This window comes from Aliifodinibius sp. S!AR15-10, from assembly GCF_031569985.1.
Classification (GTDB): Bacteria; Bacteroidota; Rhodothermia; order Balneolales; family Balneolaceae; genus JAMQKA01.
Genome location: NZ_JAMQKA010000007.1, coordinates 115343 through 156186 on the forward strand (window position 1 = coordinate 115343; position 40844 = coordinate 156186).

General features: G+C 48.6%; 25 protein-coding genes. 2 read left to right on the top strand and 23 right to left on the bottom strand.

Annotation, left to right across the window (positions count from 1 at the left end):
- Positions 1-103 precede the first annotated feature (103 nt).
- Together NC796_RS07165 and NC796_RS07170 are read right to left on the bottom strand one after the other, a co-directional pair.
- Positions 104-265: a hypothetical protein gene (locus NC796_RS07165; RefSeq protein ID WP_310683422.1), complete on the bottom strand. Its 162-nt coding sequence runs from the start codon at positions 263-265 to the stop codon at positions 104-106.
- Positions 244-816: a hypothetical protein gene (locus tag NC796_RS07170; protein ID WP_310683424.1), complete on the bottom strand. Its 573-nt coding sequence runs from the start codon at positions 814-816 to the stop codon at positions 244-246. The genes NC796_RS07165 and NC796_RS07170 overlap by 22 nt, the downstream gene beginning before the upstream one ends.
- A 303-nt stretch (positions 817-1119) precedes the next feature.
- Here NC796_RS07170 and NC796_RS07175 point away from each other — a divergent pair, with 303 nt between their 5' ends.
- Entirely contained in the window at positions 1120-2142 is a 1023-nt protein-coding gene (locus tag NC796_RS07175) for an SMP-30/gluconolactonase/LRE family protein (protein WP_310683426.1), read from the top strand.
- 137 nt (positions 2143-2279) lie between these two features.
- Here NC796_RS07175 and NC796_RS26795 read toward each other — a convergent pair whose 3' ends face one another.
- The 17 genes from NC796_RS26795 to NC796_RS07255 form a co-directional block, all read right to left on the bottom strand.
- Complete coding sequence (locus tag NC796_RS26795) at positions 2280-2603, bottom strand: transposase (protein ID WP_409070356.1); 324 nt, start codon at positions 2601-2603, stop codon at positions 2280-2282.
- Entirely contained in the window at positions 2537-2683 is a 147-nt protein-coding gene (locus NC796_RS07180; RefSeq protein ID WP_310683428.1) for a hypothetical protein, read from the bottom strand. The genes NC796_RS26795 and NC796_RS07180 overlap by 67 nt, the downstream gene beginning before the upstream one ends.
- A 274-nt stretch (positions 2684-2957) precedes the next feature.
- A complete protein-coding gene (locus tag NC796_RS07185; protein ID WP_310683430.1) occupies positions 2958-4190 on the bottom strand; it encodes a cupin domain-containing protein in 1233 nt (410 codons plus the stop codon).
- 486 nt (positions 4191-4676) lie between these two features.
- A complete protein-coding gene (locus NC796_RS07190) occupies positions 4677-5336 on the bottom strand; it encodes a lactate utilization protein C (RefSeq protein ID WP_310683432.1) in 660 nt (219 codons plus the stop codon).
- Positions 5329-6771: a LutB/LldF family L-lactate oxidation iron-sulfur protein gene (locus tag NC796_RS07195; protein ID WP_310683433.1), complete on the bottom strand. Its 1443-nt coding sequence runs from the start codon at positions 6769-6771 to the stop codon at positions 5329-5331. Before NC796_RS07195 ends, NC796_RS07190 begins: the two co-directional genes overlap by 8 nt.
- 89 nt (positions 6772-6860) lie before the next feature.
- The gene (locus NC796_RS07200; protein WP_310683435.1) at positions 6861-7595 is read right to left on the bottom strand and encodes a (Fe-S)-binding protein; all 735 of its coding nucleotides are present in this window, start codon (positions 7593-7595) and stop codon (positions 6861-6863) included.
- Positions 7596-7626: 31 nt separating this feature from the next.
- Entirely contained in the window at positions 7627-9057 is a 1431-nt protein-coding gene (locus NC796_RS07205; protein WP_310683437.1) for an FGGY family carbohydrate kinase, read from the bottom strand.
- A 38-nt stretch (positions 9058-9095) separates the two neighbouring features.
- Positions 9096-10379, bottom strand: coding sequence for a TIM barrel protein (locus tag NC796_RS07210; protein ID WP_310683439.1), 1284 nt, complete (start codon positions 10377-10379; stop codon positions 9096-9098).
- Positions 10380-10499: 120 nt separating this feature from the next.
- Positions 10500-10673: a hypothetical protein gene (locus NC796_RS07215; protein ID WP_310683441.1), complete on the bottom strand. Its 174-nt coding sequence runs from the start codon at positions 10671-10673 to the stop codon at positions 10500-10502.
- A gap of 44 nt (positions 10674-10717) precedes the next feature.
- Entirely contained in the window at positions 10718-12916 is a 2199-nt protein-coding gene (locus NC796_RS07220; RefSeq protein WP_310683443.1) for a bifunctional rhamnulose-1-phosphate aldolase/short-chain dehydrogenase, read from the bottom strand.
- Between the two features lie 102 nt (positions 12917-13018).
- A complete protein-coding gene (locus NC796_RS07225; protein WP_310683445.1) occupies positions 13019-14437 on the bottom strand; it encodes a hypothetical protein in 1419 nt (472 codons plus the stop codon).
- A gap of 306 nt (positions 14438-14743) precedes the next feature.
- Positions 14744-17644, bottom strand: a complete 2901-nt coding sequence (locus tag NC796_RS07230; protein WP_310683447.1) for a family 78 glycoside hydrolase catalytic domain — start codon at positions 17642-17644, stop codon at positions 14744-14746.
- 284 nt (positions 17645-17928) lie between these two features.
- A complete protein-coding gene (locus NC796_RS07235) occupies positions 17929-21165 on the bottom strand; it encodes a glycoside hydrolase family 78 protein (RefSeq protein ID WP_310683449.1) in 3237 nt (1078 codons plus the stop codon).
- Between the two features lie 170 nt (positions 21166-21335).
- Positions 21336-24758: a glycosyl hydrolase gene (locus tag NC796_RS07240; RefSeq protein ID WP_310683451.1), complete on the bottom strand. Its 3423-nt coding sequence runs from the start codon at positions 24756-24758 to the stop codon at positions 21336-21338.
- 200 nt (positions 24759-24958) lie between these two features.
- Positions 24959-26485, bottom strand: coding sequence for a RagB/SusD family nutrient uptake outer membrane protein (locus NC796_RS07245; protein WP_310683453.1), 1527 nt, complete (start codon positions 26483-26485; stop codon positions 24959-24961).
- Between the two features lie 29 nt (positions 26486-26514).
- Positions 26515-29901 (bottom strand): TonB-dependent receptor, encoded by a 3387-nt coding sequence (locus tag NC796_RS07250; RefSeq protein ID WP_310683457.1) that lies wholly within the window; start codon positions 29899-29901, stop codon positions 26515-26517.
- A 77-nt stretch (positions 29902-29978) separates the two neighbouring features.
- Positions 29979-31064, bottom strand: a complete 1086-nt coding sequence (locus tag NC796_RS07255) for a FecR domain-containing protein (protein ID WP_310683459.1) — start codon at positions 31062-31064, stop codon at positions 29979-29981.
- Positions 31065-31306: 242 nt separating this feature from the next.
- On the opposite strand from NC796_RS07255, the gene NC796_RS07260 reads away from it, so the two are divergent.
- Positions 31307-31471 carry a hypothetical protein gene (locus NC796_RS07260; protein WP_310683461.1) on the top strand — a complete coding sequence of 55 codons (165 nt, stop codon included), beginning with the start codon at positions 31307-31309 and terminating at the stop codon, positions 31469-31471.
- A 266-nt stretch (positions 31472-31737) separates the two neighbouring features.
- Here NC796_RS07260 and NC796_RS07265 read toward each other — a convergent pair whose 3' ends face one another.
- From NC796_RS07265 to NC796_RS07280, 4 genes are all read right to left on the bottom strand, one after another.
- Positions 31738-32412, bottom strand: a complete 675-nt coding sequence (locus NC796_RS07265; protein ID WP_310683463.1) for an RNA polymerase sigma-70 factor — start codon at positions 32410-32412, stop codon at positions 31738-31740.
- Between the two features lie 393 nt (positions 32413-32805).
- Positions 32806-34215, bottom strand: coding sequence for a sulfatase (locus NC796_RS07270; protein ID WP_310683465.1), 1410 nt, complete (start codon positions 34213-34215; stop codon positions 32806-32808).
- A 142-nt stretch (positions 34216-34357) separates the two neighbouring features.
- Positions 34358-37807, bottom strand: coding sequence for a ThuA domain-containing protein (locus NC796_RS07275; protein ID WP_310683467.1), 3450 nt, complete (start codon positions 37805-37807; stop codon positions 34358-34360).
- Between the two features lie 973 nt (positions 37808-38780).
- Positions 38781-40103, bottom strand: coding sequence for a Gfo/Idh/MocA family oxidoreductase (locus NC796_RS07280; protein ID WP_310683469.1), 1323 nt, complete (start codon positions 40101-40103; stop codon positions 38781-38783).
- Between the last annotated feature and the right edge of the window lie 741 nt (positions 40104-40844).

Genomic DNA, 40844 nt, shown 5'->3' on the forward strand with positions numbered 1-40844 from the left:
CGACCTCATTCGTTGAGCTAATAAGTATGAACAATATCTCCTCGCGATGACCAGTTATTATTTGGAGTAATTCTTATGTCAAACTTAGGTTAAAATATAATTTTCACTGGTTAGGCCGCGTAAACAACCGGTTGTAGTCTAGCCAGTGCTCGGCCATCAGGTCTACTTTCCGCTGTAGCTGGTTGGTCAGATCGGGTCCCAGCTCGCGTATAGTCTCTCCCTCTGGAGTTGGAGCGGTGGCAATCAATGGTTCTTCAGTCTCCAAAATAAGCTGCCGTAGTTCAGCCGCATTATCCATCTCATTACGTGCAATCCGCAGCAGTTCCTCCCGTTTCCATGAGCCAGATGCCCGAGCGGAGGATTGGGTATGGGGTCTCTGCCATCAGATTTTGCAAGATCCAGAAGGTTTTGATAGCCCACCATATTATCCACCGTGCGAACCAAGCTTTGCACGACCTGCAGCCGTTTATCGAGGAGTAGCCAGCGATCGATATCTCCGGCCGGCTCATCAATTAGTTTTCGGGTGTACTGGCGTGCGCTGTTTAGGTCGGCCATGGCCAACTCCGTGACCCGCTGTACCAGCAACCGGGCACCATATCCTTCAAACATCCGCATCGCCTGTATGTCAATCAGGTTGTTAGCCTGTTCCTCCCCCTTCGCCTGCAGAAGATAGGGCCGGTAGTAGCTTTTTTCTTCTTCTGTTAGTTCTTCCGGGAAGGGGACCATCGGACGGTTAATCCACCGCGTGAGCACGTGACCAAAATAAAGTACTGACCCGAAATTCAGAGAAGAGAGGTGCTGTTTCACCCATTCCACAGAGGTTCGAGTTAACTATCGTAAAGAATTTGTGACAGTAGTGAACCTGAATCAAGGTTATGGGAACATCCATCTTGTCTACCTAAACGACGAGGAGGTGCAGCAACACAGATCCCACAAATCCAGGTCCATTTACAGTATCGCAATTCTCTTATTTTTCTATATTTTATCCATATCATTGGGATTGATAGTTCATATCCTAATAGAATAAAAAATGAGTGCCAAGACTTACATTATAACAACAACACAAAGTCAATTGGGGCTATGAAAAAAGATTTGTCTGAATATATGCGAGTACAATCAATGAAACTAATAGCGGTACTGGCCATCACAGGGTTGGTTGCGGCTGCCTGTAGTAAAAAGGAAAGCTCCTCGAACCAGGAAACCACGGCTGAAAACGAGTCAGCGGGAGTTGTTGAAGTGCTGGACGAGGAAGTGACCAACCTGATCGATCCGTCAGCCACGCTCGAAGTATTGGGCGAAGGCTATAAATGGAGCGAAGGGCCGGTGTGGGTTGAGGAGCACCAGTTTCTGCTCTTTTCTGACGTCCAGACGAATACTATTCACAAATGGACGGAAGAAGAGGGCGTAACCACATACCTTCAGCCCGCCGGCTATACCGGTGAGGAGGAACGAGGTGGATTCCTGGGTTCCAACGGACTCTTTATCAGTAATGACGGGCATCTGCTGATTTGCCAGCACGGCGACCATCGTATCGCCCGGATGGATGCTCCGCTGGATGACCCTGCCCCCGAATTTACTACTCTCGCCGACAGCTATAATGGACAACGATTGCACAGTCCCAACGATTTGGTACAACACAGCAGTGGGGATATCTACTTTACTGATCCGCCTTACGGGTATGAAGAAGGACCGGAGGCACCTGAACGGGAGCTCTCACCCAACGGGGTATATCGGCTTACCACCGAGGGAGAGGTCATATTGCTCACTGATGAGCTGAGCCGACCCAACGGTATCGATCTGTCTCCGGACGATAAGACGCTGTATGTTGCTAATTCCAGTGCGGAAAACCCCATCTGGATGGCGTATGATGTGACGGAAGATGGTAATATTACCAACGGACGCGTGTTCCACGATGCCAGTGAATTTGCCGGAAAAGTGCCGGGCAACCAGGATGGCTTTGATGTGGATGCGGATGGCAATATCTACGCTACAGGTCCGGGCGGTATCTGGATATTTGCACCCGACGGACGCGTGCTGGGTAAGATAAAGTCTGGACACAGCGCCAACTGCACTATCGGTAACAACGGCAATACCCTGTATATTACGGCCGAGGACCGGTTGTTGAGTATCCCCCTGCGTTGATCAGTGGGAGTATCAGCCGTATCAGTGTCATACCTTTTCACCATATGACTCCCGGAAAACCGATTCGCGTCGAATGAGACAACGGAACTAGTGCTTACTTAATTAAGTCCTCGTATGAATGGGTAAATTTACCCGGACTAACGCAGGTTTTGGTCCATTCGAACGGGTGAGCCTGTTTTTGAATAGCCTTCGATGAAGCTGTCTATGGCCCCACGCAGCTGCTCAGTGCTTGTAAAACTTACTGTACGCAACGCCTTACGTTGCAATATACTGAACCAGTATTCGAATTGGTTCAACCAACTCCCATGGGTTGGGGTAAAGTGAAAATGGACGTTTTTGTGACGGGCCAACCACCGATCGGTCTTGGGTTTATGGATGTTGAGATTATCTGGAATTACGTGAATTTCGCGTCTGGATAGTTGGCCACCAGACGGTTCATGACCCGCAGAAAATCCGGACACCGCCGCCGCTTGGAATGCCCGACTTTTACTTGGTCGGTGGACACCTCCAAGGCGGCAAACAGCGTGGTCGTTTGTAGCATCGTGGAGCCCTTCGATCCCCTGGCGGATCCACACCTTTAGGATGTGACACTGATTATCGGTAACAGATAGGGCAGGATGATAATTAACCTGAACATCTCACAAGTTGAGTAATTATCTTTAAAATCACACTTGCGTCTGTTTGATTGTGGGCAACTCAGAAAGAAGAGGGCAGAGTGTAAATCCTACCTGATATCGAAAAACTCTAAGCCTAATACAGCCAGTAGCCCTGTCAAACAGCACACCTTTTGATAAACGGAAATCCCCTCCGACTCATCATTTACGTTGATGATCACCCATCACATTGTAGCCTCGCCACTTGTATTCTTTGGCCAAGCCTGTTGCAGCCGGCCAAGCAATCTGATGCTGGTTACTTTTCACCCAGCGTTGCCGGTTTTCTTCAGTATCAAAAGAAATTTGTATCTGGTAGTTATATTCCGTTGGCTCGGCCTCAATATCGCGAGCGAGATCCTTTGGGTAACGTCGCAGTAGTTTGGAACTGAGATAGCCTTCCTGAACAGTCATGGCAGGCACATAAATGGAGTAGTACATCCGCTCGAAGGCTTCCCGGTTTTCTTCTGAGACAATAAAGTCCATCTGTAAGACCATAGCCTTGGGTTTGGCTTGCGGTTCATACCGATCAGTATCGTTCTTTTTAGAGGCAGAGATACCAATGACCAGCAATTCAAGGTTATTCTTACCCTCATTGGATATCGTAACATTTTCGCCTAAAAATCCCGAAAAAGCATCATCGGCTTCGATGGCCGTTGTTTCATTGTCGATCGTGAGCGTCCCGGTGCCGTTGATAACGTAGTAAACTTCTTCGATGCCATTAAGCTGGCGTGGGCCGGCTGAACTACCGGTGGGCACTATGAGATGGTCCACATGACTCCAATTGGTGGAAAAAACTTCTGGGCCAAGAACCCGGCGATAGAGAACCCCATCGCCTTCATAGATGTGGTTATCAGTGCTAAGTTCATCTTGATCCAATTGACTGGAGACAAACACCGGGGGAGAGTCAATTTCAGCATCAACGCGGTCATCGCCCAGGTCGAATGCATCGCCCTGGCCCTTTTTGGAGCTTACGGCAAAATTGAGCCAGCGAAGGGTATCGTTAGTAGGATTATACAAGGCATGGGAATCTCCCATCTTGTTTGGGACGATGACCGGGGCTTGTAATCGTGAAGTGCGACCGTTGATCGTAAACTCTGCCTCACCGTTAAGGATGACATACATCTCCTCAATAGTGTGATGAAAATGGTGTCCAATACCGCCCCCGGGATGGATCTCCCCTGCATGCAGGTAAAGAAAATTCGTCGATAAATCCTGGCGGCCGATTAGCCCTGTGAAAGCCATTTGCCCTGCGCCATCATGCACAGAAGACAGCAACCTATAGTCGTCAGGATTGTTGGGAGTGACGCGTTCACTGAGGGGTTGAGCGATTGTAGGCACAGCCACAAATACCAACAGTATCGTAACTGGCAGCAGTTTAACAATGGAGCGGTTCATGATCTTCTATAATTTTGAGTGGATAATCTGTCAATATGAATAGTAATAAACAACAAATAAAATTATTTTAAAATCAATTCTACTTTTACTCCCCAATCAGTAGATGATGGATTTTTTCCTTCCTGGAATTTACGAATAATTAATGTCCCTTCATCAGTTTGGATAATATCGCTTGCTTCTATTCACCTTTGACAGGGTTAAATCATTGGAATTTGTATTGGCTTTCAGGATTGAAACTATTGTGAGTTCAGCGTAAAGTAGACCACTTCAGGGTGGTGAAACAGGGTACTTTAGGGTAGTGAAGTCGCCTACTTCACTGTAGTGAAAAGATCTACCTTCGACCAGCGGGAGATATTTTCCTCGAAAAGGAGAACGCCTGAAGAAAATGCCATTTAACCCACACTTCAAAATATAACTTCTACTGGTTGGGGCGAGTAAACAGCCGGTTGTAACAAGCCAGTGTTCAGCCACAAGGTCTATGCGTTTTTAAGAACCCACAATAAACACCTCGAGCCGCCGGGGTCCGTGCACGCCCTCTACGCGATTGAGTTCTATATCGGAGGTGGCAGAGGGACCTGAAATAAACGTCATCGGTGATCCTTCTTCTTTTATCTGCTGGTCAAAATGAACAAATGCTTCAGGCACCAATTCAACAACCTGGTCTTCCCGGACAATGCAAAGGTGATAGTCGGGAAGCAGTGTCAACGCCCGGCGCCCCTGTCCTTCTCCTGCATCAAGAATAATACTACCAGTCTGGGCAATTGCCAGTGCGCATGTTGTGATGACTCCGTCCGATTCATCCAGCTCCTGATGGGTGAGCGGCTCCTCCGGTTTGTCATGGACTGGCTCTACAGAATCAGGCAGCCATTCGGGGGGGAATCCCGGGGGAATTACCAGCCGCTTGACCTCCTGCTCACGACATGCCACTGAAATGGTGGATTTTAGCTCTTCCTTCTTAATGCGCCTGACTTTCGCCTTATATTCTCCGGTTCGGCGTGCAAAAAGACTCACCAGCTTCTGCCCCGTCAGCGATCCCTCCTGGAGATATGCCCTGGAAACTGAAACATCTTCAGGATGTTCATTTTCAGGAACATTTTTCAGCGCATTTCTTACGCGACCCAATATTTCGTCTTTGCTATCACTCATCGCGGCTCCTCCACCATTCTCTGAATGTTTGATCGGGAATCGGTTTAATATCTCGCATTGCGGTCCATCCGGAAAGTTCACCCGGCAGCTTGGATATGGTGCCGTTCTTTTCAAAAAGGCCCTGCCCGACGCGCGCCCATCTTTGAGCACGCTCATACCGAGATCGCTTTTTAAATGTCCGTGCCATCAGCTTCATCCCGATATGCTCTTCATCTAATTTTGCTTTAAATCCCCCTTTGCGTTTCTTCTCGTCCACAATCTTACCGCGCAGGTGCACCAGCACTTCCGGTATGTTGATTTTGACGGGACACACTTCATAGCATGCTCCACATAAACTGGAAGCGTACGGAAGCGAGGCCACCCCATCATCCTTCAGTCCCTTGAGTTGGGGTGTCAATATGGCCCCAATCGGACCGGGGTACACGGAATTGTAGGCATGCCCCCCCGTGCGTTCATACACTGGACACACATTCAAACAGGCGCTACACCTAATGCAGTTGAGCGTCTGCCGGCCAACTTCATCCGCCAGTACGTTCGTCCGGCCGTTGTCCAGCAGCACCAAGTGAAACTCCTGCGGGCCATCGCCTTGTGTTACACCTGTCCAAAACGAGTTGTAGGGATTCATCCGCTCGGCTGTGGCGGATCGTGGCAATAATTGCATAAAAACCTCAAAGTCACGCCATGTGGGAATCAGCTTTTCAATGCCCATCACGGTAATGAGCGTGTCAGGCAGCGTGGTACACATCCGGCCGTTACCCTCCGATTCCACCACTGAAATCGTACCCGTCTCGGCGACCGCGAAATTGCCACCGCTGATACCCACTTTAGCACTCAAAAATTTCTTGCGCAGGTATAGCCGCGCCGCTTCCGCAAGATCCTCCGGGCGGTCGGATAGTTCAGCTTTCTCCAATTTCTTTTTGAAAAGCTCGCGTATTTCCGCCCTGTTTTTATGGATGGCCGGCACCAGGATATGGGACGGCTCATCTTCTGCCAGCTGTACAATCAGCTCGGCAAGGTCGGTTTCCAGGGCCTGGACCCCTTCATCCGCCAACGCCTTGTTCAACTTTATTTCGTCAGTAGTTATCGATTTTACTTTGACAACCTCTTCAACTTGTTGTTCCTTCACCAGGTCTACAATAATCCGGTTGGCCTCTTTCGCATCTTTTGCCCAGTGAACAACGCCGCCGGCTTGCTGCACCGATTCCTCAAGCTGTAGCAGGTATTTATCCATATGACGCATCACCCGCTGCTTGATATTGCTGCCGGCCTCGCGGAGGTCCTCCCAGTCGGGCATCTCATCCACCGCCTGCTTGCGCTTATCCCGTATCGTGTGGGTGGCATGACCAATATTTCGGCGGAGTTGTGTATTCTCCAAGTAGGCTTTGGCTGATTCCTGGAATGTAGGAGAGGATTTCTTTGAATTCTTTTTTTTCATAAATGTCTGCCTCGTATTTCCTAATAACCCTCAGTCAAAGAACTCAGAATTCAGAATACTGCCTATTCAGAACTCAGAATTCTGTATTCTTAATTCTCTTCCGTTGAAGCCAAAATCTCTGCCAGGTGTACGGTTTTGACGCCCCCCCGCTGGCGTTGAAGAGCGCCCCCGATATGCATCAGACAGGAGTTGTCGGCGGCAATACACACTTCCGCCTCAGTATCTTTAATATGGCGTATCTTGTCCCCCAGCATTGCCATCGAAGTGTCAGCATTTTTAATGGCAAATGTGCCCCCGAAACCGCAACACTCTTCGGCTGCCGGCAGCTCCACAAGATCAATCCCCCGCACGTTACGCAAGAGGGTCAGCGGGGCATCCCCGACCTCCAGCATCCGGAGTGAATGGCACGTCGGGTGATATGTTACCCGGTGGGGATAGTAGGCGCCAACATCTTCAACGCCAAGCTCATCCACCAAAAATTGGGATAGCTCAAATACGCGGGGCGTAACTTCTTCAACTCTTTTTGCCAGCTGCTCATCCCGTGCCCGCTCTGCCACCTTGTGATAAAACTCGTGCACCATAGCCACACAGGATGCCGAGGGGGCAACAATTGCTTCCGCGTCGCCAAAAACTTCTACGAATTTTCGCACCAGTGGAATAGCCTCCTCCTGGTACCCCGTATTGTAATGCATCTGCCCGCAGCAGGTCTGTTCCATTGGAAACTCAACCGTGTGTCCGAGCCGCTCTAATAGCTGGACTGTCGCCTTTCCTGTTTCAGGGAAAAGCGTATCGTTAAAACACGTAATAAAAAGAGATATCTGCATTCTGGATCTTTTATTTCCGCATTTAAAGAAGTTAGTGCCAGCGGTATTCAACAATTCCTGAATCCGACAACGGCTTGTGTAGTGTTAGGTCAAGTAATTCTTTTTGACCCTCTTTCTCAAGCTTTTCTGAATCATTTATTACCAGAGCGGCACCCAGTGCCGAGGCATTCGAAAGTGATGCGGTATAAACCTTTTTATCTGGAAAACGGCTGGCCAGCATTTTCACATAGAAACGGTTTTGGCTGAATCCCCCGGTAACAATCAATTTTTCTACCGGGTCTTTACCCTCCACAAGTTTGATGCTTTCAGCCTGGATTGCTATCAGGTCCAGCATGAGTTGGTGATAGGCTTCCTGGTATGAATCAAAGAAATCCAGGTTCCAGCTTCCTGCTTCTTTAGAAGGATATGGTCCCGATCCATGTGCCTGTTCAAGCTGAAGCTTATTTTGCGGATTATCAGCCCTGATCAAACGTTTGAGTATTTGAGGATCGAATTCGGGTGCTGATGCCGTACTCTCACGGTTAAAGTGGTCTTCCAGCTTCTTTTTTTGGTGGATATATTCTTTACCTATGAACAATCTCGCCGCCTTAACCTGCTTGCCATAAATATTCATATAGCACAGGCAATCCCTCTTCAGTTCGTCATAGGTCAGCGGAGCCCTGTTAAACGGATTGAATGAGATACTCCAGGTTCCCGTAGAAACAAGCAAAAATGGACCCTCAATAGTCAAAAGATAAGGTGCCAACGCAGCCGAACTGTCATGAATACCGATCCCCACCTGTAATTGCTTGTTCTTACCGGTTTTTTTTGTGGCACCCACGTCCTCTACTTCAGGAAGCAAGCCTTCCAACTGTTGATCCTCCAGCCACTTGTGATAGGATGAGTCCTCAAAATTCCACATCCCGGTATGGCACCCAATGCTTGTCAACTCTGAGGTAATAGCCCCAGAAAACAGGTAGCTTATATACTGTGGAAAATGAAGACTGTAATGAATTTTATTAAACTTTTCTGTTTTCCGGTGTTTAAGCCAATAAAGCTGAAGACCTGAATTTAGCATACCCATCGGTGGCGAAGCTGTTTCAACCGAGAACTGCTCACGTCCACCATATTGTTCATAAAAGCTCTGTAACAGTTCCTCGGGATAATCCTTCAGGTAATTGTAGAGCGGCGTTACCGGCTGGCCTTCTTCATCAAGATGCACCAGAGAAGCACCATACGTTGAAAAATTCAGTTTTTCTACCCGGTATCTACTATCCTTCTTGATATCATTGAACTGCTTGCGAATCCAGTGAACCAACTGCTCCAGGTCCTCACAGGGGTCACCATCTTCGTCCTCCGTTTGATCCAGCTCTGTATGATGCTTGAATACGACATCATAATTCTCATCAAACAGTAAGAATTTTTTATTTGTCTTCCCGATATCAAATATGGCAGTTACCGGTATCCTGTCATCTTTCTTCAAGATCTAACCTACTACAATCTTTAATATTCATTGTTAATTTACAGACCGGTGGCTACAGTCTCTGAGCCCCTTTCGTCAATAAGACTCTCTCTCACGTTGAGTTTTCGATACAGGCCGATAGGATCGGCTGCTGCATTGTTACGAATACGAGCTTCCCGCAGCAAAGGGCGTACATCTGTTTGGAAGGCCTCTTGCAGTAGCTCCTGTGCTAACACCGGATCGTTCGACTCCCGCGCTTCTTCCAGCTGCTCGCGGTCTACAAGCAACGCTTTGGCATAAGATTTTTTGATAGCATCTACAGACTGCAACAGGTCTTCCAGCGGGTCTTTCACGTTGTGGCTGGCATCGATCATCCAGGCAATATCGCCTTCCAGTGCATCAGCATCTTCTGTCCCGTGAATAAGCTCATTAAAAATCAGGAAAAGCTGAAACGGCTTGATGGAACCGGTCGTGAGGTCGTCATCACCGTATTTAGAATCGTTAAAGTGGAAACCACCCAGCTTGTTTTCCATCTGGAGTGTAGCCACAATCTGCTCTATATTGGTATTTGGCAGGTGATGGCCGAGATCGACCAACGTTTGCGCTTGGTCTCCCAACTTGTTGGCCAACAGAAAGGAAGTTCCCCAATCGGGAATGACCATAGAGTAGAAATTGGGCTCATAGGGTTTGTACTCGATCAGCATCTCCCAGTCTGAAGGGAGTTCTTTGTAAATTTCCTCGAGCGATTGGAGAGTGCGGCTGAGGGCTTTCCGAAAATTTTGCTGACCCGGGAAGTTGGACCCGTCCGCCAGCCAAACGGTCAGCGCTTTGGAGCCCAGCTTCTCGCCATGCTTGATCACCTCAATATTGTGCTCAACCGCCTGCTGCCGCACTTCTTTATCTGTGTGGCAAAGCGATCCAAACTTATAGGAATATTCTTGATCCTCCTGGTCCTGGAACGTGTTGGAATTGACCGCATCGAAGATCAAATCGTAGCTGTCTGCCAACTCCTTAATCGCCGCACTATCCTCGGGGATGTCCCAAGGAATATGCAGGGAAATGGCACCACTCGAACGGTTCAGGGCATGGAGCAGTCCCACATCTTCAATTTTTTCCTCCAGGCTGCCCGGCTCACCGCCGACCGGGAATCGACCAAAACGGGTACCGCCGGCACCCAGGGCCCAGCTCGGAATAGCTACCTGGAATGATGCTATGCGATCGACAAGTTTGTCAACCTGGTAGTCTTTTTTGCTTAGCTGGTTAGCCAGGGGGGCAAAATTCTCTTTATGAGATTGTTCAGATTCTTTGTTGTGATCTTGAATTTGCTGCTGATCTATCTTCATCTACAAAGGGTTTTCCTAAATTCTAGGTGCATAGGGAGATACTCCCCATGATGAGACTCCGTAAGCTCGGGAGTTCAACTCCCTCGCCACACTATACAATGAGTAAACTCTAACTAATTACTACAATTCTTGCTCTTTTATCCAGAACGGAGAAGTTGTAAACCACAAAATCATACCGAATATCATATAAAGTTTGTGATCTTCCAGCGTTATTTCCTGGAGAAATACCAGCACTGACGGGATAACCGTCAGCGCCAGTCCTCCAAGAGATAGAATGATTAGCAAGGTTTTCATAACTGCCTCTTTTCAGTAAATGTTAGTTTCGCCCACGCTGTCGATTAACGCAGAAACGCTTCAGTCAGCCCTCCGTCTACCGGAATAATATGTCCCGTGGTATTTTCCAGGTTGGAGCTGATCAGCTGGTAGATCGCTTCGGTCTGCTGTTCCAGCGAGATAGGCCGCTTGGTCAGCGTACGGTTGGCATAAAAGTTGGCCAGGCGGTCGCGCAGTGCTTCTGTATCTTCATTCTCATCAAAATCGATGCCGTATTTGGTGAGGGAAGCTTTCACGCGGTTGCGTGGGAACATACTACTGCCTTCAACTACTGTGGCTGGTGCAACACCATTGACCCGTACGTTGGGTGCCAGGCGAATTGCCAGCTCACGAATCAGGTGGTTAGCGGCCGACTTACTGGTATCATAGGCCATGCTACCCGATTTTGGAACAACAGCATTGGCACTTGTCGTGATTAGCATGCTGCCCTGAAGTCCCTGCTTGTCCCAAATTTTTGCTGCCTCATCAGCTACGATGTAACTGCCTTTTACGTTCACTGCAAAACTTGCGTCCCAGGCATCATCGGTGACCTCACCATCTTCATTGGGCGTGGGATAAAGACCAGCGGTAATCGCTACATTATCAAGTCCACCGTAGGCAATAACCAATTGGCTGAGGGCTTCCTGCACAGAACTTCGATCGGTAATATCGCAGTCCAGCCCAATAACATCACCGGAACCACTGATATCAGATCCAGCAACGCCTATGCCCATGCCGATGCGGTCGAGCACTTCGTCAGCGGTTTCTTGCGCGGCTTCTTGATCCAAGTCGAGCGCGGCGACAGTTGCGCCTTCTTCGATCAGTCGAGAAACCAGGGCTTTACCGATACCGCTACCTGCTCCGACCACCGCGATAACCTGTCGAGACAGCTCATCTTCTGGTGGCATACGCTGGAGCTTGGCCTCTTCGAGTGCCCAGTATTCAATATCATACGCCTCCTGCTTGGGCAGCGCAGTATAGGTTCCCACCGACTCAGCTCCACGCATCACGCCGATGGCAGCCGTGTAAAATTCGGCCGTCACGCGAGATTCACTCTTATTCTTACCCCAGGCGATCATACCAAGTCCGGGAACCAAGATAACCGTCGGGTTCGGATCCCGCATGTCCGGGGAATCTTCATCCTTGTGGTTGTTGTAGTAATCGGCGTAATCTTCCCGGTACTCTTCAAGTCCGGAAGTAATCTTGGATTTCAGTGCCTCAGTATCTTCATTCTGCGGATCCCAGTCCACGTAAAGCGGTTTAATCTTGGTCCGCAGGAAGTGGTCGGGACAGGAAGTTCCCAGTTCAGCAAGCTCAGGTGCATCATTTGAATTGATAAACTGAAGGGTCAGACCATCATCCTGGATGGTACCGATAAACTGGTTTTCCTGGCTCACTTGTCCACGCAGGTATGGAAGAATATCCGCCAGTACGCTGCGTCGTTCTTCACGCGGCAGCGATTCAAACTTCGCACCGCCATAGGAATCTTCTCCGAGCTCATTTTCTGCCAGGTAATCAGCCGCTTTGTTGATCAGTTCAAGACTCAGCTCATAACATTCCTTATCATCATTTGCCCAGTTGATGAGCCCGTGTCCACCAAGGATAATGCCATTAATTCCGGGATTTTCTTCAATAGTTTCCTGTAGCTTCAGGCCCAGTTCAAAACCGGGACGCATCCATTCTACCCAAGCCACCTCGTCGCCGTAAATCTCTTTCATCAACTCTTTCCCGTTGTCCGCGGTAGCCAGCGCAATTACAGGCACCGGGTGTGTGTGATCGACATGTTCATAGGGAATAAAGCTGTGCAGCGGCGTGTCGATGGACGGTGCACGAGGATTCAGGTTGAATGTACAGTGCGGATACATCTCTGTCATCTTATCCTCAGCCGGAGTTTTTAGCCCGGTATTCTCAAAATTGGCATATACCTCCTGGAGATCCAACAGGCGCTGCTGATAAAGAGATGCAAAATTAGGTCGCGTAGCAGTACGAAGATCGCCACCAGAGCCTTTTACCCACAAGACTTCGACTTCCTCGCCTGAAATGGGATCTTCTTCCATCACTTTGCTGGAGGTATTACCGCCCCCGGTATTGTTGATGTAAGCATCGCTTCCCAGAAGGTTAGAGCGATATACCAAGCGATCAAGGGGATCCATGCCCTTGACTTCAGCATCATCCCATTTGCTTTCTACTTGTTTGAAGTAACTTTCTATTGTGCTTTTTTCCATTTTCTTAGTGATTATATCTGATTCAGAATCCACTTTTTTTAGTTAAACTCTTCTTTTACCGTTGTGATTAATTTAAAACTAAAATGCTATTCATATGATTTCTCATGCTTTTGCTTGGGCAGTCTCTACCGTTGCCTTTTTTTGATATCGGTCCTGCTGCAATTTACTAAGGCCCAGGTAGATCAGGACAGCGATAAACCATCCCGGGAGCCCCAAGAAGAATATTTCCACGCCCATGTAGATATTGATGAAAAGGCAGAGCAGCAGCGTTACAAACCACGTTGATCCGGCCGACCAGTTGAAATTCAGATTCGCTACCTCGGCAAAATTGCTTTTCAGCCCTATCTTGGGGAAGACGATGACATCAAGGAATATAACCGCGCCCATCGGCATCAGGACCAAACCGTAGAGCGCAACAAAATCGAGCAGGAGCATAACGAGTGCCGGGAAACAGGCGGCGATAGAGGTCACCAAGCCTGTAAAAAGCGTCACTTTCCAGCGCTTCCAGTTTGGTGTTACCGACTGAAATGCGAGTCCTGCACGATAGATTGTGGGATTGGCTGTCGTCCAGCCGGCTATCACCACACAGATAGCACCGGCAACTCCGGCACTGTTGTAGGCGATAATTCCGGGTGCAATAGCTCCGGCGGCAGCAGCTGTAAGGATACCCGAAGCCATCCATGCGATAAAATGTCCGAAAAACATACCTGTTGCCGAGGAGAACCCGTGCTGCCATTTTTTTGCAAAGCGCAGAATCGACATGTCCGACATCCCGATATGCATCGCCATGTTCGCAAACCAGGCAAAGAACATCACGTGCCAAAACGTGAACTTGCTCTGGCCTTCAGCAGGAACCCCGGTCCAAATATTTTCCTGTGCAACGGTCCAAAATTCCGAAATTGAATTTACTCCCAAATCAGGCAACACTGCCAATGCTGCAGCTATAAAAACCAGGATCATCCAGGGAAAAGCTATGTTGGCAAAACGAGCTACATAATCATAGCCCAAAATCGCCACCAGGGTGATGACCAGTCCCACCGAAAAGACAGTAATAATCCATCCTATGCTTGTGGGAAACCAGTCGCCCAATCCCGGCATCGGTATTCCAAACGGGAGACCCACCGCTGTGGCCGATACGGCAATCATGGAGCCAGCCAGAAAGCAGAACATAAGGGCATTCACGATATTATAGATCAATGCCAATTTTGAACCACAGATTTTCTTAAGCTGCCAATAGAGCGTCAACTTTGATTTAACCGCCACCGGTGCACAAAGAAAGGCCCAACTCAAAACTGCTAAGATGTTGCCGACGATTAATCCCCAGATGAGTTCACCGGCTGCCACACCGTGCGCTACAAAAAGAGGGCCGATAACGAATTCCGTTCCTGCTGTATGCTCCCCGGCATACATTCCCAGAAAGCCCTTCCAGCCTTTCAGCTTACTTTCCGGTACCGGTTCCCGTTCAAACTCATCGATAGAATCCAATCGTTTGTCGAGCCTTCTTAAAAAGCTGTTTGCCATTATGTTCTAATGTAATTTTCAAATGAATTAGTGATCAGTATCTGAAAGCGGCGCAATTTGTAATATTTCTAGCTGTTTCCCTTCATAGGTTGCAAATGCAAATCCATCATACATCAAGAAAGAGACATTCACTTTTAATATCTACTTAATTTTTTCTGAAATTTTATCCGCAGTTATCTGGGTCTTTTCAGATCATGACGCCTTGAATGCAACAGGTTATGCTACAATGTAGCTGCCTAAATATTTATTAGCTTCGCGAGATTCTGCAACAGGTCAAAATGAAAAAATTGGATAGAACCTGATCCCTTAGTTGTTCTGTACCTGAAATTTATAGCTACCCGGTAATACCTCATACACAACTCGTCCCTGCTCTGTACCCGTGTACTTAACTAAATCTCCGCTTGCATTCGTACTAACCAAATTTCTGTCTTCAGCAGGAACAAGTACCCGGCCCATAGCATTGGCTGGCACAGTTACAGCTAGCTCCAATCCCGATGCATTTTTTCTCCAGGATGTGGATACGGTCCCCATAACGGTGTTTAGGGATGTTGAAACAGAATCTAGTTCTGCAGGAATCTCTGGTTTGAATTCGATCTGCTGGTATCCAGGCTCCAACGGCTCTATTCCTGCAATATCCTCATACATCCACTGCACCGGGGTTCCGAAGAAATGGTGGTTGCGCGATCGTGTATCGGCCTCCCAGTGTTCCCCCAGTGCTGTCCAACCGAGTTCCTCAATCCAGTAGCCCCAGCTGGGATAATCGGTCTGCGTTGCTGCCTCAAAAGCCACGTCCAGATATCCCGCTTCAGTTAGTACCGGCATAATGTAGCGGGCTCCCAGGATGCCTACGTAGGCATTGCCACCGCGATTGTTCTGTATGTCATCGGCCAGTTTAGCAGCAATCCCCACTCTTAGGCTGTCGGGTACCAAGTCGAAGGCCAGTGGCAGGATCTGGGCGGTTTGGGTGAATTCCGTCTCAGGAGTCTCCTTATAAAATTGATCTTCAGAGGAATAGAATCGCGCGTTGAAATCCCTTTTGATATCCTGGAAGAGCTGTTCATACCGCTGGACATCCTCCGATTTACCCAGCACCTCCGCCACGTACGAAGCAATTTGTGCAAACCGTGCGTAGTAAGCGGTGGAGGAAAGTGAAATGTTTCTCGGCACTTCCTCGGGCTCTTGTGGAGTGTCCCAATCCCCCAAACCGGCTGTGAGCGTATATTCGTATTTGTCACCATCCTTGTCAGTCCACTGTGGGATCCATTTATCAAGATAGAGCTTCATGGTGGGATACACTTTTGCGAGTCCGGCCTTATCGCCAAAACGCTGGTAGGATTCCCACGGGGTAATAAACCAGAAGGCATCCCAGGCAGGAGTCGCTCCACAGCAATCCTCTGGTTTGAAGGCGGGCTTGCCCACATAGCCGTAGTTTTCGTTACTTGGTGCCAGGTGCGGCACTTCCCCTTCGGCTGTCTGGGCATCGAGCATATCCTGGAACAGCTTCTTGTTGAGCCGTGCTGTATTGAACATCAGGGCGCTGACCCCCGCCGTCAACTGAGCATCTCCGGTCCATGCGTTCTTCTCGTAGATCGGGGTATCAGTGATAATGCCTAGTGTATTGCTTTCAATTGCCCACTTGGTGTTGTCATGCAATTGCTGCAACAGGCTGTTACTAATTTGAAAATTGGACGTCTCAGGATACCCGGTGCGCAGCTGCTGGACTTCCGTCACCTCTACCTCAACATCCTCTGGCAGGGGTTCCGCTTCTGATCCACTAATCATCAAGTAACGAAATCCCTTGTAGGTGAAGCGTGGCGTCCATTGCTCATTGCCAGAGCCAGAGGCGATGTAGTAATCAGTTTGAAGCTGGCCCCCAACAAGCGCATTGCCCTCTTCAATAGCATAGCCGAGCGTATCCAGCTTTTCGCTATAAAAAAGTTCGATCGCCGTTCCCTCCGGGGCATCCACATTGATCTGCACCCAACCCGCCAGATTTTGCCCGATATCATAGACGATAACGCCAGATTCTGGTTCTGTTCGGATGCCGGGCTCCAGCGTATCTACAATCTTCACAGGTTCATGAGGTTGTGCCCGCAGAGATCCTTTTGGTGCCTCAACCACGCGAGCTGCTGACCAGCCAGCATCATCAAAGCCGGTTGTTCGCCAGCCCTCAATCTCTCGCCGGGCGTCGTAGGTTTCTCCCAGGTAGTAACTGTCGTAGCGGGTCGGGCCCTCTGTGCTTACTTTCCAGGTCTCATCCGTGGTTATAACCTGCTCGGTGCCATCTTCGAACTGAATTTCCAGCTGTAACAGCAGTTGCGGTGTGGATCGCCACTCGGCATCGGTCCAGCCCCAGTCCCATGTCTGTGTTGAGCTGTCGAACTGCCCGGATCCCAGCACAGTAGCGATCACGTTTTCATCTTGCTGCAGCAGGTCGGTCACATCATAAGTTGTGTAATAGACGGTTTTGTTATAATCGGTAAATCCCGGGTCTAGCACCGCCTCCGACGCCTTTTCCCCATTAATAGTCAGATCGTTGTAGGCCAACCCAGAAGTATATACGCGAGCACTGGCAACTTCTTTGTTAAGCTCAAATGACTTCCTCAGCATCGGGGCCGGTCGGACTTCGCGGCATTCGCCCTGGTTATTTTGATGTTGACTCAGGAAAAAGCCCGACTCCAGCCATTCTACAGGGCGACAAAATTCATCGGAGTTCTTGATGTCTGCATCATCGGCTCTCCCCTCTTCCGGTGTTAATGGTGAGGTTCTTCGTTCGGGACCGGAAATCCATTTGGCCTGCCAGTCAGAGGAGTCAAGCTTGCCCATTTCAAACCATGAGGGTTGACTCCATTCCGTAGCTTCGCCCTCTTCATTCCATACCCTAACCTGCCAATAATATCGCTGACCGGATTCAAGTTCAGGTCCCCGGTAAGCAACACCGACATTTAAATCCGATTCCACTTTTTGGCTGTCCCAGTGGAGATTTTCTCCTTGTTGCAGATCGATCTCATTTTCCCCTACTCCTACCTGGTAGGCCGTTTGCCGGGTGACATCGGCATTCCATGAGAAAACAGGATGTTCGGCATCGATACCAAGTGGAGTATCCGTATATTCCGTTTTCATCTCCGTGAATTGGTGGCCTTCCTGGCCCGCACACCCCAAAAGTAAGCTTGCCAATAACAAAAATAATCCTATTGTGATCCTCATAATCATCATCTGTTATCTCTTTTCTATTAACTTTTTATGTAACTTTTAGCTGCTTATAGAGGACCTTTACCAATTGCAGAATGCCCTACTCTCCCATAAATATAGGCTCGACGCGTTCTAAAGTAACTCACGGTATATCCTTAGTGCCCGCAAGGTCGATAAAAGATTCAGCTTTAACTGAGACTCCAGGATACAGTCAGCCTAAAGAAGCATAGGAGCAGGACAAACTGCACTTATATAAGCTATTATAAGTTATCTCCTGCCGCTATGCGTTTCCATCAGTGTCATTTGCTGCTCAACGATCTAAGCGCCTGGTCTATACTTTGTACTGTTTCCTCTGAAACCTGGTACGCTTCAGGCAGAGAATTGGCGGCTTTTCCCAGTGAAAAACCCATTACCTGGCTCACCCACGGCGAATTCATCAACTCGGGTATCTGATCATTGAGAATTGCTCTTGCCTGTTTATTGGCGACCAGTTCTGCGACTTTGTTTTGAGAATTCAGAGAAACATCCTCTTCTATTCTAATCTTGCTCAAATCGGCGCCAATCGCTTCAAGCTTTGACTGGGGAAGTTGGTCAGGTGCATTTTGGGAAACCTGGTTCAACGGGGTTTCTTCCACCATGTCAAACAGTTCACTGCCAACCAGTTCGGGTATATGCTTCTGCAGCACAGCCCGCGTTTCTTCATTTTCCAGCAGGCGGAGCACCGGCGTTTTCACGCTGAATTCTCCCGCCATCAGAGTTGAGGCGAGCCCCCCTGAAGGATAAGAGAAGGTGTATCGGCCCGATCCCGCCATAACTTTCAGATCTGAACCATCCTGTTCTATTTTTGTTATTCCGCGGGCATTGGCAAGTTTTTGACCACTTTCCGTGACATCTCCACGGTTAGCATCCGGCAGAACAATGGTAGCCCGGGTATTTTCGGGAATCTCCACCGTCAGGGTAAAGTTCTCTTCACTGAGCTCCCAATCCGATGCAATTCTTCCGTACATGGAATTTTTGATAGAGCGCGCATGACTGAAACCGCCGCCAGGCGTAGGTTCAATCAGGATTTGCTTATAGCCGGGAGATTGCTGGTTGATACCAGCCACCGTTTTGTACAGCCATTCACCGATTGCGCCATAGGCATAGTGGTTGTACGAGTTCATATCTGGTGTCTGGAACGTGCTGTCGGGCTTGATCCCGTCCCAGCGCTCCCAGATGGTGGTGGCACCCATCGTCACAGGATATAGCCACGAAGGATAATCCTTGCGCAGCAGCAGTTCATAGGCCTGCCCTGAATAACCGTACTGGCTGAGAATCGGGTTCAGATGAGGCGTACCTAAGAATCCAGTGGTCAGGTGACCGCGATCATCCACATTGGCCGCCAAGTGCGCCGCCGCTTCTGCCTCCATATCATCCGGCAACAGCCCAAACTGCAGGGCCAACAGGTAAGAGGTCTGCGTATCTGACATCACGCGACCGCCAAGAGTCACATACTCCTGCTGGAACGCATCTTTAATGGATTCAAAAAGGTCAGCATATTTTTCTGCATCATCTTCTCGGCCGATAATTTCGGCTGATTTGCGTAACAGATCAGTGGAGTGCGCAAAAAAAGCGGTGGATATGAGATCGGTGTTGGTATAAGCCCCGGGATAAAAACGGGCCCCGTCTGGATCGTTGGTAAATGCCAGCCAGTCGCCAAAGGTAAAGCCGTTATCCCACAGGTATTCGGTAGAATCGCTCTGTGACTGCTTTGCCATGAAATCGACCCAGCCCTTCATGCTGTCGTACTGCATCTTAAGAATTTCAACATCTCCATAGGCCTGGTACAGGGTCCACGGCACAATCACAGCCGCATCGCCCCACCCGGAGGCACCGGCAGATCCCTCTCCCAACACGTTCGGGATGACATGCGGCACGCTTCCACTCTCAAGCTGGTCAGCTTCCAGGTCCTTCAACCATTTCGTGAGGAAACCGGCTGAATTCATATTGTAGCAAGCCGTCTGGGCGAAAACCTCTATATCGCCGGTCCAACCCAGGCGTTCGTCGCGTTGCGGACAGTCGGTCGGAATGTCTACAAAATTGCCTTTTTGTCCCCACACGATGTTGTGCTGCAGGCGGTTGACCAACGGATTCGAAGACTCGAAATGGCCGGAAGGTTCCATATCGGAATGAATAACTACGCCGGTAATATCGCCTGGGGTAAGCTCGCCGGGATATCCCTCCACTTTTACGTAGCGGAATCCGTGAAAGGTGAAATGAGGCTCAAAGGTTTCGTTACCTTCCCCATTGAGGATATAAGTATTTTTTTGAGCCGCCTCCCGCAGGTTTGCCGTATAAAAATTGCCCTCTTTGTCGAGTACCTCGGCGTGCTGGATTGTAACCTCGGTACCCCGTGGACCTTCCACATTCAGACGGGTCCATCCCACCATGTTCTGGCCCATATCGGCTACGGTATCGCCTTCGGGCGTTACCAGTATTTCAACAGGCTTGAGCTCCTGGATCTTGCAAACCGGCGGACCGTCCGGAGCGACCAACACCTCTTTGGAATGATCCGCGATGGTTACAGTTGACCAATCGCTGTCATTGAAGCCGGGAGAGGCCCAGCCGTCTTTTTCCATACGAGCATCGTAAGTTTCACCATCATAAATATCTGACATACGGATTGGACCAGTAGAAGCGGTCCAGTTGTCATTTGTCTCAACAATTTCTGTGCTTCCATCTGCATAGGTCACTTCAATCTGTGACAGCAGGGCCAGTTTTGTACCGTAGTGATTTCGCGCGTCACCCCACGCCAGGTATCCCCGGTACCAACCGTCGCCCAGTGTTACGCCTACGGTATTGGCCCCCTCTTTTAATAAATCTGTGATGTCGTAGGTCTGGTACTGCAAGCGGTTGTAATAGCTCGTCCAACCCGGCGTTAACAGGCGGTCGCCGACACGGTTTCCATTGATTTGCATTTCATAAACCCCATGGCTGGTCACATAAGCCTGCGCCGATGTTACTTCACCATCCAGGGAAAATTCATGTCGAAGCATCGGGCTCGGCTGTGGCTTGGTGGTATCCTGCTCTAGGCCAGGCTCAATCCATTGTGCCTGCCATTCCTCCGGGCTCAACAAGCCCATCTCCCAAAAAGCAGTATCACTCCAGTTTGAGCTGTTCCCGTGATTGTCCCATACCCGGACTCTCCAGTAATATCGCTGCCGGGACTCAAGTTCAGGCCCCTCGTAATTCACCTGTATAGATTTTTCCGAACTGATTTTACCTGTATCCCAAACTATCCCCTGTTGAGAGAAATCGGGACCCTCTGAGACCTGCACCTGGTACGCCGTCTGGAGTGTATGCCGCTGGTCACTGTCCAACTTCCAGGATAGCCTAGGATTGACATCATTGATGCCGATGGGATTTGTAAAATACTCTACACTCAGATCATATGCTGAGACTCCATCTGCCTGTAAGGCTACTGCATTCCCCAAGTTACAGAAACCAGCTAAACATAAGAATAAGACTGCGTACATTCCCGATACAAGATACTTCATAACTGCTTTTATTTGATTTGTTTTTGAGATATCCATCATTACATCTACCTATTTAGAAACTTCGACAGTTCATTTCTACTCTGAAATCTTGAATAAACAACTATTCCTGAACGTTTTTCCTCATATTGTATGTAAGCTAAGACTGAAGATATTTCAAGCACTATTTCCTATTACATACCCACAATTTGTACCGGTCCCAGCAATCCCGATGGTTCCAGCGGGGCATCAGCCGGATAGGGAGCTGGGCCGGGAAAGCTGGTCCATGTGTAGGTCTCAGAGACATCCGGCTGCTGATCCCCAATTAGCCGATTTACCCAGAGATTGGTAACCTTTATTTCGATCGTATTTGCGCCTTGTGACAGACCATCAGTAATGTTAACCCTGAACGGCTTCTTCCAGACAATGCCCTGTGAATCCCCATTCACGACCACTTCGGCCAGGTTTTTCACCTCTCCAAGATCAAGAAAAATTTGACGTTCATCGGTAAACCATTCCGAAGAAGCCTCGATACTCTTAGTGTAAACACCAGTTCCTGAAAAGTATTTGATCCCTTCATCGGAATGTTCATTCCAGGGTGTTAGTGATTCAAAAGTGGTTGATGAGGAAGCACCACGATTTTCCTGGAAGCTGACTTCCCAGGGTCCTTCTACAGAGTCTAATGTTTGTTCCGTCGGCTTAGGAATAGATCTCGATGGCCGTTCTGCCTTATCGCGGAATACAACAAACAGAGCGCCATTGGGTTCCAGGCGAACCGGCACGTTGGTTACACCGTCACTAAAACTGTACGAGACCTCCTCAATTTCACCAGTAACGGGATCCCAAAGTTCCGCTTCTTTACCTTCAACTCGGAATGTTGCCTCCACATCTTCCATCCTATCATTGCGGTTGTTTATCCAGTAAATATCGGTATTGTTCATCCTGCGATGGACGTACAGCAGCTCCGTGTCATATTCCGGTTTGCTGTATTCAAAATCAGGATTAACATCCAGGGCGGCTAAGACTTCCCTGATGCTTCGTCCGGCATAAATTCTTCCTTCTCCAACCTCATTTACCCCGTTCTCATTGGTCCAAAGGTTATCTACAAGGGACTGGAACTCTTCCTCGTCATCGCTAAGACTCGGGGCTTCCACTGGCTTGGATCCAACCACTATGGCCCCCGCTTGAACGAGGTCTCGAATGCGACGCAGCACTGGCAACGTCATATGCCGACTGTTCTTATCCAGTGCCAGGATGCGGTAGGTCGTGCCGCCCGGCGTTGTGATCACGCCTTTATTCACAGAAAGATCGTTTACGAGCGCATCAGCATTTACAAAATCGTACTGGTACCCTTCGGGAACGGCCGGAAGCTGCTCCCTGAATTGCGTCGTAATATTGGTGTTAACTCCCTCTCCATAGTAGTAGGCAACATCAGCGATATATTCTCCCTGTTGAAGCATGTAGCTACTACGTGCCAGGTAGTCAATCCACGGACCGGCCTGTTCCGCCCAGGTTTCGTGGCGGGTGAACCATTGCCCAAAGGGCCCTAGTGTAAAGCCCGGGAACTTGTCATCCAGCGGCTGATGCACCGAGGTGTGGATTACGAAACGATTCACCCCATGCGCCAACTCCATGTCTGCCGTTGGTTTCAGTGTTTGCGGCGACCAGCTCCACGGGTTACCAAAAGCGGTCATTGACTCTGCGGCCACCAGGTTCTGCCCGTATATGTGGGCTACCGATGCTGATTCCCGTATATCGGCTTTGTATTCGGTGCCAATTTCTTCATTGCCCATCATTGGGCTCGGCGTCCACATGGCACTCATCGGGATATCGGCATTACGTTTCACCTCCATCCCATCCGCCAAAAATGCTCGCTGGCTTTCATGCGACTCGGTATACCGTCCCATATTTCGTTCTTCCAAAATATCTGAGAGCGCATTGTAATGGTTATCAACAATCAACTCACCGATTGTTTTACGGAAGTCCCACAAAAAGCGGTCGCTGGCCTCCGGGCTCTCAACTACGTGACCCACCAGTACCGGCAGCCACGGAAACATACTGTAACCGCGCAGTTCCCTGAATTTTTCCATAATCCCATCCGTCCAGTTTTGTGGGCCGGCCTCATAACTGTCGGTGATAATGTACTTCAGTCCTTGAGTCCCCATCATGCCACCCGTAGCATCCTTGTACATATCGAGATAGGTATTGAAATAGGAGCGAACGTGCTCCGCGTTAAGCTTATCCACCTCCAGGCCGGTGGCTTCGGTCGAAGCCGGATGATTGGTAATCCCGGTCAGTGAATACCCCAGGCGCAGAACCATCCAGCTTCCGGGGGGCGGAGTCCACTCGAGTGTGCCGTCCTCATTCAAATTTGAGGTAAGATCAATGACACTTGATTGGGAAATAGCGCCATCATTTACTGGCGGCGTACCCATTTCATACAAACCTTCGATAGTGGTAAATCCCGCTTTGTCTTCAAAACGGTGAACCCGTGCGGTTGTATGCAATTCCAGTTCGGCTATTTCTATTTCAGACGGTTCATCTTCAGTAGTCTGTTCTGAGCTCTCATTGCCAAGCATAGCTGCCAAACTTGGGGGAGTAGGAGACGATCCAAATGTAACCCGAATATATTTACCTGAAATCGGTTCATCGAGAGTGAGTGTTACATGGTCAACGCGGCTGTTCGGAATTTCGGCAACTGTTCTAAAATTCGCCCTGTCTTCACTTACTTGCAGCGTTCTGTTGCTGGGAGGGAGAGGTCTGAATGGCATAGCCTCACTGCCTCCACCGGAAATAGTCAGGGATCGAAAAGTCTGGGGCTGTGCAAACTCAAACTGTATCCATTCATTTTTCCCTTCGGAAGGTTCGGGCAACGACACACCGGAAGTTAGATCCCCGTCCGTAAGCGAGGAGAGCTCAACATAGCCACTACTGGAAATCACACGGTGCTCCAACTCCGAGAGTGTTTTATCCCCCTCCGGCAGCCGGAAAGCAATGACTGCAGCATCTTTATAAAATTCGGGCGGCGTATATTGATGGCCGGTAATCGCCGCTATTCCCCCGTCGTAGGGAAGGTTTTTGAATGGACCTGTACTTGACGGAGGTTCCGGAAGCTTACTATTGAATGGTTTCCCGCCTTCTATCCTCGTCTTGCACCAGACATATTTCTTCATTCCCTCGGCAGGTCGTACCCAGGGACCACCGCTCCCACTCCATCCGGGAGAACCGGCAATCGCCATTTCCATATCCAGTGAATCAGCTAAATTTGTGGTAAACTGAAATGCATCCTTCCAATCGGGCGTCATATACTGCAGTCGGTTTTCTACCACGGGCGGGGTCATGAAGGCGGCATCAAAGTTTTGGAAACCCGCAATGCCCACCCTGCGCATCCACTCAAGATCGGCCCGTATCCCCTCTTTGGTAATGTTACCGTTCATCCAGTGCCACCATACGCGGGGCCGGGCTTCGTCGTGTGGATTTTTAAATCCTGCCTCCAGATTCACCTCTTCATCACGATCTGACTGGGCATCACTGCACGATGCCGACAAAAATAGCAGACCCAATGCCAGAAGAACCGAGATCGGCAGCGATTGAAACAGCGTATTAGTTGTTTTCATAATTCCATTAATCATTGATGTGAAGGAAAGAATGAAGACCCCACTACTACCGAGATTGATACCGTATTATTCTTCAGATTGTTAAATCATCTCGACCGTTTTCCTGTAACCCGTTTTTAAATCTCAGGACAGATTAAGCAAAGTGAGAGTCCGGTCCCCAATTGCACCGGACCCTCAGCTGCTTGTAAGAAACGTGTCAATTAATACCCTGGATTTTGCTCGAGATCAGGATTGAGGTTTATCTCGCGGAAGGGTATCGGGTACAAAAGCTGATCTTCCGTTACGTTAAAAGAAGCTGCTGTAGGAGCATTACCAGGAGCATAATAGTAATCCTGTGGATTGGCCTTTACACGCTCGCCGAAGTCATTCATCACCTGCACGGCACGGCCTGTTCTCACGAGGTCGTGCCAGCGTTTATTCTCAAACGCGAGCTCAACCCGTCGCTCTTGCATGATGGCATCGCGAAGGTCAGCCTGTCCGGTTGCAGTGTAATCGTTCAAGCCGGTTCTATCGCGAACTTCGTTGAGGTATCCCTGGGCTTCTGTAAGTCGACCACCCTGCTCGTTGATCGCTTCGGCCATCATCAGCAGTACTTCGGCATAGCGATAGACAGGCCAGTTTTGCTCAGTCTGTCCAAACGAAGGATGATCATGTTGATACTTTTTGATATAGGGCGTTCTGTCATAGGTAAAGCCGGTAATCGGGGATGAGCCCGAATAGCGACCGATAGAGGCGGCATACCTTTCGTCCTGAACCGTATCTTCGTATGCTTCAATCAGATCCGGCGTGGGCGTATTCCAGCCACCTTCATTGAGCTGGGCCGGGGAAACACCGGTTATTATGGAAGGATCATTCAGCCTGGGCAGAAAATGATAAGGAAACAGGCTGTGCAGACTTTGTGAAGTTCCGGCCAGGAATTCAACCTCAAATACCATTTCGTCGTTGCCTTCATTGGCGGGATCAAAAACGTCTGCATAATTTGGCAGCAATGAATAGTTCGTCACATTGGACAGTGCAGATTCAGCATCAGACCAACGCTCCAGCGTCAGGAAAACATCGCCCAACAGCGTGTAGGCAGCTCCCGATGTGGCCCGGCCGGTTTGCTGATTAGCCTTCGAAGGAAGTAGGTCAGCAGCGGAAGTTGCATCGGTAATTACCTGATCATACACATCGCTGGCGGAAGACCTTGCAAGAGAGGTCTCTTCCAGTGATCCCGAAGGCTCCAGGTGTAATGGCACGCCTCCAAAATTCCTGACCAGGTCGAAATAGGCAAACGCTCGTAAGAAAAGAGCTTCTCCCTTCAGCCTGTCTTTGACCGACTGATCAAAATCGGCCTGGTCGATCTGTGACAGTATTTCATTGGCGCGAGCAATGATCTGAAAGTTATTGTTATACTTATTTGCCACAACACCATTGTTAGATTCAACAAGAAACGTCGCTACGTTTTCTGAGGTAACTGCGCCCCTGTTATCTACGTTAAAAGTGAAATGCGTATTATCGGAACGCATTTCTGCCAGCATCCAGTCTCCACCTGACCCAAACACAGTTTGGGCATCATAGATTGACTGCAACGGTGCATAGGCCCCATTAACCGCCTGCTCAAAATCAGACTGGGTCTGGAAGAAGTTCTGGGGCGTTACGGCAGTTTCAGGGGTGATATTCAGGAAGTCTTCACATCCGCTTATGAACACAATCAATATTCCGATTAATAATATTCTGAATTTCATAACTATACCCTCTTTAAATTCTTTTTTGATTAGAAGCTGAGATTTACACCAAAGCTGACAGTCCGGGGGATGGGGTATGCCGTTTGGTCAATACCCAGAGCGGTGTCACCACCTCCGCCTTCCGTGTCTGCATTTGTGTTAACTTCTGGATTCGGACCAGGGTAGCTTGTTATGATAAAGGCGTTTTGCACGCTTCCGTAAAACCTCAATCGACTTATCATGCTGTTACTGCTTACCGGCAAGGTATAACCAAGCGTAATATTCCTGGCCGTAATGTTGCTTCCATCATATATGAACCGTGAATTCCACCAGTCGCGCTCTAGGAACGTCGTTCCCTGGGCAACGCTTCCGTACCTGCCATCTCCCGGATCTTCAGGCGATTTCCAGCGATCTTTTAAGCCCTCGAGCACATTAAATACGCCATCCAGGTTCGTAAGATATTGCTCTTCCAGGCGGATAATGTCATTACCATAGGCGCCACTAAGCGTCAGTGAAAAGTCAAAGTTTTTGTAACGCACTGTGTTCGTCATTCCGAAGGTAAAGTCAGGATGAGGATTACCAATGACAGTCCGATCGTCCTGGGTAATAATGCCATCACCATTGACATCCCTGAACTTTACTGTTCCTACCTGCGAGGTCGTGTGCTTCGGAGAGTTATCAAACTCTTCCTGGTCATCGTAGACTCCATCATGGATCAAGCCATAAAACTGTCCGATGGGCTCTCCAACCTCCGTGATGTGACTTTCCGCAATTCCACTGAAAAGTGCGGCATTTTGCGTACCAAGTTCGACCACCTCGTTCCGGTCAAAGGAAATATTGAAATCAGTGCTCCAGGAGAGATTGGTATTCTCGATGTTAAATGATTTTACAGAGAATTCGTGTCCCCAAAATTTCAGCTCCCCAATATTGGTTTGGATATTGCCAAAACCGGAAGCCAAAGGGACCTCAACGTTATAAAGCAGATCCGAGGTGTTTTTCCTATAGTAGTTGTAGGTTAACTGTAACCGTTCGTCAAAGAAATTCACATCCAGCCCCAGGTTATATTCCTTGTTGGTTTCCCACCCGAGACCTTGATCTCCCAGGTTATCTACTGCACGACCTGAAGCCAGGCCACTTCCAAAAGCATAGTTGGCGGAACTGATCGTGGAAATATGGGTATAGTTCCCGATGCTGAAGTTACCCACTACACCATAACTTGCCCGCAGCTTCAGGAAGCTGATTAAATCAGATTCAGGCATAAACGGTTCTTCAGAGATAATCCAGCCAGCGGAGACAGACGGGAAGTTACCCCAGCGATTGTTGGAGCCAAACCGTGAGGACCCATCTCTGCGTATAGAAGCGGAGAACAGGTACCGGTCTTTATAGCTGTAGTTGACTCTTGCCAGGTAAGAAAGCAAAGACCACTCCTGAACATCGGATGCAATAGTGGTTTGTCCGGCGGCACTGACCTCACGAACTTTGTCATCGGGATAATTCGTGGCCGTAATCTCGCTTGTATTCAGCTCAAACTTCTGTGCCGTTGCTCCAACCAGCGCATCAATGCTATGATCACCGAGGTCACGCTGGAAGGTCAGTGTATTCTCATTCACCCACGATGTGTAGGTACTTTCAAGCAGAAATCCATTTGGTATAATGGGAGGCGGTGCAAAAAGCTGCCCTGTGGTGGATGGATTAAAGTTGAAGAATCGTCTGGAACCAAGATCAACATTGCCAGATGTTTTCAGGCTGAGGCCATCCAGAATTTCGTACTCGATTATGGCATTAGAAAGTAACTGCGTTTCTTTTTCATCATTCACACGTTCCCTGGCCGTTCGCAAAAAGTTGGGATTACCGAACGTAGCCGGATCCTGCGCTATAAGCGGCAGTGATCCATCGTCGTTACGGGCTGGCGCCAGTGGAGTAGAAAGGACGGCACCACTGAGTATCCCCCCGTTCCATGGGGCATCATCCGTATTGGAATTCGTATTCATTGCAACGTTGGGTGCTACGTTAAAGCGAATATTCAAATTGTCAATAGGCTGGAAATCGGTGTTGACGCGCAGAGAATATCGCTCATATCCAGTGCCTATGACCACGCCATCCTGGTTTAGATATCCCGCCACAGCTGTCGTGCTAAATGTCTCGGTACCGGTACTCAGCGAGAGACTGTAGTCCTGAATTGGTGCCGCCTCGGTCACGGCGTCATACCAGTCGGTGCCATTGCCGTATTGCGACGGATCCTGGAACGCTTCATCCACCGGCCGACCGTTGAATTCGTCAATCTCCTTCTGGAATTGCGCATATTCATCTGCTTCCATCACATTTGGCCGTCCCCTTTGCGGAATCTGTTGCACCCCGTAGCTGGCGTTAAAATTAACTTGGGTCTGACCAGCTACCGCTTTCTTGGTTTCAATGAGTACCACTCCGTTGGCTGCCCTGGAACCGTACAGCGATGTTGCAGAGGCGTCCTTAAGTACACTGATACTCTCAATTTCATTGGGGTTGAAATTGCTGATATCACCCGTGATCGGCATCCCGTCTACAACATACAGGGGGTCACTACCTGCAGTTATAGAAGCCGCACCTCGGACTCTCACTTTTATCCCTTCGCCCGGTGCCCCGGTATTTTGATTAATATTTACTCCTGAAAGTTTGCCCTGGAGCTTCTGGCCGAGCTGAGCCACCGGCAGATCTTCCAATCCCTCGGAGGTAATATTTTGTACAGACCCGGAGATATCACGTGTGGATTGTGTACCATAACCGACGACAACGATATCCGATCCCTGTATCGCCTGGGGCGCCATGGCCAAATCGATGGTTGTTCGCCCGTTAATAGGCACTTGTTCCGTCTGATAGCCGATAAAGGAAAACATCAAGGTATCAGATAGAGAAGGTACATTCAGCGAATATGAGCCGTCAGATCCGCTTGAAGTACCCGTGGTTGTGCCCAGCACTGAGATATTAACACCGGGCATCGGATCGCCAGTCTGTGCGTCGGTTACCTGTCCCGTCACCGTTTCCATTGTAACCTCTTTGGATGGTTTCTTCATCTTCATCAAGACCAGCTGCTGGTTCTGGGACAGTGCAAATCGGAGCCCGGTATCATCCAATATCTCCCAAAGAGCGTCATAGAGGGTCACAGCCTTTTTCTGTATTGTTACGTATTTGCCAGGCAGAGATTGTTTGTTGTACATCAGTTTCAGGCCTGCCTTTTGGGCAACACGCTGTAATGCCTTCTCCAAGGGGGCACTTCTGAGATCCAGTTCAATTAATTGTTTAAGCTGATCACTGACGACTTCACTTTGCACTACATCTTCGTTGGAAAGTGCCAGTGCCCTCCGCCTATTATCCTCCTGTGCATCTTGTGCATACATCAGTGGGGTTACCAATATCACAAGCATCAGTATCCCTATCGTGCGTATCATTATTCCTTTCATAATTTTCCCCTTATTGGTTTCTGATTTTATATTGATATTCCTCTTTTTTGAATATCTCTGATAGATTATCCTAGCTATCATTTCCCTGGTAAATGGAATGTGATTATGCCCTCCTCTTTTTCAATTTCCAATTCAAGTGTTAATGCAATACCGTTTAGTACCTCACTCATAGGCTGGCTGTAATCGATCTCAGCAGTAAGTTTTCTACGACCGATTTCTGCATCGCTGGTTTGGATAACTATATCATACCAGCGTTCGAGTTTCGGAATAATCTCATTTAACGGCCGGTCATTAAAATTCAGTTTCCCTTCGGTCCAGCCCATATACCAGTTCATATCAATATCATTGACAATACTGGGATCACTATCGTCGCTAACCTGGCCCTTTTGGTTCTTAGTGAGAATAGCTTCGCCGGCATCTTGTAACCCTGCGTTCTCAGCCTTACCGAGAGCCACCTTGCCCTCCGATACGACGACCTCCACCTGGTTACGTTCATCTGGCCAGGCCCGTACTAAAAATTTGGTTCCCAGCACGCGGGTCGTGGCCTTTTCAGAATGGACAACAAAGGGTTTGGATTCATCCCGGGTTACTTCAAAATAGGCTTCCCCCTCCAGGTACAGGTTCCGTTGTGCCGTATTGAAAGAAAGGGGAACCTGCAGTTTACTCCCGGCATGTAAAATGACCTTCGAGCCATCGTTTAACGTGTATGTAGCTCGTTCCCCATTGCCTGTCGTAATTAAACGCATGGCAGTTTTATCCACCTTCTCCTTTTGAGAAGAGATGCTTTCATAATTGCTGTAGGCAAATAAACCGGCCGTAATAATGATGACCGCTGCAGTGGCAGCCATAACCAGGCGTCTTATAACCCGGCCGGATCGATTTTCCCGATTGTTGCCCGAGTAATATTGTCTGTCTTTTGTACCTAATACTTTTTTGACCTGGTGATCTCCCTGGTCCAATTTGTCCATGTCGGATGCGAGTCTTTGCCACGCTTTCTCAGCATCGAGATTGTAGGCTGGAACTCCTGATTGTTCCCAGATCTCACGGAGTTCTTCAACTCTCAGTGCTCGCTCGGGATTTTCATTTATCCAGGATTTCATTTGTTCCTTCTCCTCACCTTCCAATTCACCGGCGAAGTATCGTGCTAGTAATTCCCAGGGCATATTCTTTCTGCTCTTTCCTGTCGTCAATAATCGTTTTTGTTGGTTGTTCTATAGCTATTACACTTCAGTCGGAGGGTTCTATGACAAACAGACTAAATTTTTTTGAAAAATTTGGATAGGTCTAAAGGAAAGAAACTTATATAGGCTCTAAACACCCAAAAACCTCCCTTTCGAGGTATAAAAGCTTTGAATTGGAAAAGGATGGTTAGAGGTTCAAGCTGTAAGCACGCAACCAGAACTTTATGAGTAGACTCAAAAAGTACAAAGCATTTACCAGTTATATTCCATCTCAATCCACCGGGTGGCGAACCCAGCCATCCGGTGGAGAAGACTCTTTTCCACCCGGCCGCTGTTTTATGACCGGGTGGATTAAAATAAATAGGCCTACTATAGCAATCTCAACTTAATGATAACTACTAACAGATTAGTACAGTTCGTAGTAGACCGAAACCTACAATCTAAAACAGAATAACATGTTGAGGGTTAAAAAAGCATCTCAGTCATCCTGCACCCCGATGCAGGATCTCGTACGGATATACGCGTTGATTCTATTTCGATTTAATATCAACGTTTGTCATCTTTACGAGATCCTGAAACAAGTTCAGGATGACACAGTGGCTTATTTCAATCCTAAATGCGTTAATAATAGCTTATCATCTGGATCCGTATAATATCAAACCAAGAAAAGGAAGAGGATTGTCTCGAAGATGAACATTTTTTTTAGCAGCTCAGACAAACCAAGGAAAGTGGCGAACGAGAGGTAATCGGACAGGTGATTTCTGAGACGTTTCAGTGCGCGGCCCATTTGTGTATTTACGGTACCGATCGAAATGTCCAGCACTTCGGCTATTTCAGCATAGGTGAGACCACTTCTGCGGTTCAAGACAAAAATTTGTCGACACCGTGGTGGTAGCTTCTCCAGTCCCTCTTCGATATCACGCCGCAGTTCTTCAACCTCGACATCATCAGAGGTCAGCTTCGACTCTTTCAGTTCCCGGAACTTTCTGGCCACGTCATCTTCCGTATCATCTACTACCTTTTGATGACGCACTACATTCAGGGCCTCATTTTTAACGGCATTAAAAAGATAGCTCCTGAGCTTTCCGGGAGGGTCCCAACTTTCCCTTTGCGCCCAGATGTTAAGGAAAACCGACTGAACGACATCTTCGGCACGCTCCATACTCCCCAGGTAGGTTATGGCAAAGCCGTGCAACCGCTTGTAGTATGCTAAAAAGATCTTCTTAAAAGCCGATCGATCGCTTTTCTCACGAACCTGTCTCACCCACTGTTTTTCCAGCAATGGGCGAACTTCACTAACTGGATTTTGATCCTCTTTTCCCGTATCCATTATCCCGTCCCTTACTAACATTGGTAGTTATTTCACTACCTGTCCATTCCATCACAATTTTTCCTACAAATGTTTAGTCTAATAATATAGAGACAGCCGAACTGCTGAACTACTCTCTTGGTCCATAAGATTAACCTGAGCTTTCAGATAAGGAGTGGCTACCTGCTCGCCCATTTTCGGTTCTGCCTCCACGAGATTGCGGCAGAACTGCTCCCAAATGAATGTAATACGGGATGTAATCTCGCTACGACTGGATTGCTTTCCGATGGCCTTGTATAGGCAGTCGTAAAGGCTGCATCTACCCTACGCGAAGGCTTTGCGTACCCTGCGCGGAGACTATGCGTAGCCTACGCAAAGGCTATGCGAGGCCCTGGAATTTGGATTGAAATTCTTCTATTTGACGTCCTCACGCCACTGTTGCCACTTACCTCGCATCTTTTTCAACAGTTCCGAATAGTTAGCATCATTGGCTAGATTATTTTTCTCAGTTGGGTCGGACTGGAGGTCATATAATTCCTCATAAAGGGGCTCGCTGTCCAGATAACGTAGATACTTGTAACGTTCGGTACGAACTCCCTCTGATCGTGGGATGCGATCGGGAAAGCTGTGGTGCTCATAAAAGAATTCGGTTCTCCAGTTCTCGGGATTTTGGCCTTTAATGATCGGGGCAAACGATCGCCCTTGAACGCCATCCTCCGGGGTAAGGCCAGCCCAGTCAAGGAAGGTAGGCATAAAATCGAGCATCAGTACCATCTGCTCTCGCTGGGTCCCGCGCCCGGATTCTGGAACACCCGGGTGGCGGACGATAAGAGGGACCCGAATGGAGGTTTCATGGCCCAGCCACTTGCCGGCAAGTCCGCGGTCTCCCAGATACATGCCATGATCGCCTGTTAGTACAATAATCGTGTTTTCCAATTGACCCGTCTCACGCAATGCATCAACCATTTTACCCACTTGGTTGTCCACACCAGTCACCATCCGGTAGTATCGCCTTAACGAACGCTGGAAATTTAATGATTCGGGCGGTCCCAGCCGGTACTCCCATCGAACACGCCCCAATGACTTCCGTATTAGTTCTGGCTGGCTATTAAAAAATGTGGAATCTGACAAGGGAGGAGCCGGTATTTCGTCCAGCTCATAAAGAACCGCTGTAGCTGGAGATGGTGGATATGGCTCCACAGGATGGAAACCGTCCTGAACATGTGGGGCCTTAAATCCGATCGTTAGGACAAACGGTTTACCGTCAGGGGCCTCTCGTATCATTTCAGCTGCCTGGTTGCCCAGTTTATCGGTAAGGTGGACTCCTTTATTGGGAGGTTCCTCCTCCGACCAGAATCTGCCCTGCCCGGAAAACCTGCGGTCATCATCGAACACCCCTTCTGGTACCGGACCCAAGTGCCATTTACCAACATATCCAGTATGATAACCAGCTTTACGAAGTTGAGCGGGATAACTCATCTGCACCTGTTGTTCTGTAAGTTCATCAAACTGGTCGAAATAGATACCGGTACGAGCAGCGTAACGACCGATCATCAGGTTTCCACGACTGGTAATACAGGTGGCAGTAACGGCAAACGCATTGCTGAAGACCACCCCCTCACCTGCCAGTTGATCAATATTCGGGGTTTGTATGATCTTATTCCCCATGAATCCAAACGGCTTGTGATCCAGGTCATCAACATAGATCATTAGAATATTAGGGCGATCTTCTTTGCTATCTTGGGCAAATACCTTTGTTCTACCGGTGATGCTGACAAATAAAATTGAGAGTATTACAACATACAAATAGTGTAAGCTTCGCATTTCAGATCCATTTTAATAGTTACCATTATCTCTGCCTCTTTTTGAAGACCTAAAATTTAGGCCTGTACCTACTATTCAGATACAAAAAGGGATCACCTCTTTAGGAGATGATCCCTAATTTTATTGAGAAATGTTAAAAGAATCAGTTTGTCAGCCGAAATGTTATTGACGACAAGATCAGAGTACCGGCTTCGGCAGGATTTTCCGGCTGACTCACGATATAGAGATCGTGTGGATTTCCATCCGTGACTTCCTCAATGGCAATAGTAAACGGTTGGGAACTGGGTCCATCGCCGGAAGAATTGAATTCGGGTTTGAAGTTGGCTTCCCCGATGACCTCACCGTCAGGACTATCCAGGCGAAGCTCAAAAGAATATCCTGTGTTCACCGGTTGTGGAATAACACTGGTGAGTTGTATAGCACCAATTCCCGTGAGATCGATCTGCTCAAGGCTGAAAGAGCCTTGTTCCTGCGGCACCATCAAAAGCGGGTTTCCGTCAAAGGTCATGGAACTGTAGCTTTCCAGGTTGCTGGCGCCTGCAAAATTCATGGTGTTGTTTCTCAGGTACTTGCTGGCGTTGCCGGTTAGCGGCTTGACATTTGGTCCGCCCTGGTCGGTGTAACTTGCAGAGAGAATCAACATGCCGCTTGGTGTTGGCTGTTCACCCATCGTTGGATCGACCGTTCCTGAGGCAGGCAATGATTCCTGCTGCTCACTTTCTTCAGCCAGCGACTGAATCCATGTAACCATTTTACGGGCATCAGCCTCACTGATGTCGAGATGGGCCGGCATCACCGTTTCACCCCATATGCCGGAACCTCCCTGGATAATTTTATTGACCAGGTGCGGTTCAGCATTGGTAGAGTCCTCGTATCGTTGGGCAACCTCCATGTAGGAAGGCCCAATAGATTTGGAATTGAGCTTGTGGCAGGCCTGGCAATCGAGCGATTCGATCATGCTTTTTCCACTCATTGCATCGGTCATGACCTGGTGCCCCATCGAGGCTTCGGCCATGTCGCTGCCCTCCACATAATCAGCTGAGACAATCAGGGAGGAAAGATCATCGCCCGCATCGGGATCATCCGGATCGTTGACGCTGACAGAATATGCAACCGGGATCCCCGGGAAGTAGAACGAGTTGTTTCCGTTAACCTGGATGCTCAACTCAGGGGCAACATTGCCGGCATACACCAAGACTGAACTACTGGATCGCGATAGATCCCCGTCATTAACTTCAACCGAAATCGCGTATTCCCCAATTTCGTTGTAGGTGTGCTCCACGGTTGGTTCTGATGTTTCTTTGGTCGTGCCGTCTCCCAGGTCCCAAATGTAGGTCAGTTCGTCCCGTTCGGGATCGCTGGCTTCCACTCTGGCCTCTACCGTCAATGGCAACGTTCCAGAAGTCTTGTTCACCAAAACGTCATCAACCACTGGCTTCCGGTTACCTGCATTGTAGTCAATAAATGACAACCCGGAATCATCATTCTGAGAAAACCAGCCACTGCCATACTCCAGGAGATACAATCTTCCCTCGGGACCTACTTCCATATCGATGACCGCATTAAAATCGGTGTCTTCCATGAATGGGTCCATCTTGGAATAATCGCCGTTCGGCCACATGGTGACCACTTTTATCCAGTTCCGTATCCAGTCATAGATAATTAACTTACCGTCAAAATAATCCGGCAATCGGGTCTCTTCGGGGTACATATCGGTGTAGTAGACGGGTCCCGCCATGGCATTTCTTCCTCCGGTTCCCACGCCTGGAAACTCCTCTGACTCACCGTAGGGATACCAGATGAAAGCAGACTTTGCAGGGGGTAACTCCTTAATCCCATCATTTAACCGGGAATCATTAACAGGATTCTCAGGATCAAATTTTTCCCCGGGTTCACCGGTGGCATAATCAAAATGGCGGTAGGCATGATTTGGTCCGATGAACATCGGCCATCCGAAGAATCCAGCCTCACGAGCCTGGTTTACTTCGTCATAACCGCGTGGCCCACGTGTATCCATGCTGTCGGAACTGGCATCTGGTCCTACTTCCCCCCAGTAGAGATAGCCGGTCTTCTGATCAACCGAAATGCGGTAGGGATTCCGGTTGCCCTGCACATAAATTTCAGGCCGCGTTCCTTCGGTGCCCTGCGGGTAGAGATTTCCTTCCGGGATATCGTAGCTGCCATCCTCATTTACTTTGATCCGGATAATCTTTCCTCTCAGGTCATTGGCATTACCGGAAGAACGGAGTGCATTATATTGACGTCGTCCTTCGCGTTCATCCAGGGGCGCATATCCACCCAGCGTATATTCTGAGTTCTTCTGGTTAAAGGGAGTGGAATTGTCGCCGGTAGAAAGGTACAGGAGACCTTCGCTGTCAAATGCGATGGAACCGCCGGTATGGCAGCAGATATCGCGCTGAGAGTACAACTCTAGTATCACTGTTTCCGAATTCATTACGAGCTTGTCATTCTCAAAGGTAAATCGCGACAGTCGATTAACCGATGTATCGGCGGGACTGTAGTAAATAAAAACGTGGTGATTTTCTTCGAAGTTGGGATCGGCTTTTATTCCCAGCACCCCTTCCTCGGCATTTACATCGGGGGCATCTGTCTCGAAATAAGCATCCAGTCTCCCAACCTCAGTCAATGTGGAATCGCTGTTTTTGTAGAGTAGAATCCCTCCACGGCGCTGGGTAATGAGTACATCCCGGTTCGGTAAAATCGTCATCTCGGTCGGCTCGTAAAACTTCCCGACTGACAGCATCTCTTTGGTAAACCGGTTTGCTTCTGGCACCCGGCCATTTTTGGCCTGTGAATAATCTAGCTCCAGGTTTTCGTCAATGGCATACTGAATTCCAGCTAAAATATGCTGCAAATAAAGATCCTCCGAAAACGATTCACTGGTATGCCCAAGGCCGGTGTAAAAAGCGCGCCCGCCATCATAGTTGTGATACCATGCGATCGGGTGTTCACCCATGTCAGCCCCGCCCTGGTAGCTGTCTTCATCCAGTGTCATCAGGACATTGACCTGGTCATTAAAGTTCTTGTAGCTATACCATTCATCAGTCCGGATCCATGGGTTGGGCAAAAACTCTGTTGACGGGTGTGAGGCATCTTCCACTGTTAGGGTCCCCTCCTGTACATTAGGATGAGGATCGTTGATACCGGGATGATCCAGAAAGTACCCGCCCACCATGCGACCATACCAGCCCCATTCATACTCGGTGTCGGCTGCTGCATGAATGCCCACGTAACCGCCACCGGCCTGGACATAGCGTTCAAAATCGGCTTCCTGGTATTTATTCAAGACGTCCCCAGTAGTACTCAGGAAGACAACGGCAGAGTATTGTTCAAGATTTTCTTCGGTAAACTTACCAGCATCGGTTGTGGTGTCAACCTCAAACCCATTTTCCGAACCCAGCTTTTGTATTGCTGCGATACCATCGGGGATGGAGGCGTGATGATATCCCGCCGTCTTACTAAAAACCAAAACTTTGGGAGGACCGGAGCGTTGATTGGAGCATGAAGAAATGAATAGAAAAGCAGGTATTAATAAACAGAGATACTTCAATAAGTTAACGTAACGTTTCATGAATATTCGATTATTTTATGTGAAAGACATAGTCTTGATTTTGACTCCTGGAGCCGAAAATCCCAACAAAATATTGTTAATATTATAAATCTGAACAACAAAAAAGGTCGGTTCTAAATCCCTTGTCAAGTGCTTTACCCAACTAAATTGCACCAACATACTTCGCCCCAAAAGGAAACACGTGCTTTTAACGAAAAGACGTGAGGCTTAGTCTGGCTTTTATGTATACCGTCTATCAGTTCCACAGCCGACGTACCTATCATTAGGGGCATTCCCACACCCATAAAATTCCCGTGGTTGAATACCTTCAATGCCTGGGTATCAGTTCAATTTTAAACCAACCCAATATTCCATTTTTACTCAACGCCGTCAAATCTTTTTCAACTTTTTTCAAATCTTCATGGCGTCCCATTCTGCTCACAATAACCCGTTGGTTTCCTTAGTGAAAATAAATACCCCCTATAGATGCCCAAGACAGTAAAAAAGAAGATTTAAGCAAATAACTCCACCATCTGCAAGCCCTCCAGGCTGCCGCCTGGTTCCCGACAGTGCAAGCATTATAAATTACAAGCGTCCTTAATTGTGAGAGGCTTTAAACGGCATTTCCAGCATTACTCAGAGCCCTGAAAATCATTCTTCAACAAGATAATTCCTCCTTTGAAGGGGGCCAGGGGGATGTAGCGCAAATTGAATCTAATTCAGAAAGAATTGAAGAGCAACACTCACCCAACACCAACAAGAAAAAACACTGCCAAAGCCATGAACCTGTAAGTACGAGTGAAGAGCCAGCACATCCCCTTTTTCTTCGGCTGGGGCCGAATTCATTTCCACCTTCGAAGGGGGAACAGTGGGATGTAGCTTAAGCTATATCAAATTCGTAATAAACTGATAAGCAATCCGTAAACAAGAAATACCGCTATCACAGTAGTACGGGATACTTCCCCGCGCCATAAAAGCCATTACTCCCTAACCTTCAAACGGTCCAGGGATCACGATGATATCCCTTGACCAGGTTATTGGCCTTCTCACTGTTTCCAACCTGCTCTCGTTCACTGTCCCACTCAATCCGCTCTTCAGATCGATATGCGATATTCCCCAGATGGGCCGTTACAGTTGAGTGATGGCCGACTTCTACATCACAGATCGGTTTTTCGCGGGATTTTATGCAGTCCAGGAAATTGCGGACATGCTTGGCCCGGGCATTTTCCTCTACCTCCATACTCAACGCTTCCAACTTACTGTCCGGCTCAGGTGTGAGTTTTAGCGATCCCCGATCAACAAATAGAGTTCCTTCTGTTCCATGGAACATGATTCCGTAGCCGTTTCCATCCATTGGCTTGCCGTTGAGCACGCGGTTTTCATAGGTACAGACAAAGTTGGGATACTGGTAGGTTGCGGTAAGCGTATCCGGGGTTTCTCGGTTGTCTTTGAGATGAAATTTTCCTCCGGCTGCACTGACCGCTTGAGGAGCCTTGACATCCATAGCCCAGTTTACAATATCAAGAAGATGCACGCCCCAGTCGGTCATCATTCCGCCAGCGTAATCCCAGAACCAACGGAAGCTGGCCCAGCGTTGATACTGTTTCTCTTCATCCAGGATGACACCAAACCGGTTGATATTAAACGGTCGTTGCCGGGCAGGTCCCAGCCACAGATCCCAGTCAAGCCCCTCGGGTGGGTTGCTATCTGCAGGACTTCCGATTCCATCAGGGTAATCATTACTGTAATTCCAGGTCCTCACAAAGCTGATGGGCCCAAGATTACCAGACTGGATAATCTCCACAGCCTCCTGGAATACCCGTCCCGAACGCTGCATCGTGCCGACCTGTACGACCCGGTCATGCTCCCGTGCGGCCTCTACCATCTTGCGCCCTTCCTCTATATAGCGGGAAAGCGGCTTCTCAACATACACATCCTTCCCCGCCTGGCAGGCCATGATGGTATTCAACGCGTGCCAGTGGTCGGGAGTAGCGATAACAACCGCATCGATATCAGTGCGATCCAGCATCTCCCGAAAGTCGTTATAGGTATCAGCTTTGGGAGCTTGTGAAGAAGCAAAATCCAGGTTCGGTTTGTAGACGTCACTCAATGCCACTACTTCTACATCAGACTCACTCAGCATATTCCCCAAGAGTCCCCTGCCCTGGCGACCAACACCGATTACTCCAACCCGGATGCGGTCGTTGGCCCCAATAATATTGCCATAACTCTGCGCACTCAGCCCCAGTGACAGGCCCGCTGTGCCAGCTGTCAAAGTTTTGATGAAATTCCTCCTGGATGTTGAACGATCAGTCATTTCAAATCCCTTTACTTTTTTTGGTTTAATGGTCAAAGAGACCCAGCTACCATTCCCGTTTTGATCTCATTATTAATCTATCGACAACAGTTGTTTTTGCCAAGCAAATTTTCCCCTGCATCCGTATTGATATTTCTATAGCATCTCAGAAACATATTGTAACGCGTTTAGGAATTGAATTTAATTGTTACTGAATGCTCCCTGCACTGGAAGTACAAGGGTTCGGATTAGGACTGAAAGTCTTTTCCCAAAAATTACCTCCTTTTCTACAAGAAAGCGGATTAGTCCTCTCCAATTGGAGTACCTTCAAGGGCTTAGGGTATCCTCCTGCACCCTTCAAAGGGGAAGGGCTGTGAGCCCGGCAAGAAAAATTCCCCCTTGAAGGGGGCTAGGGGGATGTAGCCCAGATTGAACCAAATACACCATGAGCTGATGAGAAACTTACTGCCAACACTGACACGAAGATACCAATGCAATAGCCGGGAGCTTGCAAGCCCGTGGAGGGAGCTAGCACATCCCCCTTTTCTTCGGCGGGGGCCGAATTCATTTCCCCCTTCGATGTTCTGTTCGGGGACATGGTTTACACCCGTTCGGGGAGATCCTTTACACTTTTTAATTAGCATGTTGATTTACAGTAATTGTTCGAATTTGTTGATGGCAAAAATAGACGTCATACCTGTCCTCGGACTCCGAGCTAGCTCGGAGCGCGAGGCGATAGCCGCTGAAGGCGCGCCCGACCGT

Bases quoted from the DNA above. Each gene is read 5' to 3' on its own strand.
- NC796_RS07210 (WP_310683439.1), bottom strand. From the start codon at position 10,379: ATGAAGATAGATCAGCAGCAAATTCAAGATCACAACAAAGAATCTGAA.
- NC796_RS07185 (WP_310683430.1), bottom strand. From the start codon at position 4,190: ATGAACCGCTCCATTGTTAAACTGCTGCCAGTTACGATACTGTTGGTA.
- NC796_RS07260 (WP_310683461.1), top strand. From the start codon at position 31,307: ATGAGTAGACTCAAAAAGTACAAAGCATTTACCAGTTATATTCCATCT.
- NC796_RS07215 (WP_310683441.1), bottom strand. From the start codon at position 10,673: ATGAAAACCTTGCTAATCATTCTATCTCTTGGAGGACTGGCGCTGACG.
- NC796_RS07270 (WP_310683465.1), bottom strand. From the start codon at position 34,215: ATGCGAAGCTTACACTATTTGTATGTTGTAATACTCTCAATTTTATTT.
- NC796_RS07235 (WP_310683449.1), bottom strand. From the start codon at position 21,165: ATGAAGTATCTTGTATCGGGAATGTACGCAGTCTTATTCTTATGTTTA.
- NC796_RS07230 (WP_310683447.1), bottom strand. From the start codon at position 17,644: ATGAGGATCACAATAGGATTATTTTTGTTATTGGCAAGCTTACTTTTG.
- NC796_RS07240 (WP_310683451.1), bottom strand. From the start codon at position 24,758: ATGAAAACAACTAATACGCTGTTTCAATCGCTGCCGATCTCGGTTCTT.
- NC796_RS07200 (WP_310683435.1), bottom strand. From the start codon at position 7,595: ATGCAGATATCTCTTTTTATTACGTGTTTTAACGATACGCTTTTCCCT.
- NC796_RS07255 (WP_310683459.1), bottom strand. From the start codon at position 31,064: ATGCCCTGGGAATTACTAGCACGATACTTCGCCGGTGAATTGGAAGGT.
- NC796_RS07275 (WP_310683467.1), bottom strand. From the start codon at position 37,807: ATGAAACGTTACGTTAACTTATTGAAGTATCTCTGTTTATTAATACCT.
- NC796_RS07225 (WP_310683445.1), bottom strand. From the start codon at position 14,437: ATGGCAAACAGCTTTTTAAGAAGGCTCGACAAACGATTGGATTCTATC.
- NC796_RS07180 (WP_310683428.1), bottom strand. From the start codon at position 2,683: ATGCTACAAACGACCACGCTGTTTGCCGCCTTGGAGGTGTCCACCGAC.
- NC796_RS07195 (WP_310683433.1), bottom strand. From the start codon at position 6,771: ATGAAAAAAAAGAATTCAAAGAAATCCTCTCCTACATTCCAGGAATCA.
- NC796_RS07175 (WP_310683426.1), top strand. From the start codon at position 1,120: ATGAAACTAATAGCGGTACTGGCCATCACAGGGTTGGTTGCGGCTGCC.
- NC796_RS07250 (WP_310683457.1), bottom strand. From the start codon at position 29,901: ATGAAAGGAATAATGATACGCACGATAGGGATACTGATGCTTGTGATA.
- NC796_RS07280 (WP_310683469.1), bottom strand. From the start codon at position 40,103: ATGACTGATCGTTCAACATCCAGGAGGAATTTCATCAAAACTTTGACA.
- NC796_RS07190 (WP_310683432.1), bottom strand. From the start codon at position 5,336: ATGAGTGATAGCAAAGACGAAATATTGGGTCGCGTAAGAAATGCGCTG.
- NC796_RS07265 (WP_310683463.1), bottom strand. From the start codon at position 32,412: ATGGATACGGGAAAAGAGGATCAAAATCCAGTTAGTGAAGTTCGCCCA.
- NC796_RS07220 (WP_310683443.1), bottom strand. From the start codon at position 12,916: ATGGAAAAAAGCACAATAGAAAGTTACTTCAAACAAGTAGAAAGCAAA.
- NC796_RS07245 (WP_310683453.1), bottom strand. From the start codon at position 26,485: ATGAAATTCAGAATATTATTAATCGGAATATTGATTGTGTTCATAAGC.